This window comes from Arthrobacter melezitosi, assembly GCF_054511055.1.
Window position 1 is genome coordinate 1 of record NZ_JBTNDJ010000012.1, and the last position, 55,847, is coordinate 55,847.

A 55,847-nucleotide genomic window follows, 5' to 3' on the forward strand; every position below is an offset into this window, starting at 1 on the left:
ATAACAACCCCGGCAACGGTGGCGGCGGGGATAACAACCCCGGCAACGGTGGCGGCGGGGATAACAACCCCGGCAACGGTGGCGGCGGGGATAACAACCCCGGCAACGGTGGCGGCGGGGATAACAACCCCGGCAACGGTGACGGCTGCGGCGACAACAACGGTGGGGACAACAACACCGGCGAGGACAACAACGGTGGGGACAACAACACCGGTGAGGGCAAAGACGACTGCGGTGAGAACCCCATCGAGGAGAACCCCATCGAGGAGAACCCCGTCGAGGAGAACCCCGTCGAGGAGAACCCCCAAACCCCGGAAACTCCGGAGCAGCCCTCTGCACCAGAATCCCCTGAAGTGCCGCAGGCCCCCTACACTCCAACCAAGCCTGGGGGAACCGTTGTGATCACGAAGGCCCCAGTGAAGACTGCGGGGGCCGTCACGGTGCGAACTGTGGTGGTGCCTGCTTCAACTGGGACGGTCCGCACCAATCAGGGCCTCAACATTCAGTCGGCTGCGGTAGCGGCATCGGATGACCCGGGCCAGGTATGGCTGGGAGGCCTTGTCGTGGCTAGCCTCACCGGTGCAGGCCTTCTGGCAGGCCGAGCCGTTGAGCGGAAGCGGAACGCCGGCTTCTAGCAGGGATCAACTAGTCAGTACAAGGGGGCGGGCACCCGATTGGGTGCCCGTCCTCCTTTCTGCAGCGGCAGCGGCAGCGTGGGCGAACACGGCGGCTCCCACGCGCCGATGTCTCACAAACTGAGACTGATTGTCCGCAGAACGGCCTACTTCGTAATCTGGGTCGATGGACGCCTCTACTGCTCGTATGGACCTCGCGATCATTCCCGGAGACGGCATCGGCCCTGAAGTCACTGCGGAAGCGGTGAAGGTGCTCTCGGCGGTACTGGCCAATGAGGTGGACCTTGCGCTCACGGAGTACTCCCTCGGTGCCGAGCACTGGCTCACCACCGGAGAGACCCTTCCGGACGAAACCCTCGCCCGGCTGCGCAAACACGATGCGATCCTGTTCGGAGCGGTGGGCGCGGCGCCAGGCGATAAGCGGATCCCCTCGGGGCTCATCGAGCGCGAGCTGTTGCTCAAGCTGCGATTCGAACTCGACCACTACGTCAACCTGCGCCCCTCCAGGTTGTACCCGGGGGTGGGGTCACCACTGGCAGAGCCCGGCGTCGTTGACTTCATCGTGGTGCGGGAGGGGACCGAAGGGCCCTATGCGGGCAACGGAGGTACCCTCCGGGGCGGCACGAAGCATGAAATTGCCACCGAGGTCTCACTCAACACGGCCCATGGGGTGGAGCGTGTAGTGCGGGACGCCTTCCGCCGCGCCAGCGAGCGACCCCGGCGGAAACTGACACTGGTCCACAAACACAATGTTCTGGTCTTCGCCGGGCACCTATGGAAACGGACCGTCGAATCCGTTGCGCGCGAATTTCCCGAGGTCACCCACGATTACCTGCACGTGGACGCGGCCACAATCTTCCTGGTCACCAATCCCGAACGATTCGACGTCATCGTCACAGACAACCTCTTCGGAGATATTCTCACCGACCTCGCTGCGGCAATCAGTGGAGGGATCGGCCTCGCGGCGTCGGGGAACCTCAATATGGACCGCACCGCGCCCTCAATGTTCGAGCCGGTCCACGGGTCGGCCCCGGACATCGCCGGGCAACAGAAGGCCGACCCTACCGCCGCCATCCTGTCGGCCGCCCTCCTGCTGCGGCATCTGGGCCAGCACGCAGCAGCCGAGCGGGTGGAACGCGCGGTCGAGGCAGACATCGCCGGGCGGACCGGTGGCCCACGAACGACGTCGGCAATCGGCGATGCGATTGCCGCCGCAGTGTCCTAAGGTGGTTAGGAACCATTAACCCAGCGTCGGCGAAGCAGCCGGCACTGACCACTGACCAGTTACCCTCCGGGAGCACAGCTCCGCCACGGAGCAGGTCACGCGCGGAGGAATCATGACAGCCACCGATCTGGAGTTTGCCCAGCATCTCTCCACCACACCCAAGACCGTGGAGCAGCGCGAGGCCATCCTCGCCAATCCCGGGTTCGGCAACCACTTCACCGACCACACCGCGATCGTGGACTTTTCGGTGGACGCCGATGGAAACGGCGGCTGGAGCAACGCGCGGGTGGAGCCCTACGGGCCCATCGCCCTGGACCCCGCTGCCGCAGTGTTGCATTACGGGCAGGAGATTTTCGAAGGCATGAAGGCCTACCGGCATGCCGACGGCTCCATCTGGACATTCCGTGCGGACGCCAACGCAGCGCGCCTCAACCGGTCCGCGGCGCGCCTTGCCCTGCCCCAGCTGCCGGAGGCGATCTTCCTCGAATCCCTGCGCCAACTGGTCTCGGCGGACCGGGACTGGATCCCGACCGGTGACGGAGAAAGCCTCTACCTGCGCCCGTTCATGATCGCGACGGAGGCATTCCTGGGTGTCCGGCCCGCCCGTGAGGTGTCGTTCCGCGTCATCGCCTCGCCCGCCGGAAACTATTTTGGCGGGGAGCTCAAGCCCGTTTCGATCTGGGTGTCCCGGAATTTCGCCCGCGCCGGCCGCGGCGGTACCGGCGCGGCCAAGTGCGGAGGAAACTACGCGGCTTCCCTCGCCGCCCAGCTTGAGGCAGAAGCCAACGGCTGCAAGCAGGTGCTCTTCCTGGACCAGTTTAATGACAACGCGGTTGAAGAGCTTGGCGGTATGAACGTGTTCTTCGTCTTCAAGGACGGCTCACTGGTCACGCCGGCCCTCTCAGGGACCATCCTCGAAGGTGTCACCCGATCCTCGGTAATCCAGCTGGGCCGCGACCGCGGGATGAACGTGATCGAGCGCAAGATCACGCTCGATGAGTGGCGCGACGGTGTCGCGAATGGCGACATCACCGAAGTCTTCGCCTGCGGCACCGCCGCGGTGATCACGCCGATCGGGCAGCTGAAGGACGGCGAGGAGATCATCGGTGCCCCGGACGCCCTGCCCGGCGAGGTGACGATGTCCATCCGCAGTCAGCTTTTGGGGATCCAGACCGGCACGGAGGAAGATGCGCACGGCTGGCTGACCCGCCTGGTCTAACCGCCGAATCAGGGTGGCGCGGCCAAACTGCTGCGCCACCCACTCACCGGTTCCGGTGGTGGGCCCCTGGAAGGGTTCAGGCCGGCAGGCTGAGGAACCTGCGGTTGGCGAGCAGGGCCTTGATTTCGTCGATCGGCAGCGGCCTGCTGAAGTAGAAGCCCTGGCCGCTGGCACAACCCATCGCCCGGAGCTGGTCGGCCTGTTCCTTCGATTCAATGCCCTCGCAGACAGCCTCGAGACCGGCGGCGCGGATCAACTGGAGGACCGCTGACACGAACCCGAACTGCCCGGGTTTCGTGTCGAGGTCGACGAGGAGTGAACGGTCCACCTTCACCATGCTGACGGGCAACTCCCGCAGGTAACTGATGGAGGAATAGCCGGTCCCGAAGTCGTCGATCTCGATTCCTACGCCCAGCTGCTGCAGGCTGAGCAGCGAGTACATCTCCACTTCGCCCCGGGTCACGATTGCCGATTCGGTAATTTCAATGACGAGGCAGGTCGCGGGGACGTCAGTCTCCCGCAGGAGTCCGCGGACATAGTCGACCAGGTCCAGCTGCTTTAGCTCGACAGCGGAAAGGTTCACCTGGAGCTGGAAGTCGTCATCGAGCGGAAGGTCGCGACGCCATTCGGCGAGGTGACGCAGCGACGTCGACATCACCCACCGGTCGAGGTCGTGGATCACCCCGATCTCCTCGGCGAGGGGGATGAACACGTCCGGTGGAATGAGCCCGCGCACGGGATGCTGCCATCGGACAAGAACCTCAAGCCCGATGATCCGGTTTGTCGCAAGTTCAACCAGCGGTTGGAAGTGGAGGACCAGTTCATCGCGGCGGATGGCGGCGCGGAGTTCGGCCGCCATTTGGCTGCGCAGTTGCCGCGAATACTGCATCACGGGTTCGAATACCTTGATGATATTCCGGCCCTCGCGCTTGGCGGCGTACATGGCCGTGTCCGCATCGAGCAGCAGGTCGTCGGCGGTCTGGTGGGGATCGCCCAGCCGCACACCAATGCTCGCCCTCGAGTGGACCTGTAGGTCCTCAAGTTCGATGATCTCGCCAAGGACTTCCAGTGCACGGCGTGCCACGCGCATGCAGATTTCCATGCTGGCCGCGGGAAGGAGAATCGCGAACTCGTCGCCTCCCAAGCGCGCGACGACGTCGCTGTCGCGCACCACGCCGTTGAGCCGGGTACCGACCTCCTGCAGAACGCGGTCACCCGCGTCATGCCCGAAGCGGTCATTCACGTTCTTGAAGGAGTCGAGGTCCAGGAGGATCAGGGCCGGCGGAGGTGCTCCATTCTTGGCCTCAACCAGCGCAGCCTCCAGGCTCTCCATCAGCGCCACGCGGTTCGCGAGCCCCGTGAGGGCGTCGGACATGGCCATCTTCTTCATGTCCCGGTGCGCCTGTCGAAGCATTGCCGTTCGGCTCTCGACCCGCTTCTCGAATTGGTCGTAAACCTGTTCAAGTTCTTCGGCGAGGAGGTTGAATCCGGTAATTACCGCATCGACCTCATCCCGCGCTTCAGACGGCTCGATCCGGCTGCTCAGCTCGCCGCGCGAGAGACGCACGATGCTGTCAACCAATTGGCCCAGCCGCGGATCCTTGTTTTCGGCGTTCATCCTTTTCAGGGTACCGGCCGGAATGGCACCAACCATGCAACGGCTTCCCGTCGCGATGTGAAGAATGCGACGGGGCATCTCGGCTGTTGGCCTCCGACTACGAAGTTGCCCAGTACCCGGTCGACCGGACTGGTGCCGAGAAGTGCAACAGCCGCCGACATCTGGGCGGCACCGAGGATGGCGCGCGCGTTTCGGTCGATGGACTTTACACCCCTGATGTCGATCAGCAGCGGGCGGGGGACTCCCGCCGCAAGTTGCCTGGCTTCCTCTGCCTTGTGCTCGGCGAGTCGCCGGGAGATATGCTCACCCGCCGGGAGCGTTATCACTGTGATGCCATCCGTGGACTTCGTCTGCTCCTTGAGCCGGAGTGCTTCACCGCCCCCGCCAGCGTCGAGCATGCCCGCGGCGTCGTGGAGCATTGTCTTGTCGGTCAATCGGTCCCCCAACCTTTCCCGTTCTGATTTCAGCGGACAAAAGCCCGCCGGCGGCGGTCCCCGCCATGGAGTATGTCGCGGCTCAGCCGGATGGCGCCGTAATCGACGATTAACACCCAGGGGGACTTCCCACCGGGCGCAGGCGGGATCGGCTGGGTCTCTTGACAGGGCCGGCCTCGTTTTCCGCCGCACCTACGTCGGCGGGCGGACCCGTATTCGGGGTCGCGGAAAGCGCAATGGTGATCGATTCTGACATATGCTCCCCAGCATCCATACGGCAACCGCACCGCCCTTTCAGGGCTGCATGACCTGTTGCGCTACCTGCCCATGGAAGGACAGAGACCCTGCTATTTCTGGGGCCACCACCGTGGACCCCTGAACGACGCCGCCGTCCGTCCGCTGCCACCGGCGGAGACGGACGCCTTGTGATGCGCGTAACAATAGCACCGATGGGGCCCGCTCCGCGGCAGCTTTAACTATGCCGTTGCTTGGTGCGGGAGGTCACCGGCATGGGGTAGGAAATCCACGTCCAGATGTTCTTGCGGCTGCTGGCGCAGTGCCCGGATTAAAGAGCAAGGCCCCGGCCGGGGTGGGAGTAATGGGGGGAAACGCCCAGCCCGGCCAGGGCTTAAGGAAGACTCTACACAACTTGCTACCCTCAACCGCAAGTCTGCTTCGCTAAGAGGTGAATTCGGAGCGGCGGCCGGCGGTGCGCTCGGTCAACCGCCCTGGACCTGGTGAATGAGTTGCCGTGCAGCGGCGGCCCGGTCATTCGCCCCGGACTGCACGAAGAGCTGTTCGCTGGCTTCCAGGTTCAGCAGCGCTTCCAGCTCAATGTGGCGCGCATTGAAAGCCTGGCCTAGGAGGAAGCGGGCTTCGGCGGCGGTGTGGGTCGCAAGCAGGGACTCCTGGGCGGTCACGGCCCGCAGTCGTTCGATCGCGGCATCGAACTGGCCGGTGAGCACGAGCCAATGGGCACGGGTCAGTGCCAGTTCGAGCTGGTCCCGCTCGCTGCCGCCGACAATCGAGCTGGCCATTTCGGCGCGGTCAATGCATTCGAGCGTTTCCGGCTCGACGACCCCCGCGGCGAGGCGCAGTGCAGCAGACGCGCGGTTGAAGCGGGCCCAAAGATCGAGGTCGTTGGTCGGCGACAGATTTTCCGCAGCGAGGCGGTGGTACTTGGTCCCGTCCTCCACTCGACGCATCAGATAGGCGACGTTTCCAATCGCCCAGTAGCCGAGGCCGGCCGTCTGTGGGCTCACGTCGCTCTGGCCGAGCAGTTCCGAAAGGACGAGGCAGGCTTCCCACGCATCGTCGAGTTGGTCACTTTCGGCCAGGGCGGCGATGAGGGCATGCTCCGCCTCGATCTGGGAATTGCTGTGTGTGGGAGCTTCGGCGGCTTTCGCCGTTGCAACCCGTGCCTCGGCTACCGCCTGATCAAGCTTCCCGCAGCCCTGGAGGGCCAGGGCGAGCGAGGTTGAAACGCGGGCGCCGAGGGCAGGTGAATCCTGCGTGATGGGATGCTTCTTCAGGGTCATGGCAATTGCTGAGGACGCAGTCATCGCTCCCGCCTTACGAAGGCACTCGGCGCGGAAGAAAGTCATTTCCCACCAGATATCCCCGTCACCGATCTCGCCTGCCAGGTCCGCCGCTTCCTCCGCAAGGCGATGAGCGCGGTCATAGTCACGCTGGTTCCAGGCCTCCCGCGCTTTCAGGCTAGCCAGTACGAGCGTGCCGGGGTCCCGATCGATGCTCATGTCAACCTCCGCTCAAGGCCCGGTGTGAAGGCGGGCGATTGTCATTGAATATAGGCAGAAGACCCCCACTGCTCCCGTGAGCTTAAGGCTAACATCGGGGAAATGTGAGAAATCGCAATAAATGTTGTCTATGTGACTGGTGTGTCTCGCTTTCACTCGTATACTGAAAGTGCTATCACGCTCGCGCAGGAGCTCCCTTCGCGATCTTCACGTATAACCAAGGGGTAAATATGAAGAAAATCGTCGCATCTCTCCTGCTGTCCGCAGTGTTCGTCGTTGCCGGAGGATCCGCTGCCGTTGCAGCAGACTCGACTTCCACGACGACCAAGACCACGAGCACCACCCGCGTTGGTAACTGGCCTTACTGATCCTTCCGGATCTCCGGTTAACCGGGCCAACCGGTGTTTGGAGACAAGCTGATAAGGGCCGTGAACCCGCCTCCTGGGGGGCGAGTTCACGGCCTTTCCGCTGCCCGGGGACGTCCGCTGTGAACCTGTAGCCTAGAGCAATGCGTATAGCCCGCTTTGTTGTAGATAACGATCCAATGTTCGGCGTCGTCGAAGGGCCGGAGGGCAGCGAGGAGCTCGCGGTCATCAACGGTGATCCCTTCTACTCCGGAGTTCAGCTCACCGGAGCCCGGCACCCGCTGGCCGACGTCCGCCTCCTGGCGCCCGTGATTCCCCGCAGCAAGGTGGTCGGAATCGGCAGGAATTATGCGGATCACGCCGCGGAACTCGGCAATGAGGTGCCGCCGGCTCCGTTGATGTTCCTCAAGCCGAACACCTCCGTGATCGGCCCGGGCGACCCCATCCTCCTGCCGTCCTTCTCAGACGAAATTTCCTACGAGGCCGAGCTGGCTGTCGTCATCGGACGCATCTGCAAGGACGTGCCCCTGGAGCGGGTCGACGACGTCGTGTTCGGATACACGTGCGCCAACGACCTGACGGCGCGTGACGCCCAGCGGACGGATGACCAGTGGGCACGGGCCAAGGGCTTCGACACCTCGTGCCCCATCGGGCCCTGGATCGAGACGGACCTCGACCCGGAAAACCTCGCCATCAGGGGAAGCCTCGACGGTGAGCTCCGCCAGGACGGCTCCACCAGCCAGATGATCTGGGGAGCCAAAGAGCTCGTGGCGTATGTCTCCCAGGCCTTCACCCTGCTTCCCGGCGACATCATCCTCACCGGCACTCCGGCGGGTGTCGGACTGATCAGCGAGGGCCAGCGCTACGAGGTGGACGTCGAAGGGATCGGCCGGCTTTCGAATCCTGCCCGCCGGTAGCAACCGGCACCCACCGCCCGGTGGGCGGTGGGGATGGGGCCGGCTACTAGAATTGGCCCATCATGACTACTGCAGCCGAGATTCCCACTGTCAACGACTCAACCGCGGTCCGCGTACGGTTCTGCCCGTCACCCACGGGCACCCCTCACGTCGGGTTGATCCGTACCGCCCTCTTCAACTGGGCGTATGCCCGGCATACCGGCGGCAAGCTGATTTTCCGGATCGAGGACACCGATGCGGCCCGCGACAGCGAGGAAAGCTACAACCAGCTCCTCGATGCGATGCGGTGGCTCGGCATCGACTGGGATGAAGGCGTCGAGGTGGGCGGCCCCCACGCGCCGTACCGGCAGTCGCAGCGCGGCGACCTCTACCAGGATGTGATCGCCAAACTCGTCGAGGCCGGACACCTCTATGAGTCCTTCTCCACCCCCGAGGAGGTTGAGCACCGCCACCGGTCGGCCGGGCGCGACGTCAAACTCGGCTACGACAACTTCGACCGCACCCTCACCGAAGTGCAGCGCGAGGCGTTCCGCAGCGAGGGCCGGGCCGCGGTGCTTCGACTCCGGATGCCGGATGAGGACATCACCTTCACCGACCTGGTCCGCGGTGAAATCACGTTCCGCGCCGGAAGCGTCCCCGACTTCGCCGTCGTGCGCGCCAACGGGGCCCCGCTCTACACCCTGGTCAATCCGGTTGACGACGCGCTGATGGGCATCACGCACGTCCTGCGCGGCGAGGACCTGCTCTCCTCCACCCCGCGGCAGATCGCCCTCTACCGGGCCCTGATCGACATCGGCGTCGCGCGCTACATGCCACTGTTCGGGCACCTGCCCTACGTGATGGGCCAGGGCAACAAGAAGCTGTCGAAGCGCGACCCCGAGTCGAACCTGTTCCTCCACCGCGACCGCGGCTTCATCCGCGAAGGGCTGCTCAACTACCTCTCGCTTCTCGGCTGGAGCCTCTCCGCCGATGAGGACATCTTCAGCGTCGACCAGCTCATCGAGAAGTTCGACGTCCGCGACGTCCTGGCCAACCCTGCCCGCTTCGACCTCAAGAAGGCCGAGGCGATTAACGGGACCCACGTTCGCCTGCTCGAACCGGAGGACTTCCGCTCCCGCCTCGTCCCGTACCTCCAGGCTGCCGGGTTGGTGGGGGACCCGGTGACCGAGCGCGAGGAAGCCATCATCGCGGAGGCGGCACCGCTCGTCCAGGAACGGATCACCCTGCTGGGCGAGGCCCCCGAGATGCTCGGGTTCCTGTTCAAGGACGACGACTCCATTGACGTCGCCGACGACGCCCGGAAGGGCCTGCCGGAGAACCTGGGGGAGGTCCTCGCCAAGACCCTCGACGCACTGGAGTCGGTGGCCGACTGGGACGCCGAGGCCATCCAGGGCGCCCTGAGGGCCGCCCTGGTGGATGACCTTGGCCTCAAGCCCCGGCTCGCCTTCGGCCCGGTGCGCACGGCCGTGTCGGGGCGGCGCATCTCCCCGCCGCTGTTCGAGTCGATGGTCATCCTTGGCCGTGATTCCTCGCTGGCGCGGATCCGCTCCTTCGCCGGGGCGGTGGGCTGATGGGGACCGGCGGCGGTGCCGGTGGAGCCGCGCCGGCCATCGAAGGCGTGCTCTTCGACATCGACGACACCCTCGTCGACCTCGAGACCGCCATGGGCAGGACGCTCCACCATATCGCCGGGGATGGTTTCGGGCATCTGAGTGACGACGACTGGGCCGAGTACAAGCGGCTCTTCACAACGGACCCTCAGGGCCACTACGAAAGCTTCCTGGCCGGCCAGTTGACCTTTGTTGAGCAGCGCCTTCGACGCGCCCGCCACGCCCAGGCGGCCTTCATCGCCGACCCGCTCGAGGGGGAGGCCGCCCACCGCTGGAACAGCGCCTACGAGGCCACCCTGCCGCTGCATTTCCGGCCCTACGACGACGTGATGCCCCTGCTCGACGAACTCGATGCACGGGGCATCCCGTACGGTGCCGTGAGCAACAATGTGCACGACTACCAGCGGGCCAAGCTGGACCGTTCCGGGCTGGGCCGCATCCGGGTCCTGGTGGGAATCGACGCCGTCGGGGTGGCGAAGCCCGATCCGGGAATCTTCCATGAGGGGGCCCGGCTCCTCGGGACCGACCGGGCGCGCACCCTCTACGTCGGAGACAATCCCGATCTCGACGCCCGCGGCGCCGATGCCGCGGGCCTCGTTGGCGTCTGGCTCGACCGGCGTGCCGCCGGGGCGCCTGCCCGGGGAGCGGCTTCCGGCGCCCGCGCCGGAGCCGCCGACAACGGCGGAACGGCGGGGGAGGGGCTGCGCCGGATCACCGATTTGGGCGCCGTTTTGCAGTTCCTGCCATCTTTCCGGTAGAGTTATTTCTCGGCGCGGAGCGGTAACGCAGCCGGAAGCCTGCACCACTGGGCCTTCGGAAAGTGCCATTGGGGTATGGTGTAATTGGCAACACACTGGTTTCTGGTACCAACATTCTAGGTTCGAGTCCTGGTACCCCAGCGCAGTAAAATGCAGCAGTTCAGCAGTAAAAGCAGTACCGAAGTAAAGCAGGATCAAAGTACTGGCCCCATCGTATAGCGGCCTAGTACGCCGCCCTCTCACGGCGGTAACGCGGGTTCGAATCCCGCTGGGGTCACGAGCGTCCTTGTTCAAGGACATCGCTGAAGACGCCCCGGACATTCATCGGATGTCCGGGGCGTTTTTTTGTGCCCGCGAGCCCCTCGGCCAGCCCCAGCACGAAACTAAGCAAGCTGGCATGATGGAAAGATGAATGCATCCCTCACCGCCGCGGACGCCCACGGGCTTGCGGGGTTTCTCCGGGAGGTGCATGGTGCACTGCTGGGCGCCGGGTTCCCTCTCTCGCTGGCCGGCGCTCCGGCGGCACGGACCGCGGCGGCCGCGGCGGCCGCACAGCTCGACGATTACATCCTTCCGCGGCTCGAGCGCCTCGACGCCCCCCTGCTCGCCGTGATCGGCGGCTCGACCGGAGCAGGCAAATCCACCCTCGTCAACGCACTCATCGGCCGTCCGGTGACCCGCACGGGTGCTGTCCGCCCCACAACGCGGCAGCCCATCCTCCTGCACCACCCAGCCGAGGCGGAGTGGTTCACCTCCCAACGCGTGCTGCCCTCGCTGAGCCGCGTCCAGGCCGGGTACGGGGAGCTCGCCCCGCAGGACGCCGCCGGAGTGGCGGCCGGAACCCTCCTGCTGCAAGGTGAGTCCACGGTCCCGCGCGGACTAGCAATCCTCGATGCGCCCGACATCGACTCCATTGCGGACGAAAACCGGCGGCTCGCCGGGCAGTTGCTCGCGGCCGCGGACCTGTGGATCTTCGTCACGACGGCCAACCGCTACGCCGATGCCGTCCCGTGGAAGCTGCTCACCGAAGCAGCACGGCGCGACATCCTCCTGGCCGTGGTCCTCGACCGCGTACCGGCCGGGGTGGAAGAGGAGGTCCGCGGCGACCTCATGACCCTCCTCGCCGCCGAGTCCCTCGGCCATGCCCCGATCTTCGTCGTACAGGAGTCCGACCTCGATTCCGACGGCATGCTGCCCGCCGGATCCGTCGACCCGATCCGCCGCTGGCTGCAGGCCCTGGCCGCCGACGCCGAGGGAAGGGCCGACGTCGCGCGACGCACCCTCGCCGGCGCGGTGCGCGCCCTGGCCGGGCGCGTCGAGGAGGTGGCGGAGGCCGCCGAGGCCCAGCAGTCGTCCGCGGTCCGGCTTGCAGGGTCGGCGGAGGCCGCCTACGAGGAAGCCCTCGCCGCGATCCTTCGGTCGACCGAGGACGGCACGATGCTGCGCGGGGAAGTCCTCGCGCGGTGGCAGGACTTCGTGGGCACGGGAGAGTTCATGCGCGGTATCGAAACCCGGGTGGGATGGCTGCGTGACCGGATCACTGCCTTCTTTACCGGCCAGCCGGCTCCGGCAACCACCGTCGCCGCGGCGATCGAAACGGGGCTCCACTCGGTGATCGTCGAGGAGTCCGCCAAGGCCTACGAGCAGACCGAGCAGTGGTGGCGCAGCGACGACGCCGGCCGCGCCCTGCTCGCCGGGAGGGGGCCCTATGTCAGCGACGAGTTTTCAGCGGAGGCGGCACGCCAGGTTCGGGAGTGGCAGCAGGACCTGCTCGACCTCGTGAGCACGGAGGGCTCCGACAAGCGGTTCGCGGCACGGATGCTCTCCTTCGGGGTCAACGGGGTGGCGGTCGCCCTGATGGTCGTTGTCTTTGCCTCGACCGGCGGGCTGTCCGGTGCCGAGATCGGCATCGCCGGCGGCTCAGCGGTCGTCGGCCAGAAGCTCCTGGAGGCCGTCTTCGGCGAGGACGCCGTCCGCCGGCTCGCCAAGACCGCCCGTGAAAACCTCGAGCGGCGGTGCCGGGCCCTGCTCAGTGCGGAGAGGGAGAAGTTCACGGTCCTCCTCGCGCCGGTGGCCGAGCAGACGCAGCCCGACGCCTTGTTCGCCTACGCGCGGCGGCTCGCCGGGACCGACCTCACCGGCGCCGCAGCTGCCGCAACCGGTGGCAGCCGGTGAGCCGGCACCGCGGCGCGGGGTCAAAAAGCGGTCTGCATGAGCAACTTGAGGCACTCGACACGGTGCGCGAGCTTGCCGAGGGCCGGCTTGCCGAGGAGCAGGTGCAGGACCTGTTCAGCGTCCTCGACCGGGCGAGCAGCAGGCGCTCCCTGTCCGCCGACCATACGGTCATCGGGATTTTCGGGCCCACCGGGAGCGGCAAGTCGTCGCTGATCAATGCGCTCAGCGGCACGGACGTAGCGCGGGTGGCGGCCCGCCGCCCAACCACCTCCAAACCGCTGGCGGTGGTGTGGGGTGCCGAAGGGAGCGGCCCGCTCCTTGACTGGCTCGAAGTGGACGAACGCCATGAGATGCCGGCAAAGTCGGCCCTGCTCGGCGGAGACACCGGCGGGCTGATCCTGCTCGACCTTCCGGACTTCGACTCGACAGCCACCGCCCACCGCGCAGTCGTGGAACGCATGTCGGGTCAGGTGGACGTCCTGCTGTGGGTTGTCGACCCCCAGAAATACGCCGACGCCGCCCTCCACCACGATTTCCTCGCACCGCTCGCCTCCCACGGCGCGGTGACCCTTGTCGCCCTCAACCAGGCGGACCGGCTCTCGGGCCGCCAACAGGAGCAGGTGGCCGCCTCGCTGAGCGGAATCCTGGCGGGGGAGGGCCTCGGCAAGGTGAAGGTCTTCCCGGTCTCCGCCCGGACGGGCGACGGCCTCAACGAACTCGCCGGCGCCATCCGGGACATCGCGGGAAGGAGACAGGCGGCGAACGCACGGCTCGCCGCCGATGTCGCCGGGGCTTCCGCCCGCCTCGCACCCTTCACCGGCCCCGAGGACCTTCCGGTGCCCGGCAAGGCCGTGCAGGCCGACCTCTCCGCCCGCCTCGCCGCGGCTGCCGGCGTCGACGCCGTCGTGGACGCCGTTGTGCGGTCCTACCGCCGGGATGCCCACGCGGCGACGGGATGGCCCGTCACGCGCTGGCTGGGCTCCTTCCGCTCCGACCCGCTCCGACGGCTCAACCTGCGCCGAAGCGACATCGACGCGGCGCTGCGGCGGACCTCGATGCCCCACGGTGAGCCGGCCCAGAGGGCCCGGGTGGACCAGGCGCTGCGGACCTTCGCGGACACGGCGGCGGGATCGGCGGTCGAGCCGTGGCGCTCGGCGATCCGTTCGGCAGCGCGCGGCACCGTCCCGACACTCCTCGACGGACTTGACCAGGCGGTGGCGGGAACCAACCTCGACACCGGCCGAAGGTCCTGGTGGTGGCCGCTCGTGGGACTGCTCCAGTGGCTGGCCCTCGCCGCGCTGGTGGTGGGCATCGGCTGGCTTGGCGTCCTCGCGGCGCTCGGGTTCCTCCAGCTCAACGTTCCGGACGCTCCCTCGGTCGAGGGATTCCCGATTCCGACGCTGCTGATCGCCGGAGGTATCGCCGCAGGCATCCTCCTGGCGGTGCTCGCCTCGATCATCGCCCGGTTTGCCGCCAAGGCGAGGGGACGCAAGGCGCGGCGCCGGCTCCGCGCCGCGTGTGCAGGGGTGGCCGAAAACGTGGTCGCCCAGCCCGTCGCTACCGAAATCCGCCGGTACAACGCATTCCGTGCGGCGCTTGCGGCGGCGGGCCGAACCCGCTGACGCGCTGCGTCAATCCCGCAGGGCGGCGTGAACCTTGGCCAGCGTCCGGAGGTTGCGGGTGGTGGTCGCCGTCCGAAAGCGGGTCTTGGCCGTGATCCTGCCCAGTCCCGAGTCCAGGGTTCCTCCGCGCGGTGCCTGCCAGGCCACGGCGTCGGGTCCGAGGATCACGAGTTCCTCGTCAGCGGCCCGGGCTTCGGCGGCGAGCTCGTCCACCGCGGCGGCATCGGAGCTCAGGGTGATGTAGGCGTGGACCGCCGGGTCGTCGGCGGCGAAGGGACAGGCCTCAAGGAGTTCGGCGACCCGCTCCGCCGTGAGGACCACGACCCACGCGTCGTACCCGAACGCCGAACGCAGGCGCTGCTCCACGGCGTCCTTGAGCTCGTGGGGCGGGAGCACGGAGGAACAGACGACGTTCCCCGACGCCAGCAGCGTGCGCGGATGCGACAGCGGAAGTCCCTCAAGTGCCCTTTTCAGGTCCGCCATCCGGAGCGTGGTGCCCTGGACGTTGACTCCCCGGAGGAATACGGCGAACCGGGCGGCCGGGGCCGCTGCGGCGCCCGTCACTCGTTCGCGGCTTTGCTCACGGCCAGCGTAAGCTGCTGGGCTGCCTCGGTGACCACCTCGGCGTGGATCCGTCCGGGCTGGCGCGTCAGGCGTTCCATCGGCCCCGAGATCGAGACGGCCGCCACCACGCGCCCCGAGGGGCCACGCACCGGCGCGGACACGGAGGCGACCCCCGGCTCGCGTTCGCCGAGGCTCTGCGCCCACCCGCGCCGCCGGACCCCGGCCAACACCGTCGGGGTGAAGCGCGCATTCTGCAGCCCCTTGAGGAGGCGGTCGTGGTCCTCCCACGCGAGCAGGCACTGGGCCGCCGACCCGGCACGCATCGACAGCTGGGTTCCAACGGGGATGGTGTCGCGGAGCCCCGCCGGACGCTCGGCGGAGGCCACGCAGACGCGCCACTCGCCCTGCCGCCGAAACAGCTGGGCGCTCTCGCCCGTGGCGTCGCGCAGCTGCATCAGGACTGGGCCCGCGGCGGCGATCAGGCGGTCCTCGCCGGCCGCGCTGGCGAGCTCAACGAGCCGGCTGCCCAGCACGAACCGCCCCTGGATGTCGCGGCTGACCAGTCGATGGTGCACCAGGGCGAGGGCGAGCCGGTGCACGGTGGGGCGGGCAAGGCCCGTCGAAGCCACCAGCTGGGCCAGCGTCGTCGGACCGGCCTCGAGGGCGTCCAGGACGGTTGCCGCTTTATCAATGACTCCCACACCGCTAGAATTGTCCATAGATTGATATTGCCGTCTCAGTATCTGAGACGCAAGTCCTCGGGCTGGCGTGTCGGAGGGTGCACTGGTTCAGTGGAGGAACGAAGGCTCCGCAGAGTGGGCGAACAGCGGGTTCGCACCGATTCGGACGAGCGGTGGAGGGAACACCATGGGTAAGACGCTGGCAGAAAAGGTCTGGGACTCGCACGTCGTCCGCAAGGGCGAGGTCGTCGGTGCCGAGGCGCAGCCCGACCTCCTCTACATCGACCTCCACCTCATCCATGAAGTGACCTCACCCCAGGCCTTCGAGGGCCTGCGGCTCGCAGGCCGCGGGCTCCGCCGGCCCGATCTCACGATTGCCACCGAGGACCACAACACCCCGACCCTGGACATCGACAAGCCGATCGCGGACCCCACGAGCCGCACGCAGATCGAAACCCTGAGGGCGAACTGCCGGGAGTTCGGAGTCCGCCTCCACTCGCTCGGGGACGCCGAGCAGGGCATCGTGCACGTCGTCGGGCCGCAGCTGGGCCTCACCCAGCCGGGGCTGACCGTGGTCTGCGGAGACTCACACACCTCCACCCACGGCGCCTTCGGTGCGCTCGCCATGGGGATCGGCACCTCCGAGGTGGAGCACGTCATGGCGACGCAGACGCTCTCACTCAAGCCGTTCAAGACAATGGCCATCACGGTCGAGGGCACCCTCAAGCCCGGGGTGACGGCGAAGGACATCATCCTGGCCGTCATCGCGAAGATCGGAACCGGCGGCGGCCAGGGCTACGTCCTCGAGTACCGCGGCTCGGCGATCCGGGCGCTGTCGATGGAAGCCCGCATGACCATCTGCAATATGTCGATCGAGGCCGGAGCCCGTGCCGGCATGGTGGCTCCCGACGAGACGACCTTCGAGTACCTCAAGGGCCGCCCGCACGCTCCCGAGGGTGCGGACTGGGATGCCGCGGTCGAAAACTGGCGCGGTCTGGTCACCGACGACGACGCGGTGTTCGACGCCGAGGTGTTCCTCGACGCCGACGACCTGGAGCCGTTCGTCACCTGGGGCACCAACCCCGGCCAGGGGGTGTCCCTCTCCCAGGCCGTGCCATCCCCGGCGGACTTCGCCGATGAGAACGACCGCGCCGCCTGCGAGCGCGCCCTCGAGTACATGGCCCTCGACGCCGGCACCCCCATGAAGGAGATCCGCGTCGATACGGTGTTCCTGGGCTCGTGCACCAACAGCCGGATCGAGGACCTTCGGATCGCCGCGGACATCATCCGCGGCCGCGAAAAGGACCCGGCCATCCGCATGATGGTCGTTCCCGGTTCCGCCCGGGTGCGCCTCGAAGCCGAGGCGGAGGGCCTGGATCAGGTCTTCAAGGAATTCGGTGCCGAATGGCGGTTCGCCGGCTGCTCGATGTGCCTGGGCATGAATCCGGACCAGCTGGCGCCGGGGGAGCGGTGCGCCTCCACGTCGAACCGGAACTTCGAGGGACGCCAGGGCAAGGGGGGACGCACTCACCTTGTCTCTCCCGTCGTCGCCGCCGCCACCGCGGTGCGCGGAACCCTCAGCTCGCCATCCGACCTGGACCCGGTTCCGCCGTTGGGCACCGTGGGCGCGGCCCGCGCCACCGCCCCCTCAGCCACCCCAGCCGCCTAGGAGCCCCGCCATGGAAAAGATCACGACACACACCGGCATCGGTGTTCCGCTGCGCCAAAGCAACGTCGACACCGACCAGATCATCCCCGCGGTCTACCTCAAGCGGATCACCCGGACCGGGTTCGAGGACGCACTGTTCGCGGCCTGGCGCAAGGACGAAAACTTCATCCTGAACCGGGAGCCCTATACCCGCGGCTCGGTGCTGGTGGCGGGCCCGGATTTCGGTACGGGTTCCTCCCGGGAGCACGCCGTCTGGGCCCTAAAGGACTTCGGCTTCCGCGCGGTGCTGTCCTCCCGGTTCGCCGACATCTTCCGCGGCAACTCCGGCAAGCAGGGGCTGGTCGCCGCCCAGGTCGCCCAGGATGACATCGAACTGATCTGGAAGGTGCTCGAGAACGAGCCCGGAGCCACGGTCACCGTAGACCTGCAGGCCCGCACCGCCGTGTGCGGTCCGGTGAGCGCGCCCTTCCAGATCGACGACTACACGCGCTGGCGCCTGCTCGAGGGGCTCGACGACATCGGCTTGACCCTCCGCCACGAACCCGACATCACGGCGTTCGAGGCCACCCGGCCGGCCTTCCGGCCCACAACCCTTCCGGTACGTACCTGACCGCAGCGGAGGAACGGCAGGTCCAACCGCCGGGCGGTGGCACCGCCCATCCCGTCCTCCGCCGTGGGCGCGTCGGCCGCTCCGCTTCAGCGGCCCTGCACCGCCTGGCAGCGGCCTGCCGAACCGGTGGAATCCTCGTTTCCGGCAGGAATCTTCCCCGCCCGTCCGCGGTTCTAACCATCAGGCAAGGCGGGGATGAAATAGCCTTGCATTTCAGTTCAGTTCGTCAAGCTCCTATGCTGTACACGGGCAATCATGTTTTGCGGGGGCGTATTCGTATGAGGAAATTAGGTATACATGGGTAACGTTCTGACCATCCGCGGCGGTGTTCCTTTGAACGGGAAGGTCTCCGTCCGGGGAGCCAAGAACCTTGTGCCGAAGGCCATGGTCGCTTCGCTGCTCGGCAACACCCCGTCGGTGCTCCGGAACGTTCCGGAGATCAAGGACGTCGAGGTCGTCACGAGCCTCCTCCGCCTTCACGGCGTCGAGGTCACGAAGGACCCGGTCACCGGTGATCTCACGATGGATCCCAGCCGGGCGAAAATGGCGCAGTCCAAGGACATCGACGCCCACGCCGGTGATTCGCGTATCCCCATCCTGCTCTGCGGGCCCCTGATGCACAGCATCGGTGAGGCCTTCATTCCCGATCTGGGTGGCTGTAAGATCGGCGACCGCCCCATCGACTACCACCTGCAGGTGCTGCGCAACTTCGGCGCCGTCGTGGACAAGCGCCCGGGTGGCATCTCCATCTCCGCGCCCAAGGGCCTCCACGGTGCGAAGCTTTCCCTGCCGTACCCCAGCGTTGGAGCCACCGAGCAGGTCCTCCTGACCGCCATCCGGGCCGACGGCATCACCGAGCTCTCCGGAGCGGCTGTCGAGCCGGAGATCATGGATCTCATCGCCGTGCTGCAGAAGATGGGCGCGATCATCACGGTGCAGACCGACCGCGTCATCCGCATCGAGGGCGTCCGCGAACTGACCGGCTACAACCACAAGGCCATCTCCGACCGGAACGAAACGGCGTCGTGGGCGTCGGCCGCGCTGGTCACCAAGGGCGACATCTACGTCGAAGGCGCCCGCCAGCTCGACCTGACGGCGTTCCTCAACACCTACCGCAAGGTCGGCGGCGCGTTCGACGTCGACGACGACGGCATCCGCTTCTACCACCCGGGCCGCCCCCTGAAGCCGCTGGTCCTCGAGACCGACGTGCACCCGGGGTTCATGACCGACTGGCAGCAGCCCCTCGTCGTGGCCCTGACGCAGGCCTCCGGCGTGTCGATCGTCCACGAGACGGTCTACGAGAACCGCTTCGGCTTCACCGATGCCCTGATCCGCATGGGCGCGAACATCCAGGTCCACCGCGAGTGCCTCGGGAGCGTGCCGTGCCGCTTCGGCCAGCGGAACTTCCTCCACTCGGCGGTGATCTCCGGTCCGACGCAGCTGCGCGGAACCGACATCGACATCCCGGACCTCCGCGGCGGCTTCAGCCATCTGATCGCAGCCCTCGCTGCCGAAGGAACCTCGCGCGTAACCGGCATCGAACTCATCAACCGCGGGTACGAGCGTTTCCAGGACAAGCTCGAGGGCCTCGGCGCCGACTTCGACATCACGGAGGAAGTCCCGGTCCTGGCCGCGGGACTCCGCTAGGTCCGGGCACGCCAGCCATGGGTGAGACAGGCACGTCACGGGTCACTTTTGCGGTGCTCGCCGGGATTCTTCGTCCGGTGATGAACCTGCTGATGAACAAGGAATGGATCGACACACAGAAGCTCCCGCGGGATACCGGCTTCATCCTGTGCCCGAACCATGTCACCGAGATCGATCCGATCGTCGTCGGCCACTTCCTCTACAACAACAAGGTGATGCCGCACTTCCTGGCGAAGGCCTCGCTGTTTTCGGTGCCCGTGCTGGGCCAGGCGCTCCGCGCCACCCGGCAGATCCCCGTCGAGCGCACCACCGCGGGGGCCAACCGCTCGCTGGAGGCGGCGCAGCAGGCCATCGCCGACGGCGGCGGGATCATCGTCTACCCCGAAGGCACCCTCACCCGGGACCCGGGGATGTGGCCGATGAAGGGCCGGACCGGGGCCGCCCGCCTCGCGCTGCAGACCGGGGCGCCCGTCGTGCCCATGGCGCACTGGGGCGCACAGGAGGTGTTTCCCCGGTACGCCCGCCGGTTCTACCTCTTCCCCCGGAAGACCTCGCGCGTGATCGTCGGCGACCCGGTGGACCTCAGCGACCTCCACGACCTTCCGATCACCCGCGACACCCTGAACCAGGCGACCGACCGCATCCTCGATGCCGTGACCGCCCTGCTGGCCGAGCTGCGCGGCGAGCAGCCGCCGGCGGAGCGCTGGGACCCCGCGGCGAAACGCCAGAAACCGACAGGCCGCGACTTCGACGCGGCGCAGGAGGACAACGCGTGAGCGCTGGAACGTCCCGGGCGGGACGGCCGGCACCTACGCGCATTGCCGTCCTGGGAGCGGGAAGCTGGGGAACCACCTTCGCCAAGGTCCTCGCCGACTCCTCGGATGATGCCGTGGTCCGGCTCTGGGCCCGCCGCGAAGAGGTCGCCGTCGAGATCAACGGCTCCCACCGCAACAGCAGGTACCTCGGTGACGTCGTGCTGCCCGGAAACATCACAGCATCAAGCGACGTGGGGGCCGTGCTGGCGGACGCCGAACTCGTCGTCCTGGCCGTTCCGGCGCAGACTCTCCGCCCCCAGCTGGCCGGTTGGAAGGCACTGATTCCCGACGGCGCCGTCGTCGTGTCGCTCATGAAGGGCCTCGAGGTCGGGACCGACGCCCGCATGAGCGAGGTCATCGCCGCCGAACTCGGCCTTCCCGCCCGGCGGGTCGCAGTGGTGTCGGGGCCGAACCTGGCGATGGAGATCGCCCGGCAGGAACCCACCGCCTCGGTCGTCGCGTGCTCGGACCACGACGTCGCCGCCTGGATCGCGGTCGCCTGCACCGCCTCCTACTTCCGCCCGTACACCACCACCGACGTCGTCGGGGTGGAGATTGGCGGGATCGTCAAGAACGTCATCGCCCTGGCGGTCGGCATCTGCGAGGGCCGGCGGATGGGCGACAACACCAAGGCCTCGGTCATCACCCGCGGGCTTGCCGAAACCACCCGCCTCGCCGTGGCCCTTGGGGCACGCGCGGAGACCCTCGCCGGGCTCGCCGGCATGGGTGACCTGATCGCCACCTGCTCCTCCGCGCTGTCCCGCAACCACACCGCCGGGCACCTCCTCGGGCAGGGCCTCACCCTCGAGCAGGTCACGGTGCGCATGAACCAGACCGCAGAAGGCATCAAGTCAGCGCAGGCGGTGCTCGACCTCGCCACCCAGCTCGGCGTGGACATGCCCATCACCGAGAATGTGGTGGCCGTGCTGCAGGGAAGTATTTCAGTTCTCGACCTGGGACCACGCCTGCTGGCCCGTGACCTCAAGCCGGAAGGCGAAACCATCCAGTGACAAGCGAACCCACCCCAGGGCGCAAGCCCCGCGTCCTCGTGCTGTTCGGCGGCCGCTCAAGCGAGCACTCGGTCAGCTGCGTGACCGCTGCCGGTGTGCTGAACGCGATTGACCGGTCGAAGTACGACGTCGTTCCGGTCGGTATCGCCAGGAACGGGCAGTGGGCGCTTGTATCGGCGGATCCCTCCCAGTGGTCGCTGAGTACCGGCACCCTTCCGGAGGTCCCGGCGTCGCCGGAATCCGTGGTGATCTCCACGGGGTCCTTCCCAGGCGCCGGTGCTGCCCGGGGCCAGGAACTGATGGTGACGGCCCCGGATTCGATGCCGCGCAGCCTTGGCGGAGTCGACGTCGTCCTGCCCCTGCTCCACGGCCCGTTCGGGGAGGACGGGACGCTCCAGGGGATGCTTGAGATGGCTGACATCCGCTACGTCGGCGCCGGCGTTCTCGCCTCGGCCGTGGGCATGGACAAGCATTACATGAAGGTCGTTTTCGCGTCGGCCGGGCTGGCGGTGGGGCCCTTCGAGGTGTTCACCAACCGCCAGTGGGAGAAGGATCCCGAGGAGTGCCTGCGGCGTGCCGCCGCCCTCGACTTCCCGGTGTTCGTGAAGCCTGCACGGGCCGGATCGTCGCTGGGGATCAGCCGGGTCGAGACCCCGGCGGCCCTGCGGCAGGCCGTCGAGGCGGCCCGCGCCTTCGACCCCAAGGTGATCGTGGAGGCCGGCATTGCCGGCCGGGAAATCGAGGTCGCCGTCCTGCAGGGACGGGGAACCCAGGACCCGCGCACGTCGCTGCCCGGCGAGGTGGCCGTGCAGCCGGGCGACCACGACTGGTATGACTTCGAGGCGAAGTACGTCGATGGCAGCGCAGCGCAGTTGAGCTGCCCGGCCGATCTTCCGCCGCACATCACCGAAAGTGTGCGCGACCTGGCGGCACAGGCCTTCGACGCGGTGGGCGCCGAGGGGCTTTCCCGGGTCGACTTCTTCTACACCCCGGCAGGTGAGCTGATCATCAACGAGATCAACACGATGCCCGGGTTCACCCCCATCAGCATGTACCCGCAGATGTGGGCCAAATCCGGTCTCACCTACACCGACCTCATCGACGAACTGATCGAACTCGCACTCGAACGCCGGACGGGCCTGCGCTGACCCGAGCCGGCATCGCCGCCCCGGAAGATTGTCCCCGGACGCAAAGAGCGCCCCTCCCCGGACCGGGGAGGGGCGCTCTCGTTTCGGCGGCTGCGGCTAGATCAGGCCCGCCGAGAGTTCATTCTTGGTGCCGAACCGGTGTGCGGTGATGCTGACGGCCTGCTCATGCAGGAAGGGCAGCATTTCGATCCGGCCGGCTTCCGTCACGGGCTGGTAGTAGACAGCCAGATCGGGACGGCCGCCGGTCGCCTTGGCGAGGGCCGCGGGGTCCCCGCCGATGAGGCGGATGCGCCCGGCCTCATGCTGCGCGACCGAGAGCAGCCACTCCTCGTCGGTCTCCACGGTGACCGACGCCGCGAAGGTGCGGACGGCCGTCGAGAGCGCGCTGGTCAGCTCCACAGCCGAGGACACCCGCACGGTCGAACCGGCGGCCGCCGCGGCGATCAGGACCCGGAGCAGCTTGGCGACGGGCTCGCCTTCGGCGAGGCGGATGGTCACCGGGACCGGAAGATAACGGAACACGTTCCGCTCGGCGGTGAGCGCCGAAACGTCCTTCGCTGCGCCGAATTCGTCCGCCCAGGCCACGGCGTCCGAGGCCGCCGCACGCTGGAGCATGGCATAGTCAGCGGCGCTCAGCTTGGAGTCGGCACCTGGTGCCACGGCGGCGAGGATCGGCTGGGCTGCCGGCACCGGCTCGGCGGAGGCGGTGGCCTCCCGGGTGCTCCAGGAGCCCAGTCCCACCAGGTAGTTCGGCCCGCCGGCCTTCGTGCCCGCGCCGACGGCCGACTTCTTCCAGCCGCCGAAGGGCTGGCGCTGGACGATGGCTCCGGTGATGCTCCGGTTTACGTACAGGTTGCCGGCCTGGATGGAGTTCATCCAGGTGCCGATCTCCTCGGGGTTGAGCGAGTGCAGACCGGCGGTCAGCCCGTAGTCCACCTGGTTCGAGATCTCGATGGCCTCCTCGATGGTCACGGCGGTCATGACGCCGAGGATCGGGCCGAAGTACTCGGTGAGGTGGTACTCCGAGCCACGCTTGACGCCGGAGCGCACGCCCGGGCTCCACAGCCGGCCCGTGCCGTCGAGTTCACGGGGCTCGATCAGCCAGCTCTCGTCCTCGCCGAGCTTCGTCAGGCCGTCGAGCAGCTTGCCGGAGGCGGGCTCGATGATCGGGCCCATCTGCGTTGCGGGATCCGAGGGGTACCCGACCTTCAGCGAGGTCACGGCATCCACGAGCTGGTTGCGGAAGCGGTGTGAGTGCCGCACGCTGCCGACGAGGATGACCAGGGAGGCTGCCGAGCACTTCTGGCCGGCGTGGCCGAAGGCCGAGTAGGCGACATCCTTGGCTGCGAGGTCGAAGTCCGCGCTGGGGGTCACGATGATCGAGTTCTTGCCCGAGGTCTCCGCCAGCAGGGGCAGGTCCTGGCGGAAGGAACGGAACAGCTCGGCCGTCTCGTACCCACCGGTCAGGATCACCCGGTCAACGCGGGCGTCGGAGATCAGCTTGGTGCCCAGGGAGCGCTCGTCCAAATGGACGAGGTGCAGGACGCCGCGCGGTACGCCGGCCTCCCACAGGGCCTCCACCATCACCGAACCGCTGCGCGGCGCCTGGCCGGCCGGCTTGATGATGACCGAGGAGCCGGCCGCGAGGGCGGCCAGGGTCGACCCCGCCGGGATGGCCACCGGGAAGTTCCACGGGGGAGTGACGACGGTGAGCTTCGAGGGCGTGTACACGGCGCCGTCGACGTCGTCCAGCCCGCGGGCCAGCTCGGCGTAGTAGTGCGCGAAGTCGATCGCCTCGGAGATTTCCGGGTCGGACTGGTCAAGCGTCTTGCCCGTCTCGGCCGCCATGACCTCCATGAGGTCGGCGCGGCGTGCCGCAAGGGCGTCACCGGCGCGGTGCAGGATCTCCGCACGCTCGGCACCGCTCAGCGCGCCCCATGCGTCGGCCTCGGCGATGGCCTCGGAGATGACGCGCTCGAGGGCCTCGGGCTTGGTGAGGGTGGTAGCGGCGACCGTGTCAACGCCCAGGCCGGTGGCCTCGACCCGCTCCAGCACCGCCCGGCCCCAGCGCCGGTTGGCCGGCAGTGAGGGGTCCGTGTCCGGGGTGTTGGTGAACCCGGTCGTCGGAGCGGGAGGCTCCGGCTGGTTGCGGTCCTGCGTGCGGTTCGGGCCGGGCACGGTGTCGTCGAGGGCCTCCAGCGAGCGGAGGAACCGGTCCTCTTCGCGCGCGAACAGGGCCTCGTTCGCTGACAGCTCGAACACCGCGGACATGAAGTTTTCCTGGCTCGCTCCCTCTTCGAGGCGGCGGATCAGGTAGGCGATGGCGACGTCGAACTCCCGGGGGTGCACCACCGGGGTGTAGAGCAGCAGTGAGCCGACGTCCTTCTTGACGGCCTCCGCCTGGCCCTGGGCCATGCCGAGGAGCATCTCGAACTCGATGCCGTCGTGGACGCCGCGCTCACCGGCGAGGAGCCAGGCGAAGGCGAGGTCGAACAGGTTGTGACCTGCGACGCCGATGCGCACGTTGCCGATGCGGTCCGGGTGCAGCGCGTAGTTGAGCACCCGCTTGTAATGGGTGTCCGACTCCTCCTTCGAGCCCCAGGTGGCCAGCGGCCAGTCGTGCAGCGAGGCCTCGACCTGCTCCATGGGCAGGTTGGCGCCCTTGACGACGCGGACCTTGATCCCGGCGCCGCCTTCCGCGCGGCGCTTGGCGGCCCACTCCTGCAGGCGGATCATCGCGGCGAGGGAGTCCGGCAGGTACGCCTGCAGGACGATCCCGGCCTCGAGGTTCTTGAACTCCGGGCGGTCCAGGATGGCGGTGAAGACGGCGATCGTGAGGTCGAGGTCCTTGTACTCCTCCATGTCCAGGTTGATGAACTTGGCCGGGGAGGAGGAGGCCGCCAGCTTGTAAAGGGGCGTCAGCTTCTCGGTGACGTGCTGCACGGCCTCCTCGAATGCCCAGGGGGAGTGGGGGGAGACAGTGGAGGAGACCTTGATCGACACGTAGTCGACGTCCGGGCGCGCCAGCAGCTTCATGGTGCCTTCGAGGCGCCGCTCGGCTTCGTGCTCGCCCAGGACGGCCTCGCCGAGGAGGTTGACGTTGAGCCGGGTGTCGTCCTTGCGGATCTTGCTGATCGACTTACCGAGCTTCTTGTCGGAGGCGTCGATGATCAGGTGCCCGACCATCTCCCGCAGCACCCGCCGGGCCACCGGGATGACGACCTGCGGCAGGACCGGGGCCACGGTGGCTCCGAGCCGCACTGCGGAGCGCATGTACCAGGGGAGGAACGCCGGCACCTTGGGTGCGATGGCGGCGAGGTTGCGCGCCGCGACCGAGAGATCCTCGGGGCGGATCACGCCGTCGACGAATCCCACTGTGAATTCGAGGCCGTGCGGGTCCTTCAGGACGCCCGCCAGTTGTTCGGCGGAGGCGTCGACCGGAACCTTGGCCGCTTCGGTGAGCCAGCGGCGCACCAGCGCCGTGGCTTCGGCCGCGAGGTGCTCAGGGATTGGGCCGGAGCCTGCGGCGTCCGGGCCGGTGGCGCCGGCGGCGCCCGTTCCGCCGTCGGAGATGATGTCTCCGCGGTCGGACAGTGAGCTTGTCATGATTTCGTATCCATTCAACTGTTACTTGCGCCGCCCTGGTGGGCGGCGCGGGAGCCGGTTACGCCGGGTCAGGCGTTCCGGACACTTGTGGTGTGGCGCGGGCTGTCCGGGTTCATCAGCGAGTGCTTGCGGCCGTAGAACCAGTAGATGGCCAGGCCGATGATCAGCCAGATGCCGAACCGCATCCAGGTTTCGAATTCGAGCTGGAGCATCAGGAAACCCGAGGCCAGCACGCCGAAGGCCGGAACAACCGGCATCCAGGGGAGGCGGAAGGTACGGGGAGCATCCGGTGCCTTGCGTCGCAGGACGATGACTGCGACGCAGACGACGACGAAGGCCGCCAGGATGCCGATGTTGGTGAGGTCGGCGACCGCGCGGATCGGGAACACCCCGGCGAGCAGGGCGGCCGCGATGCCGGCGATCCAGGTGACGCGCTGGGGCGTGCCGTGGCGGTCGGTACCGGAGAACCAGGCGGGGAGCAGGCCGTCGCGGCTCATGGAGAACCAGACGCGGGTGACTCCGAGGAGGAACGTCAGCATGACGGTCAGGATCGAGATGACGGCGAAGGCCGAGATGATCGTCGCGATCACGGGCAGGCCGACCGACTGGAAAGCGGAGGCGAACCCGGCGGTGGGGCTGATGTCGGTGTAGTTCTGCATCCCGGTCAGGACCAGGGTGGCCAGGACGTAGAGGAACATGGCGATGGCGAGGGAGAGCAGGATTGCCTTGGGCATGTGCTTCTTGCCGTCGGTGGCCTCCTCGGCCGCGGTGCTCATGGCGTCGTAGCCGAACACCGCGAAGAATACGGTGGCGGCGCCGGCGAAGACCGCGCCGAAGCCCGAGGGCAGGAACGGCGTGTAGTTGTCGACGTTGACGTAGAAGAAGCCGAGGCCGACGATGCCCACGATCAGCAGGATCTTCAGGCCGACGGCGATCAGTTCGAAGCGGCCGAAGGTCTTGGTGCCGCGGCTGAGGATGAAGGTGATGAGCAGACACACCACGATGGCAGGCACATTCACCAGCCCGCCCTCGATGGTGTCGGGTGTTCCCTGCATCCAGACCGGGACCTGGATGCCGATGCCGGACATGAACTCCGTGAAGTAACCGGAAATGCCGATGGCGACGACGGCGACGATCGCAATGTATTCAAGGAGCAGGTCCCAGCCGATGAACCAGCCGATGACTTCGCCCAGGGCGACGTAACCGTAGGTGTAGGCGGATCCGGCCCGCGGGATCATCCCGGCGAATTCCGCGTAGGAAAGTGCGGCCGCGGCGCTTGCCAGTCCTGCGACGAGGAAGGAGATCAGGACGGCTGGCCCAACGGGCTGGCCGTCCTCACCGCCGTTGGCCACCAGGCCCGCGAGGGTGAAGATGCCGACACCGATGATGCCGCCGACGCCGATTGCCGTCAGCTGCCACAGCCCCAGGCTCTTGAAGAGCTTTGTTCCGCCCTTCTCGTCCTCCATGTCGTCGATCGGCTTCCGCCGAAGAATGGAGGTTGAAGAGCCGCCTTCCGGAGACAGGCTTCGATCCGATGCGTTTGTCATAACGATCCATTCGGGAGAAGGGCAGGGTCGGCCACGCTGGTCCTGCGAAGACACAGTGGTGTCCGCCACTTTGGGAACTGATCCATTATGGTGCCGATCTTCGATTAGCAAAAGCTAGGTTATTCGAAGGATAATGTTCAGATTCCCTAACGTATTGGTGGAGCAATGCTCGATGTCCGGAGGCTGCGGCTCCTTCGAGAACTAAAGATCCGGGGGACCCTCAGCGAGGTGGCTGCCGCCCTTCGCTACAGCCCCTCCTCGGTGTCCCAGCAGTTGGCCCTCCTCGAGAAGGAGGTGGGGGTCGAACTGCTTCGGAAATCCGGGCGCGGGGTGACGCTGACGCCGCAGGCGGAGCTCCTCGTGGCGCATACTGCCGCACTGCTCGAGATCCTCGAGCGGGCGGAGGCCGACCTCGCGGCCTCACTCACCTCCGTGGCCGGTACGGTCCGGATTGCCGTCTTCCAGTCGGCTGCGCTCGCGCTCATGCCCGATGCGCTGACCATCATGACGGCGGAGTATCCCGAGGTGCGGGTCGAGATGGTGCAGCGTGAACCGGAGACCGCGCTCTACGAAACCTTCGCCCGTGACTTCGACCTCGTCATCGCCGAGCAGTACCCCGGGCATGCCGCGCCGCGCCATCCGGAGCTCGACCACGTTCCCCTCACCACGGATGCGATTCGGCTCGCCGTGCCGCCCGGTCCGCTGAACTCCCTGGGGATCAGCACGGTGGCCGGCGCCGCCGATGCGGCGTGGGTGATGGAGCCGCGGGGTGCGGCCTCCCGGCACTGGGCCGAGCAGGCATGCCGCCGGGCGGGCTTCGAACCGGATGTGCGGTACGAGACGGCGGACCTGCAGGCGCAGATCCGGCTCATCGAGTCGGGCAACGCCGTCGCACTCATGCCGGACCTTGTGTGGACCGGAAGGCAAACCACTGTGAATCTGCATGACCTCCCCGACAACCCGAAACGGTCGGTGTTCACCTCGGCGCGCCGGGCCAGCACGAACCGTCCGGCGCTGCTGGCCTGCCGGGAAGTCCTGGCGCGCTCGGCCGCGATGGTGGCCGCCGGGCCGGAGGGCTCCGGCGCCACAGAGACGAACCCAACACCGGCTGAGTCCGCCGAACGGCAATAAACCACACAGCGCTGGCGTTCCCCTTAGATGGAGCCGGCAGAACAGGCCGTTGACTCCCCCCAAGAACCCCTCCCGCCCAAATAAGGTTGATCCATGGCTCTTTCGTTCGATCCGGCTCTCGTTTCCTCAACGGTCGAGCGGGTTACCGAGACGGTGCTGCCCACACGTCACGGTCTCTTCCGCATGGTGGGGTACCGCGATGCCGACAACACCGAACACGTGGCCCTCGTCCGGGGAATCGACGACGTCACCACGGCGACCGGGGAGCAGCTGCCCGCCGGCGCCGCACCCCTCGTGCGGGTTCATTCCGAATGCCTGACGGGGGACGCTTTCGGGTCCTTCCGCTGCGACTGCGGGGAGCAGCTGGACGCGGCGCTCGCCGCGATCAGTGACGAAGGCAGGGGCGTGCTCGTCTATGTGCGGGGCCACGAAGGCCGGGGGATTGGCCTGCTCGCCAAGCTCAAGGCGTATGCCCTGCAGGACGAGGGCGTCGACACCGTCGACGCGAACACTTCCCTGGGACTGCCCGTGGATTCACGCAGCTACCACCAGGCGGCCGAAATCCTCCAGGACCTCGGCGTGGGCCGGGTCCGGCTGCTCTCCGGAAATCCGACGAAGCAGGAAGCACTTGAGGACCTTGGAATCGCCGTCGACGAGCGGCTGGGCCTGGCTGTGCCGGACCGCGCGGAGAATGCCGCCTACCTCGCCACGAAACGGCTGCGGATGCGCCACGATCCCGCTCCGGCCACCGACGCCTGGGGTGAGTTGACCGCAGGCAGGGTGCCTGCGGCCCCGCTTGCCGGCGAGCCGGAGGACCTCGTCCACCGCTATGGATACCTCGCCGCAGCGGAGGGACCGGTGGTGCTCGGCCAGCTCCGGCAGAGTCTCGACGGTTTCATCGCCTCCCGCAGCGGCGACGGTGGGGTGGCCGACGCGGGGGAGGACAGGATCCACCTGCACCGCCTAAGGGCACTTGTCGACGCCGTCGTCATCGGTGCCGGGGCCGTTGCCGCCGACGACCCGCTGTTGACGGTACGGGACGTCCCGGGAACGAACCCGGTGCGGGTGGTGCTCGACCCCGCGGCCCGCGTCCGGCCGGAATCCCGCGTTTTCGCCGACGGCGCAGCGCCCACCCTCTGGCTCGTGGGCCTGGACGCCTCGGTGCCGGACGAGGTAGCTGCCCACGTGACGATCCTGCGCCTGCCTTCCGAACAGTTCGAACCGAAGGAGCTCCTGAAGCTGCTGCAGGACCACGGACTGAACCGGGTACTGGTCGAGGGTGGAGGGCGGACAGTGTCGGCCTTCCTCGCGGCCGGCGCATTGGACCGGCTTTACCTCACGACGGCGCCCCTGCTCGTCGGCGACGGTGTCCCCGGCGTGCGCTTCGACGGAGCGGATGCGCTCACGGAGGCCCGTACCGCCCCGGTGCGGAGGTTCGTCTTCGGTCAGGACATCTGCACCGAACTCAATTTCGCCGCGGCGCGGGAACAGAACGGGGCAGCGGCCCGCCGGTAGGCCGCCTACGCGCGCATGCGGAGCTCAGCCCCGGCTTGTCGATTACGAGTCGGAGAGGCGCTTGCTCTTCTGCTGCAGGCGGTCGATGTGCTCGGACGCCTCCGCCTTGGTGATGTCCGCCGGAATTTCCTCCCCGGCCTCCCGTGCGAGGGTATCGAGGTAGCTCCGCTGAGCATCGGTCATCGGTTCGTCACCGGTGACCCAGTCGGACGGATCGCGCTCGAAGTTGCCGGCCGGTTCGGGGGTGGGGCTTCCAAGGGTGTCTGACATGACAGTTCCTTTCGTGGTGGTCCCTCGTCGCTGTTCGAATATTGCTCAGTTTACTTAGCTTTCGTTCGTTGTCGCCGCCCGATACGGGCTGGTTCGTGGTGGCGGGCCAGCCATGCCTGGGAGTGGGCGGCAAGTTTCATGCGTCCACCGGCATAGGGCACGCCGCCCCGCAGCCTGCTCAACACGGCCAGCCAGATGCAGATGCTCCGCTCAAGGGTCCACAGCGGTGCCCACAGCGCTGCACTCGGATGGAAGACCGACGCTCCGTTCCGGCGCCGCCGTCCCGACTCCGCCGTCAAGATCAGCCCGGCGACGACCACCAGGAGGCGGCGCGGACGCCTTGCGGCGAACGCCGCTATCGGCAGGAGCAGGAGTTCGGCCGTGAGCCGGCCGGGCTGGGCGAAGCTGTCGTACGCCTGGCGGACCCGTTGGCCGAGGAAGTGGCGCGCCGTTGGGGGAATCCGGGCCACGAAGACGTCGTCGGCCCGCACCTCCCGTCCGCCGGCGGCATGGACGGTGCGGATCAGTTCAAGGTTCTCGAACAGCGCCTCCCTGCTGTAGCCGTGGGTTGCCTCGAGGATGCTCCGGCGGACTGCGAGTGTTCCTGGGTAGTCCGAGCCGAAAGCCCTGTTGATCAGGGAGCGCGCGGTATCCCAGCGGGCATGCCAGGGCAGGTCGCGGAAGTAGTTCTGCGGCCGCACGAGGTCGGCGTCATCGAGCCGGTCCACCACTTCCCGTAGCTGGGCCGGGCAGTAGCGGACGTCGTCGTCGGCAAGTACCAGCCGTTCGTGGCGGGCCGCGCCCACCCCGGTGAGCACACCGGCTACCTTGCCGTTGCCAGGGCCTGATCCTTCGGGGCGGAGGATGCGCACCCGTGGCGGGAGGACGAGCGAGTGACGCTCGAAGCAGTTCTCGGGGGACCCGTCCACCACCGTGATGTCGACCCACCCCGGAAGGGCAGCGAGGTAGTCGGCCAGTTCGGCGATCGGTCCTTCGCCGGTCCACCTCAGGGGGAGGATGTACTCCGCTGTGGACGCCATGGGGCTGCCGACCTCCTGCCGATTTGGGGCCACTCGATTAATGCTAAGCATGCTTCCAAATATCAGCTAAGGATGCCTAGTGTTGTTCTGCAAGCGATTTGTGGCATCACACCGATTCCCGAGGAGTACCCATGAGCCAGCCCGCCCAGCAGCAGACCCCTCCCGGCACAACTGCCGATATGGACCCCAAACCGGATCATGGCGAGGAGAGTTACCGGGGGACGGGCCGGCTTGAAGGCAAGGCTGCCGTCATCACCGGCGGGGACAGCGGCATAGGCAAGGCGGTTGCCATCGCCTATGCCCGCGAAGGGGCGGACGTGCTCATCAGCTACCTCGAAGAGGAGGAAGAAGACGCCCGGGACACCGCCCGGTGGGTCGAGGCAGCGGGCCGCAAAGCCGTACTGTTTCCGGGCGATCTGGCCGACCCCGCGTACTGCAGGGCCATCATTGCGACGGCGGTGAAGGAGTTTGGCCGGGTTGACGTCCTCGTCAACAACGCCGCGTTCCAGATGAGCCACGAGTCCATCGAGGAGATTCCCGATGAGGAATGGGACCGGACCATTGCCATCAACCTCAGCGCGTTCTTCCACCTCACGAAGGCAGCGCTGCCGCATATGTCGCCCGGGTCCTCCATCATCGGCTCAAGTTCGGTGAACTCCGACAACCCCGTCCCAACCCTCGTTCCGTACTCCGTCACCAAGGCCGGCATCGCGAACATGACGGCTTCGCTGGCGCAGTTACTCGCCGAGCGCGGGATACGGGTGAACAGCGTGGCGCCCGGGCCGATCTGGACGCCATTGATTCCCGCCACGATGCCGGAGGAGGAGGTGGCGAGCTTCGGTCAGCAGGTGCCAATGAAGCGGGTTGGGCAGCCGGCGGAGCTGGCTCCGGTCTACGTGATGCTGGCGTCGGACGAGGCCTCCTATGTTTCTGGAGCGCGCATCGCGGTGACCGGCGGGCAACCAATCCTCTGACGTCGTTGAAGTCGCGGCAGGGGAGGGGCAGCTCCTCCGGGATTGACGTGCCGAATCCCTAGCCGGACTACCTAATCTTGACGCATATCACCGTGGACGCTGCCTCGAGGCTGCGGAGCCCACTACCCTGAAGATGCGTTGCCGCGGCGGCCGGAAGGGGCCGCGCCGGTCAATCGACCAGGGCTGGAGGTTGTGGTGTTCTCGCTGCGGTCGGGTCAGGGAGGGCCGGCGCCCTTGCTTGCCGTTGTCGCAGCGGGGTCCTTCCTCCTGAGCGGTTGCCAGGGAGCCGGAGCCGGTAGCGGGGCTCCCGGCGGCAGCCACGCTGCGGCTCCTTCGACGTCGCCGGCATCGCAGCCTGCCCCCTCGTCCGGACCCGCGGCCGATCTTCAACCTCCGCCGAAGCCTGCAGGGGTCGATGCGGAAACCAGGGAAGGACTTGAGGCCTTCACCCGATACTGGTTTGCGCTGTTCAGCTATGGATATGAATCGAACAATTGGTCCGGGTTGCAGGCCGTCACGGACCGGGGATGCGACACCTGCACCAATGTCATTGGTGAGGTCGGAAAGCACTACGAAACCGGCGGGTGGATCCAGGGCGGGAAAGTGATTGTGCACGCGGTGTCCACGACACTTCAGCCGGGTGCGAGGGGACCTGTTTCGTCAACAGTCACACTCGAACAAGCGGAGCTTGTGTATTTCGACCAGTCAGGCCGCGAGGCAGCGGTGTCCGACGCCCTTCCGCTCACACGCAGTGTCACGATTGCCGTGCACAAGAACAACCGCTGGGTGATGCTCGACTTCGGTACACCCAGTTCAAGTTAGCAACCAATCTGTGGATAACGAGGCCAGCGTCGACGACACGGATTAGGCTGATCATGCGTCATCCGCCATCGCCCGATCACAACCGGGGGCTCGAATGCATCAGATGCCGAGCGCGTACCGCTTCAGGCTTCGCGTGCTGGGAGTGCTTTCTCTCGGTGGTGCCATCGTCTTGAGCGGGTGCCAGGGAGAACCGGCCGGGGAACAGCCCACCCGGCCAGCCACGTCTGCCTCTTCGTCGGCTCCCTTATCCACTCCGTCCGCCGTGACGTCCGATTCCCCTGAACCCTCGGCGGGCGGGACAAATCCTGCTCCGGAACCGACTCCTGCTTCCTCAAATGGTCCGGCTGCGAATATCCCCGTGCCGACCAAGCCTGCGCTCGCCGACCAGAACAGCAAGGAGGGTCTTGAGGCCTTCACACGGTACTGGTTCGAGCTATTCAACTATGGGTATGCCACCAATGACTGGACTGAGTTCGACAGTGTGACGGACCCTGCCTGTGCAAGTTGCCAGAGAATAAGGTCTGTCGTTGGGGGCATCTACCAGGATGGTAGGTGGCTGCGGGGTGGTGAGTTCGAAATCTTGGAGTTCAGCACTGAGTTCCAACTGAATGCCAGTGGCTCAGTGCAAAGCTTTGTTTATAACCAGCAGAGACCCATCACCTACTTCGAGGCTGACGGAACGGAATTACGAACGGATCCCCCTCCTCCGCCAGCAATGGATGTGACCTTCGCGCTTCATGTTGATAACCAATGGTTCATGCTTGACTATGGCCATCCGGAGGGAACCTGATGGAAAGGAAGATCCGCCGATTCGGAGTTGCTTCTATATTGAGCTTGATTTTGCCATTCCCGGCGGCCTCCGCAGACGAAGTAAATAGGGAACCTCCACCAAACGCGTATGCGAGCGGCAATAAGGTGGCCGCTACAGCGACAAGCCGAACCGACTCGAGGGGCCGCACCGCCGACATACCAGCACCAGGCGCCCCTGCTTACGCGCCCGCGCTCCCCGTCGATGATGGCCTTGACTACTTCTACGAGCGGGTGTGCACAAACCGCACCGGTGAGGCGCTCGATCCCGCCCGATGCGTCCTGCTGAATGCCCAGTGTGATGCCAAGCCAGATGGTGTCTTCGTCGAATGGATCCAGGTCGACCGCCGTGCGAACTCACCCTCGGAAACAAGGACCGGCCGCAACTCGTGCATCTATCCCGGCGAGCCTCCGCAACCGCCCACGGAGGGCGAGCCCGCTGAAGAACCCATCATCATTACGATTGCTGAGTTCCGGAGTCAGCCGATCGCCCAGTCGGTGGTGTTCTCCCAGCCGGAAAACTTCGGACTGAAGAATGCCCACTCGAACCTGTACGCCGAGGCCCAGGAGCAGGAATTCGTCTTCGATTTCCGGAATGCTCAAATCCGCCTGCGCGCCTGGCCTGTCTCCTACCGATGGGATTACGGCGACGGCACCGGCACCACCACAACTGTTCCCGGTGGCCCAGTCGAAGGGGACGCCTTCAACACGGAGACTCCTACAAGCCACCAGTACCTCGAAACAGGTGACTACAACGTCACGCTGACAACGTCCTTCGCCGGTGACTACTCCGTTGACGGCGGTCCTTTTCAGCCCATAGCCGGCCAGGCGGAAGTTGCGTCCGAGCCCCACCTGATGAGCATCTGGCGCACCGAGGCCCACTCGGTCGCGGATGACTGCCTTGAGAATCCTTCGGGCATCGGCTGTACGACACCGCTGGAGCGCTAGCAGCACTGAGTCCGGCCACAAAGAGTGCGTACCAACAGTTGAGTCGAACCAACGAAACGGTCCACGCCGCCGGTCGAGCTGGCCTGCTGAAAGTAAACGAGCCCCGTCGAATTCGGACTAGCCGGGGACGGGCTCCGGCAGCGTCCGGTACTTTCGTCCGGCAGGTGAGGTCGCCATAATTACTCCCGGCTCCGGCTGTTCGTAGTGCCACAACCCCTCGCTCTTGAGCATGTGGTGCTTACGGCACAGATTCGAGAGGTTGTTGTGGGCTGTGGTGCCGCCGCGGGACCACGGGACCGTGTGATCGAGTTCGGTGGAGGCGGCCGAGCGGTTGCAGCCCGGATGCCTGCAGGTCCTGTCCCTGATCCTTAGCCACTTCTTGAGGTCAGCGGGAACCGAGTAGGAATTCCTGCCGACGCTCAGCACCGCTCCTGTCTCGGGGTGGGTCAGGAGCCGGGTAAATGACGGAGCGTGTGCGGCCAGCCTGCGGGCAAGCTCGGGCGAGATTGGCCCATATCCCTCAAGGTCAGCCGGGGCGTCATCGACATCCAAAAGAGTTAGAACCGGCACCGTGATATTCACCTGTGCATGGATTCCGTCTACACCGTCGCCTGGCACCGGCCGGCCGGCGAGAGTCGAGAATCCGCCCGTCTGCCCCTCACAGCTGTGGGTCAGCAGATCCGTCAGCACATCGGTTCGAAGTTGGGCCAGTGTCCGGGTCTCCTCGGGACACTGTAGGGCCCTGCCGAGCTGGGTCAGGCGCTCGTTGATCCCCACGGCCTTCTCGGCCGGAAGATAAACGTTGAGCCACGCCATGCCATCGTCGTCGGGGTGGAATTCGACCCTGCGGTTTTTCTGCGCCGAATAGGTCCGCTTCGTAATGCTGTCGGGATGCATTTCTGCGTGCAGCCGCCGTGCCCGGTACGCCAGCCTGGCGACCGTCGTCTCCTGCGCAACGGGAACCAGCTTCTGCTCGAAGTAGGACAATGCGTAGTCCGGGATTCCTGTGCATTCCTCCACAAGCGTGACCGCGTGACGCCAGGAGATACTCCCGGAGTCCAGCGCCTTCAAGGTTCCGGGGAACCGCCCGGTGAGCAGCCACGCATGCTCGACGAGGGAACCGGCGGTACGCTCCGGGATCCGGAGGGCGCACGCCACCTCGGATGCGGTGAGGGTCTCGGTCAGGGACCCGGGGCGCATCCCGCGGGCCTCAAGACGCTCTGCGGTCAGGGTCCGCACCCGCTCGGTGAACGCCACCGTCTGCGCATCGGCCCAGTTCTTCAGCCGCTGCAATGCCTGCAGGCCCTCGATGGCCTGTTCAAGGTCGGACGACTGCGGTGCCGGCCCGGTGAGGAACTCCGCACCTAGGGCATCGGCAACTGCATGACGCCACCCGGCGTCCTGCCGCGCTTCGGGATGTGCCTCGGAGTGGAGGCTGTCCGCCCTTTCCATGACCCAAGAATGTCACCTCCTACTGACATTCCTAGCCGGAGAATCGAGGCAGCCGCGCGCCGCGCACGCCCGGCTTCACCACGAAGAGCGCACCGGCGGCAGGCTCCGCCCCCGCCTCCAGGCCTTGGCGCGACGTCGTGATGTATAGGGTGCCGAGATCCGCCCCACCGAACGCGCACGCCGTAACCTGGGACGCGGCCACCTCAACCGTTCCGCGCAGGACTCCGCCGGAATCGAAGTGGGCGACAGCTGAGCCCCCGTAGAGGGCCACCCATAGCCCGCCGTCTTCGTCGATCGCCATGCCGTCCGGAGCGCCCAGGCCGGGGTCAACCTCGACGAAGGTACGCCTCCCAGTGATCCGTCCCGTCTCGAGGTCATAGTCCAGTGCATCGATCCGCTGGGTTGGCGTGTCGGTGTAGAAGGCGGTGTCACCTGTCGGATTCCAGTGGAGCCCGTTGGAGGTGGTGACCCCCCTGAGCACCGTCGACACGGAGAGGTCCGTGTCGAGGCTGAACAGCGTGCCCGCCCCGAAGTCCGAATTCCAGGCCATTGAGCCGCAAAGGAAACGTCCTCGAGGATCGCACCCACCTTCGTTCATCCGGACGGCGGAGTCCTCAAAGGCCGCCGGGCCGGGGGTGACCTGCGCGAAGTCCGCGTCCGCGAAGGCAAAACCCTTCTCCACGCCGAGAACATACCCGCCCGATTCACGTCCGCGGATCGCGGCGGCAACCTTCGCATCGACGGAATGCCGCGCCAGCGCACCATCGGCGCTCCGCACCAGTACGTCGCCCTCGAGCATGTCGACGAACAACAGCGACCCGCTCCGGTCGTCCCAGTAGGGTCCCTCACCGTGGTAGGTGCACGGCTCGGTCAGCTGTTCGGCGTTCATAAGGCTCCGTAGGGTCAGCCGGCGTCCGGCAGGTCGAGTTGGTCGGAGATGCTGATGCACTTGCGAGTCTGGTCGATCTTCGAGACGGGGTCACCAAGCTGTACCAGGACAGTGCTTGAAGCAACCTGCTCGGGGTCGAAAAGCACCTCGACGGCCGGCTCGCGTCCGTAGGTGGTGGCCGTCCAGGCGCTCTCGCCCTCACTGAGTACCCAGTCGATGTCATTCACGGAGACGCATGCATCGGTCGTCGGCCCGGGCACCTCGACGCCGCAGCGCAGCACGACCTTCGACGGATCCCCCCAGGCCGAGGTCGCCTGGCTGTTGGTTTCGCGCTGGGAGTGCTCGGCCACGTCGGGTGGAAGGGCGACCATCACCTCGGCGCATGCGGGATTCTGGGCGTCCGCGGCGGGATCGACGTCGACGACGGGCGCGCAGGCGGCCGTTCCCACGAGCACTGCCGCCAGCGGCACGGCACTGCGCAGGAACCGGATAAGAGAAGGCATGCTTCAACCCTAGTAGCTCCTTCACCGACACGCGGCACGGCGGCCCGGGCCTGCAGCTCCGGAGCAGTAGGCTTCGTTCAGGGGCGGACGGCGCCACCGGTACCGGTGTGGCAGCGGCCGGCCCGTCCAAGCGATCAGGAAAGACAGATGGTCTCAAAATCAGTTATGCGGCATTCAGCGGCGGTAGCCCTCACGCTCGGACTGCTGGCGACGGGAGCGGGGATGCAGGCCTCGGCCACTTCACAGCAGCAGCCGCCGCCCGACGGGCAGTTCCACGAGCCGGCCCCGCCGGTGCCCTCACCGAACCCGTCACCGGCCATCGACCCCGCGACCGGTTTCGCCATCGACGGCTACACGGGCTATCTGATCCACCCGCCGACCGGATACCTGATTGAACCGGACACAGGGTATCTGCTTCTTCCGGAATCGTTGATCTACACGACCATGGTGTACGACTGGGCCACCGGCAAGGTCATCGAAGTCAACCAGAACCCTGCGGCTCCGGAGCCGACCGCGACGCCGACGCCGACCGCGACGCCCACACCCGCACCGGCGACGTCGCCCGCCCCGCCGGTCGAGGCGCCGTCGGCGACCCCGACGCCGTCACCGACCAGCGCACCAACGTCGTCCGCCTCGGCCGAGGCCGTCGAAGCGGACCTCGCCTCTTCGCGCACACCCCTGGTGTGGGGGGTGGGAGCGCTCGTGCTCCTCGCAGCGGCTGCGACGATCGTTCTTGGAGTGCGACGACGCCGGGCGGGGTCCTAGCACCGGGCGGACCGCCCCGCCGTCGGACCACGCCGGGATCCCGCCACCGCGGCTTCAGGAGGAATGGACGGTAATCTTTCCAAGGTGAAGAACATAATGGTCACCGGCGGCGCCGGCTTTATCGGATCCAATTTCGTCCACTATTTGATGCAGCACACCGATGCCAGCGTCACAGTCCTCGACAAGCTCACGTATGCGGGCAACAGGGCCTCACTGAACGACCTGCCTTCCGGCCGTTTCCAGTTTGTCGAGGGCGATATCACCGATGCCGCCCTCGTGGACTCGCTCACCGCCGCCGCCGACGCGATCGTCCACTTCGCCGCCGAGTCGCACAACGACAATTCGCTGCACGATCCCCGTCCGTTCCTCGACACGAACATCATCGGCACCTACACCCTCCTTGAGGCGGTCCGACGGCACGGGAAGCGCTTCCACCACATCAGCACCGACGAGGTCTATGGCGACCTTGAACTGGACGACCCCGCCCGGTTCACGGAGAGCACCCCCTACAACCCTTCGAGCCCCTACTCCTCCACCAAGGCGGGCTCCGACCTCCTGGTGCGCGCGTGGGTCCGGTCATTCGGCGTCCAGGCGACCATCAGCAACTGCTCGAACAACTACGGCCCGTATCAGCACGTCGAGAAGTTCATTCCCCGCCAGATCACCAACGTGATCGACGGCGTCCGGCCCAAGCTCTATGGAGCCGGCCAGAACGTGCGTGATTGGATCCATGCCAACGATCACTCATCAGCGGTGTGGACGATCCTCAACAAGGGCGAGATCGGCCAGACCTACCTGATCGGCGCCGACGGAGAACGCAACAACAAGGAAGTCGTGGAGTTGATCCTCACCTCGATGGGTGAGCCCGCCGATGCGTATGACCAGGTGGTCGATCGGCCCGGCCACGACCTGCGGTACGCCATCGACTCGACCAAGCTGCGCACCGAACTGGGTTGGACGCCGGAGTTCCACCACTTTGAGCAGGGCCTTGCCGAGACCATCGAATGGTACCGGGACAACGAGCAGTGGTGGCGTCCGCAGAAGGCCGCTGCCGAGGCGAAATACCTCGAGCAGGGCCAGGCCGCACTGTGAGCGTCGAGTTCTCGAAGGCGCTGGCGGCCATTGAAACCCCGATCCCCGGCGTCGTCATGTTCGACCTGCCCGTGCATGGGGACAACCGGGGCTGGTTCAAGGAGAACTGGCAGCGGGAAAAGATGGTTGCGGCCGGGCTGCCCGACTTCGCGCCAATCCAGAACAACATCTCGTTCAATGAGAGTGCGGGAACCACCCGCGGGATCCATGCCGAGCCGTGGGACAAGTTCATTTCCGTGGCGACCGGACGGGTGTTTGGTGCCTGGGTGGATCTGCGCGAAGGCCCAACCTTCGGTGCGGTCTTCACCGCTGAACTCGACCCCTCACGGGCGATCTTCGTGCCCCGGGGGGTGGGAAACGCCTTCCAGACCCTCGAAGACAACACCGCCTACACCTATCTCGTCAATGACCACTGGTCGGCGGAGGCCCAGGACCAGTATGTCTTCCTGAACCTCGCCGATGAGACTGCCGCTGTTCCGTGGCCCATCCCGCTTGAGCAGGCCGAGCTCTCCCAGAAGGACAGGGACCACCCGCGGCTCGGCGCCGTCACACCCCTCCGGCCCAAGAAGGTCCTCGTAATCGGTGCGGGCGGCCAGTTGGGCAAAGCCCTGCAGGCAGCAGTGGGGGACGACCCCGGATTCGAATTCGCCACCCGTGCGGAGCTTGACCTCGCCGACCCCGCGGCGATGGATAAGCGCCCATGGAACTCTTACTCAGCGATCATCAACGCCGCGGCCTATACCGCCGTGGATACCGCCGAGACTCCCGAGGGGCGCGTCGCGGCCTGGGCCGCCAATGTGACCGGTGTGGGCGCGATTGCCCGCATCGCCGCCCAGCACCACCTCACCCTTGTCCACATTTCCAGCGACTACGTCTTCGACGGCACGAAGGACAACCACACCGAGGACGAAGCCTTCAGCCCGCTCGGCGTGTACGGCCAGACCAAGGCCGCCGGAGATGCCCTCGTTGCGGCAGTTCCCCGGCACTACATCGTGCGCACCAGCTGGGTCATCGGCGAGGGAAACAACTTCGTCCGCACCATGGCTTCCCTGGCGGGCCGGGGCGTGCGCCCGTCGGTTGTGAACGACCAAACCGGACGCCTCACCTTCACGGAGGACCTGGCCGCCGGCATCCTGCACCTTCTGGGCTCGAGCGCTCCCTACGGGACCTACAACCTCACGAATGAGGGTGACGCGCGGAGCTGGGCCGACATCGCGGCGGACGTCTATGAGCTCACGGGCCACGAGAGGGAAGCGGTGACCGGCATCAGTACGGCCGAATACTTCAAGGACAAGGAAGCAGCACCCCGTCCGGGCCTGAGCACCCTCGACCTGTCGAAGCTCCGGTCGACCGGGTTCGTTCCCGCGACCGCTGGGGACCGGCTCAAGGAATACCTCTCCCGCGGCGCACAGTGAGGACTGCGGTCACCGCACATCCGCCGGTATCCACCCGGTAAGGTTCTCGCCAGTCAGTCACGGCAGGCGCATCCATCACTCCCGCAACGGTTAGCATGGGGGCTGATCCTGAAGATGAGGGGTGTTGCATGTCCGAGTACAACGATGGGTACGAGCACGGTGTCCTGCAGGAGCGGCCCAAGAAGAAGCACCCGCTCCGGGTCACCATGCTGGTCGTGGTTGGCCTGGTGGTGGTCGCTGCGATTGTGGCCGGCGGATACCTCTTCAACCTCGCACATACCTTCAATTCCAAGAGCGACACCATTGAGGCCGCTTTTCCCAGCGGGGAGCGGCCATCACTCGAGCCATCAGCGGAGGGCTCCCTCAATATCCTGCTCCTCGGCAGCGATTCGCGTGCCGAGGCTGAGGTTCCGAACGAAACAGCCTCGGATGGCCGCTCCGACACGATGATGCTGATGCACATTCCCGCGGACCGGAACGACATCTTCGTGATGTCGATTCTCCGCGACACCTGGACCGAAATCCCTGGCCACGGCGAAAACAAGATCAACTCGGCGATTGCACTTGGGGGAGTGCCGCTGGTGGTCCAGACGGTCGAGACCCTCGTTGATGCTCCAATCGACCATGTAGCGATGATCGACTTTGAAGGATTCAAGGGCCTCACCGACGCGCTGGGCGGCGTTGAGGTGGACAATGCTGCGGCATTCCAGACAAGCGGCGAAGACAGTGAGTTTTTTGCTCAGGGACCGGTCACGCTGCAGGGGGAATCCGCCCTCAAGTTCGTCCGCGAGCGGTATGCCTTTTCGGACGGCGATTACCAGCGCGTCAGGAACCAGCAGGCGTTCGTGAAGGCCGTGCTTGGTAAGGTCCTCAGTGCCGACACCCTGACCAATCCCGGAAAGGTGGCAGACGTCGTCTCAAGGATCTCCCCGTACCTCAGTGTCGACGAAAACCTCGATGCGGCGGCCGTCGGCGGCCTCGCCGTGTCGCTGCGGAACGTCCGCTCAGGAGATGTGCAGTTCTCAACGCTTCCAACCCTGGGAACGGGCACCTCTGCGGATGGGCAGTCGATCGTGGTCAAGGATGAAGCCGGCATCGCCCAGGTGGCCGATGCGTTAAGCGAGGATTCGCTGGGGTCCCTCCCACTCTTTTCAGGGGCGCCCCAGTAGCCACGGGAGCTCCGGTGACGGCGTGCCGCCGCACCCACCGCCCCCGCCGGACTGACTCGGGCTGGGCCACCGGCCTGAATTCAACCGCCGCACCGTCAGGCAGGGACTGCGGGAACGTCACTCCCACCCGTTACGGTGGAATCGTGCCACTTACCGTCGGAGACCTAAGCGAATCAACGCTGCTCGAGCGCATCTTCCCGCGCCTTGCCCGCTCGGAGTCGGCCCTGGTCGGCCCGGGGGATGATGCGGCGGTCCTGAATGCCCCCGATGGACGTGCGGTGATCTCCATCGACACCCTGGTCCAGGACAAGGACTTCCGCCTGCAGCGGGACAACGGGTTCGAGACGACCGGGTACGACGTCGGCTGGAAGTGCGCCGCCCAGAACCTCAGCGACATCAACGCGATGGGTGCCCGGGCCACCTCCCTGGTCGTCAGCCTCACCCTGCCCAGGAGCACGGCGGTCGGCTGGGTCGAGGCCCTCGCCGACGGACTGACCGACGCGATCGAGCACCTGGGGGCCACCGGCTGCGGCGTCGTCGGGGGCGACCTGGGCGGCGGAGCCGAAATCGTGGTGACGGCCGCCGTCACCGGAACCCTCGAGGGACGCGCCCCGGTGCTGCGGTCCGGCGCACGCCCCGGCGACGTCGTCGCGCTCGCGGGGACCACAGGCCGCGCTGCGGCCGGCCTCGCCCTCCTGGAAGCCGGGATTGCCCTCGAGGAACTGGGGGAGGAGGAACTCGGGCTCATCGCCATCCAGTGCCGGCCGGAGCCGCCGTTGGAGGCGGGCCCCGAAGCCGCCCGGGCAGGTGCCCGGGCCATGCTCGACCTCTCCGACGGCCTTATCCGCGACGCCGGCCGGATCGCCCGGGCCAGCGCCGTCGCCATCGACCTCGACCCGGAAGCCCTGCGGGAGCTCGCCGGGCCCCTCCGGAGCGCCGGTGTGCTGCTGGGGATCGACCCACTCGATTGGGTGCTGGGCGGCGGGGAAGATCACGGCCTGCTCGCGGCCTTCGCGCCGGAAATCACGCTCCCTTATGGTTTTACTGCGGTAGGCTCGATATCGGCAGGGACGCCCCATGTGACGGTTGGGTCGCAGGCTCCGGCTTCGATCGGATGGGATCACTTTGCACACTAAGATCACCGCGAACGCGACAGCGATGAAGCGATGGTTAAGCAACGCCGAAGAATCCCTCGGCAACCACAGCGACCGTCTCAACGCCATCAACATCTTCCCGGTCGCCGACGGAGACACGGGCACCAACCTGTACCTCACCGTCCGTGCCGCGGCCCGTGCCGCCCACGACGCGGAGACCACCGACCTCGGTGAGCTGCTGGCCATCGCCAGCCGCGCCGCCATGGAGGATGCCCGCGGCAACTCGGGTACCCTCATCGCCGTCTTCCTCAGCGCCATCGCCGAGCCTCTGAAGGGAACGACCCGGCTCACCTCCCGCCTGCTCGCCGCCGCGCTGCACCGGGCGCAGATCCGCAGCTGGTCAGCCCTCAGCGACCCGGTGCCGGGAACAATGCTCTCCGTGCTTGAGGCCGCCGCCCGCGGTGCGGCCGAAACCGCGGGCTCCCACGAGACCGACGAGAGCAACAACGCGCTGGCCCTCACGCTGCAGTCCGCCGTCGAGTGCGCGCTCGAAGCCGTCGTCGACACCGAAAGCCAGCTCGGGGCGCTCACCGAGGCGCGGGTCGTCGATGCCGGAGGGGTCGGTTTCCTGCTGATCCTCGACGCACTGCGCGCCGCGTCCCTCGGCGAAGAGCTGCAGGACGAGCTGCTCGACGGACTGCACGGCTACGACATCCAGGCACCGCACATCCATACCGGATCCGATGCCGACGGGGTGGAGATCATGTTCACCATCAACCTCAGCCCGCTCGACGCCGCCACGCTCCGCCTTCACCTTGACGAACTTGGCGACTCGGTCATCATGAGCGCCGTCACCGAGGTCGAGGAGGGCTACCGCTGGCGCGTCCACGTCCACGTCGTCGACCCCGAACCCGCGCTCAAGCTGATCCACGAGGCCGGAACCCCCGACAACGTGTCGCTCACCCAGCTCTCCTCCCCGGTCGATGCAACGGCCGCGGGGGCGACTCCGGTCCTTGAGGGCCATGGACAGTAGGGTGCAGGCGGAACTCGATGTTCCGCTGGATCGTCGGCTCGGTTCGCCGGCCAAGCTGCTGGCAAAACATCTCAACCTCTTCACCGTGGGACAGCTGCTCAACCACTTTCCCCGCAACTACCTGAAGCGCGGTGAACTGACCCCCATCGCCGAGGTGCCGGTCGACGAGGAGGTCACCCTCATCGCCCGGGTGCAGTCGGCGAACTCCCGCAGGATGCACACGCGCAAGGGGATGCTGCTCGAGGTCGTGATCACCGACGACGCCGACGGCCGCCTGGGCGGGATGAACCTCACCTACTTCAACGGGTACAAGGCGGAGAAGGAACTGCGTCCGGGCGTCCGGGCGATGTTCTCCGGCAAGGTGACGGTGTACCGCAGCAAGCTCACCCTCACGAACCCGCGGTACGTCCTGCTTGAGGACGACGATGACCCGGACTACATCAACCAGCCGATCCCCGTCTACCCCGCCGCCGACAAGGTCAGCAGCGAACGGATCGCACTGGCAGTGGGGACGATCCTCGACACCTTCGACAGCGAACAGCTCAACGACCCGGTGCCCGAGGCCATCGCCCGCCGGGAGAAGCTCATGACACTGCCCCAGGCCTATGAGCTGATCCACCGGCCCACGGTCCTGGAGGACGCCTACCGCGCCCAGCACCGCTTCCGCTACCAGGAGGCGTTCGTCCTCCAATCCGCTCTCGTGCGCCGTCGGGCCCTGACCGCCCGGGAGGAAGCGACCTCACGCCCGCCGCAGGCCGGCGGCCTGCTCGATCAGTTCGATGCACGGCTTCCCTTCACCCTCACCCGGGGGCAGCAGGACGTCGGGGCCACCCTTGCGGCGGAGCTCGCCCGCGACCACCCGATGAACCGGCTCCTGCAGGGCGAGGTGGGCTCCGGCAAGACCCTGGTGGCGCTGCGGGCCATGCTCCAGGTCATCGATGCCGGCGGGCAGGCCGCGTTGCTCGCCCCCACCGAGGTCCTCGCCGCCCAGCACTTCCAGTCGATCACCCGGACGCTCGGCCCCCTCGCCGAGGGCGGGATGCTCGGCGGCGCCGCGGACGGCACCCGCGTCGTCCTGCTCACCGGATCCCTTCCCACGGCGCAGCGGCGGCGGGCAATGCTGGAGGCCGCCTCGGGCGAGGCAGGCATCATCATCGGCACCCATGCCCTCCTGTCCGAGAACGTCCAGTTCTTTGACCTGGGCCTGATCGTCGTGGACGAACAGCACCGCTTCGGGGTGGAGCAACGCGACTCACTGCGCTCGAAGGCCTCCGCCTCGCCGCACGTCCTCGTCATGACAGCCACGCCGATTCCGCGCACCGTCGCCATGACGGTCTTCGGCGACCTCGAGGTCTCGACGCTCTCGGAGCTGCCGGCGGGCCGGTCCCCAATCACCACCCACGAGGTTGGCCTGGCGGAGCACCCAGCATGGATCGACCGGATCTGGTCACGCGCCCGCGAGGAGATCGAGGCCGGGCGGCAGGTCTACGTCGTCTGCTCCAAGATCGGAGACACGGGAGGCCAGGAGGACGATCCGACGGCCCTTGAGCTCTACCAGCCGGCGGGTACGTCCGCTCCGGCCTCGGACCTCACCAGCGTCACGGAGCTCTTCGAATCCCTCCAGGAGGCGCCACAGCTGCGCGGGGTCTCCATCGGCATGCTGCACGGGCGCATGGACCCGGTCGACAAGGCCGACGTCATGGGGCGGTTCAACGACGGGACCCTTCAACTGCTCGTGGCCACGACCGTCATCGAAGTGGGCGTCGACGTACCCAACGCGACGCTGATGGTCATCATGGATGCCGACCGTTTCGGCATCTCCCAGCTCCACCAGCTGCGCGGCCGCGTCGGGCGCGGGGGCCACGCCGGCACCTGCCTGCTCGTCACCCGGCTTGAACCGGACCACCCGAGTCGGGAGCGCCTTGCCGCCGTCGCCTCGACCACCGACGGCTTCGAGCTCTCCCAGAAGGACCTCGAGCTTCGGCGCGAAGGCAATATCCTCGGCGCCTCGCAGTCCGGCGGTCATTCCGCCCTGCGGTTCCTCAAGGTGATCCAGCACGCTGCCCTAATCGAGAAGGCCCGGGCGGACGCCCAGGAGGTCGTGCTGGCCGACCCGGACCTGACCGAGTACCCCGGCCTGGCTTCCGCCATCGAGCTGTACCTCAACCCCGAGAAGGAAGCCTTCCTGGAACGCGGTTAGAGTGAAAGCATGACGCGCATTATTGCCGGAGCCGCCGGCGGCACCACCCTCTCGGACGTTCCCGGAAACGGTACCCGGCCCACGACGGACCGGGTGAAGGAGGCGCTCTTTTCGCGGCTCGATGCGTACAACGCCATCCACGGTGCCCACGTGCTCGACCTCTTCGCCGGTTCCGGTGCCCTTGGCGTCGAGAGCGCCAGCAGGGGAGCGGCCACCGTGGACCTCGTCGAATCCGCCGAGAAGCCGGCCACGGTGGCCCAGCGGAACGCCGATCACGTCAATAGGGTGCTCGGGTGGACCGCCGTCCGCGTGCACCGCACGAAGGTTGAAACCTTTCTCGACCGGGCAGCGGACGACCTCACCTGGGATCTTGTTTTCCTCGACCCGCCGTACCGGCTTGAGGAATCCTCGCTCGAGGCCATCCTGAAGAACCTCGTGCCCCACCTGGCGCCGGGGGCCGTCGTCGTGCTCGAGCGTTCGGCGCGCTCCCCGGAACCGCAGTGGCCTGACGGGTTGGAGCAGTTCGCGGAAAAGAAGTACGGCGGCACCCGCCTGTGGTACCTGGAACCGGCCTGACAGTGCATCCGGCAGCACCTTCTGGTGCTCCCGGATGCACTGCGGGTGCCCGGCTACGGGGACCTAGGCCCTTCGGCGGGTGCGCAGGAGGGCCGTGACGCCGGCAGCCAGACCGAGGAGTCCTGCGGTGAGTCCGGCCCACCCGGCAGCCGATCCCGCCGAGGAGCCCGACGGCTCGGAGGCAGCGGCCGGTTCGAGGTCGGCGTCCGCGGAGCCCTCGCCGCTGCCCTTGCCGGCGGAGTGGGCCGTCCCGTGGCCGGAGCCTTCCTCCGCGGGCGTTGTCGTGAAGGCCGGGGCAGGGCTTTCCGGCTCTGCTTCCCCCACCGCAGCAGGCTCGTCCCACGCCCGGACCGTGCCGTCGGTGTAGGTCTGGGTTGCCGCAAGGTTCACGAGCGTCCCCGCCTCGGGAAGCTTGCCCACCGAGATGGAGAACGTCTGGTACTCATCCTGGGAGATTTCCGCGCCCTCCTCGGCCGTCCAGATGATCGAGAGCGGAGCCTCGGTGAGGGTGACGCCGTCGTCGGCCGTGACCGGCTCCGGCAGTGCGCCGCGCACCACCTCGGCCGTCCAGCCCTCGAGCGGCTTGACCCGGACCGAGGTGAAGGGGGTTTCCGCGGGCAGCGTCACCTCGAGCTTATTGGTGCCGGCCGTTTCGGACTCGTTCGGGACGCTGAAGGTGAGCTGGGAGTATCCGCCTTCGGTGGTGGTGGTGGGGGAAACGCTCACGTGGGCCAGGGCGGCCCCGGCGCCGAGGACCATCAGTCCGGCGGTTGCCGTGCCGGTGCAGAGGGCGCGCTGGAAAAAGGATGAAGTTGTCATGGTGTGCCTTTCGGGAGCCGGAGGGTTCTCCGGCGGAAATTGGAGGACGCAGGCGTGGGCGCGGCTCCATCCGTCCTTCAGGCAGGCAGTGGAGTCGGCGCGACCCGGGACGGCGGCCCGCGCAGGGGCGGCACGGCCGCGTCCCGCCGCCGGAGGCGGGGCTGGAACTGCGCGGCGACCGTCCCAGGGTCGCGCGGGGGCACGACGGCGGTCGGTTCGGGCGCTCCTGCCAGCGGGCGCAGCCATGCCGCGAGGAGTTCGAGCGCCGCTTCGCCTTTCACGATGAGGAGCGCGAGGAGGGCGGCCGCGCAGGCGTGCGCGAGGACCATGGCGGTGCTGCCGGGATCGGCTGACTCCGCCAGTTGTCCGCCCAGCGGCTGGCAGCCAACCGCTGCCGGTGTATGGTGCTGCGCCGGAATCGCGCCGCCGCAGGCCGGAGTGCCCGTCAGGGCCGTGAGTGCGGAGTGAAGGGCCAGTTCCCCCGTGAGCAGGACTCCGGCCAGGGCCGGGAAGGACAAGGCGCGTCCCGAGACGGAAGTGACGGCCGCAAGGACAAGGGCTGCGAGAAGGAGCAGGATCGCGGGTGCGGGGAGCGAGCCTCCACCGAGCAGGTGGGAGCCGACGCTCACCAGCACGATGAGGGCGGCGACGAGGGAGGATCGGACGAAGCGGGAGGCGGCGGGTGCGCGCACTTTCGTCTCCTCGTCTCCTCGTGGCGTCCCGGGGCGGAGCTGTTCCGGGTGAAGCTTTTTTCTGTGCAAGCCTGTCCGCGAAGCTGTGGCGCCGGTGGCGGAGACGATCGGACGTCCGGCCGTTTCTCCACATCAATCTTAAGGGTGTCCACCCGGGTCTCGCGGCGGGTGGACGACCTGTATTCGCCGTGGCGGGGTCCGCGGATGGGACACAGGGAGGAATTCGCCGGACTTCCGCGGCGAAGGGGCTGGAAAGATGCTGGAGGGGCGCTTCGGGTTGGTGGTCACCGTCGCATGCCCGCTGCTGGTGTCCGGCGTTGTGCCGGGGATTTCCTGCCGATGGGGTCCGGGGTGACATCGGAGCCGCTGCTTGACCCTGATGTCGGTCTCCCGGAGTGGATCCGGAGGTGCTGCTACTGGCGGGCGGCCTGGTCCCCTGTGAGCGGGGCAGTCCCGGCAACCGTCTTGTCGTCCCTGCGGTCCAGTTCCTCGGTCAGTTCGGCAAGGCGGGCCTGCGACTCGGGATCGGGGAGGCCGTACCGGATGTAGTCGGAGTCGATGGCCCTGTGGACCTTGCTGTTGAGGACCGCTACTTCGTTGCTGTCGAGGAGGGTGAGGTCTTCCGGAAAGCTTTCCTCGGGTGCCAAGCGGCTTGACTCATTGGCGGTTGCTTCATTCATATAGGTAATTTCCTTCACCCGGACTTCCGGCTGTAAACCGTGAAGACACCGATTGACGATCCATCACGACCACTTTCCCGTTCTTCGGGGGCCAGGGCACGATGGCAGCGGGTGGACCGCTTGACCCATCAAACCATCTCCGGACACTTCTGGCCATTAACGCAGGGCAACGGACGCGCGCGCGGTGGGCCGGTCACCGGGTAGGACTTCTCAGCCGCCGGTCCCCAAGGCGAACCCATCGAAGTCGGGGCCGGCCAGGACGGCGGCGGGATGCGGTCCCGCCGAAATCAGCCGGTCGGTCCAGTCCGCGGGCCAGGGTTCGTTGAGCGCCGCAAGGACGATGTTGCCGGGGTGCCGGCCGGTGAACATCGCCGTCTCACCGAGGGCGGCGACCCCTCGCGCCTCCTCCGCGAGGATGCGCGCCTGGCCCCGTGCGAAGGCAAGCGGTGGGTCGTCGCCCACGTTGACCAGGACGACGCCGCCTGGCGCGGTGAGCCCAAGGAGCCGCCGGTAGAACGGCGCCACGGTGAGGTGTTCCGGTGCGTCCGCTCCGGCGAAGACGTCGAGCACGATCACGTCGAATCCGCCGTCGGGCAGCCCGTCGAGGGCCGCCGCGGCGTCATCAAGGATGAAACGGCATTGTGTCCCGTCCGGGAGGGGGAGGTGGTCGAGGACGAAGTCGAGGAGTTCGCGCTCCAGCTCCACCGCTGTCTGCACCGACCCCGGCCGGGTCGCCTGGACGTAGCGCACGAGGGTCAGCGCGCCGGCCCCAAGATGGAGCACCCGGACGGGGTCGCCGGGGGGACGCACTGCATCGATGACGTTGGCGATCCGGCGCAGGTATTCATAGAACACCTGCCCGGGGTGGGCGAGGTTGACATGGGACTGCTGTGCTCCGCCGATGCTCAGGATGTAGGCGCCGTCGAGGAAGGCATCCTCGTCGATCTCCGCGTGCGCCCCCACCCCGCGCAGCCACCGGGTGGGCACCGAGGCGCTCACAGCCTGCCCGGGAGGGAGGCAAGGCGCTCGATGGCGTCTTCGAGGAGCTCCACCTTCTTGCAGAACGCAAAGCGGAGCAGCGACCGGGTGCGGTGGGCTCCCTCGGGGTGGCAGAACACGGGCACGGGTATCGCCGCGACCCCCACCAACTCCGGCAGGCGCCGGGCCAGTCCGGTCGCGTCCTCCACTCCGAGCGGGGCACAGTCGGCGAGCACGAAGTAGGTGCCCTGGGATGCGTGCACGGCGAACCCTGCCGCCGCCAGCCCGGAGGAGAGCAGGTCCCTCTTCCGCCGCAGGGTGTCGGCGATCCCCGAGAAGTAGGAATCCGGCAGGCCGAGGCCCCGGGCGACCGCGCCCTGGAAAGGCATCCCGGAACTGTAGGTCAGGAAGGATTTCACCGTCCGCACCCGGGCGACCAGCTCCGGGGGGCCGGTCAGCCAGCCGACCTTCCACCCGGTGACGGAGAAGGTCTTGCCCGCCGAGGAGATGGTGAGCGTCCGCCCGGCGGCCCCGGGCAGGGTCGCGACCGGAATGTGCGGGCCGCCGAAGACCAGGTGCTCATACACCTCATCGGTCACCAGCAGCACGTCGTGCCGGACGGCGAGTTCGACGATCCGGGTGAGCGCCTCCCTGCCGAAGACCGCACCCGTGGGATTGTGGGGGTTGTTCAGCAGCAGGATCTTCGTCCGGCTGCTCATCGCTGCCTCGAGGGCGTCCAGGTCGGGTTGGAAGCCCGGCGCCCGGAGCGGTGCGGTGGTGTGGCGGGCTCCGGAGAGGCCGATCACCGCTCCGTAGGAGTCGTAGAACGGTTCGAAGGTCAGGACCTCGTCACCCGGCCCGGCGAAGGCCAGGACGGCGGCGGCTATTGCCTCGGTGGCGCCGGTCGTGACCAGGACGCCGGCCTCCGGATCGGGCGTGAGCCCGTAGAACCGCTCCTGGTGGGAGGCGATGGCGGCGCGCAGTTCGGGGACACCGCGTCCTGGCGCGTACTGGTTGGCCCCGGCGGCGATCGCCGCGCGGGCCGCTTCGAGGACCTCCGGCGGGCCGTCCTCGTCGGGATACCCCTGCCCGAGGTTGACCGCCGCGTGCGCGGCGGCCAGGGCGGTTATCTCCTCGAAGATGGTGATGCCCAGGGCGCCGCCGGGACCCAGGAGGTTGGCGCCGAGCGCCGTGCGCTGCCAGGGTTCTGCGGGCGGCTGCGGGCTCGGGCCGGGGGAGGGAAAGGAGGACCTCATACGGACAAGTATTACCGCTTCAGCGTGGCGGGTTCCCGTCCCGGGTGTTTGGGGTGGGTAGTTTAGGAGGATGCGCCGAGCCGTCTGCCCCGGATCCTTCGACCCCATCCACAACGGTCACGTTGAGGTGATCACGCGTGCGACCGGTCTTTTTGACGAGGTGGTGGTGGCGGTCTCGACCAACTACGCCAAGAAGTACCGCTTCACGCTCGAGGAGCGGTTGGAGATCACCAGCGAGGCGCTCGCCCACCTTCCCGGCGCCACCGTCGAATTCATGGGATCTGGACTGCTGGCCGAGTTCTGCCGCAGCCGCGGCGCCGCTGCGATCATCAAGGGCCTGCGCTCGAGCCACGACCTCGACTACGAACTGCCGATGGCGACGATGAACCGGCAGCTCACCGGTGTCGAGACCGTCTACCTGCCCGGCGAGAGCTCCTACCTGCACCTCTCATCGACGTTGTTGAAGGAAGTTTCCGCCCTGGGAGGGGATATCTCCGGGTACGTGCCCAAGGCCGTCCTCGACCGCCTCGGCACCCGGGAGCGCTGACGAATCGGCCCCCTGCCGGTTGCTAAGGGCCCTGAGTGTTGCTGATTCCTTTTCTGCGTATGATCGGCCTTTCATGCACCACGCACGAAGTCCGCGTAAGGAGAACCAGGCCAGTGGCAGATCGGACCAGAATTTCGCCCGATGAGGAGTTCCCCGAGGACCTCGAAGAATTGAAGGACGAAGATGTCGAGGTCCTCAACAGCAAGGTGACCCGCCAGCTCGATCTTGAGTATGTCGAGGAGGGCGGAGCGCACCCGGAGACGGATGCCCGTCACCGCGAGCTGGACGGCGAACTCGACCGCCGCGGTGCCGGCGAAACCGGCAGCGAAACCGGCGGCGAGACCGGTGCCGGCGAGACCGGCGGCGAAACCGGCGGCAACGGAGACGGGACCAACTAGAGCGGGTAGAGGGTCACCGCCGCCGCCTTGACGGCGAAGCACACCTCCGAGCCCGGAACCAGGTCCAGCTCGGCTGCTGCAGTGGTGCTGATCTCCGCGCTGAGGTGCCCCGCCCGCACCGTGACGAATTCCCCGTGCGGCTCGAGGTCGGTCACCCGTACCTTCAGGAGGTTCCGGGGGCTCCCGGCCGGCGCGGCGGGGAACACCGAGACCGCCCGGGGGCTGAAGACCGCGGCGGCGGGAACCCCCGCGGGCAGCGGGACCGCGGAGACCGCCTCGATCCGGCCTCCGGCGGCGTCCACGAGCCCGGCGGGCACCGAGGTGCCCGGAACGAAGTTGAGGCCCGCAAGACCGGCCGCGAAGGAACTGCGCGGCCGCTCGAGCACCGCCTGGGTGGGCCCGGTCTCCGCCACCCTGCCCTCCTCGAGGACCGTCACGGTGTCCGCGAGGATCAGCGCATCGAGGAGGTCGTGCGTCACGATCACCGCGTTCCGCCCGGACAGCACCCGCCGCAGCATCCGCCGGAGGCCCGGCGCCGCGGACGCATCGATCGCGGCCAGCGGTTCGTCGAGGAGCAGCAGCGACGGCCGGGCGGCGAGCGCCCGGGCCACGGCCACGCGTTGCGCCTGGCCTCCCGAGAGCTGCCCGGGCCGCTGATCGGCGAGGTCGGCGGCCTCCACTTCGGCCAGCCACCCCCGTGCCGCATCCCGGGAGGCGGCCTTGGACTCCCCGGCGCTGCGCGGCGCGAAGGCGACGTTGTCGAGGACGCTCAGGTGCGGGAAGAGCAGCGGTTCCTGCGGCAGCAGGCAGACCCCCCGGCGGTGGGGCGGGGTGAAGGAGCCGGGGCCGAACAGGGTCCGTCCGTCGAGTTCGGCGCTTCCGCTGTCGGCCCGCAGGAGCCCTGCCGCGAGGGCGAGAAGCGTCGACTTGCCCGCCCCGTTGGGCCCGAGGACCGCAGCGGTTTCGCCCTCGTGCAGGGACAGCGCGGCGTCGAACCGGCGGGCGTGGACAGCCGCCCGGAGCGTGAACCCCCTCAACGCGCGGCCGAGGCGGAGGACCGGTGGGCCAGGGCGACGACGAGGACGGCGACGGCGACCAACACGAGGGACAGGGCGACGGCGGCATCCGGGTCGGTCTCCCGCTGGAGGTAGATCTCAAGCGGCAGGGTGCGGGTGACGCCCTGCAGGGAACCGGCGAAGGTGAGGGTCGCCCCGAATTCGCCAAGCGCCCGCGCGAAGGACAGCACGGCTCCGGAGAGCAGCCCGGGCAGCACGAGGGGGAGGGTGACCCTGCGCAGGACGGTGGTGGGGGAGGCGCCGAGCGTGGCCGCCACCGCCTCGTACCTGCCGCCGGCGCTGCGCAGTGCGCCCTCGAGGCTGAGCACCAGGAAGGGCAGCGCGACGAACGTCTGGGCCAGGACGACGGCGGTGGTCGAGAAGGCGATGTCCACCCCGAGCGCACTGAGCGTGCCCCCCAGCAGGCCCTGCCGTCCGAAGGTGTACAGCAGGGCGATGCCGCCGACCACGGGAGGCAGCACCAGGGGCAGGAGGACCAGCGCCCGGAGGACCTGCTGGCCCGGGAACGAGCTGCGGGCGAGGACCAGCGCCATGGGCGTGCCAGCCAGGATGCACAGGGCTGTGGCGGCGGCCGAGGTGGCCAGGCTCAGCTTCAGCGCCGCGAGCGAGGATTCGGAGGTGACGAGCTCCGGGAACCGCGGCCAGTCGACCCGCGCGACCACGGCGGCCAGGGGCAGCAGGATGAACAGTGCGCCGAGCGCGGCCACCAGGAACAACCAGGGGGGCAGCCCAAGGGACCCGGCCCGGGCCTTCGCGTCCCGCGCCGGAGCCGGGACGGATTTCACGGCGGTCACCGCGTGTCCGAAGGCGGCTGGAATCCCGCTTCCTCCAGGAGCGCCTGCCCCTGGGGGCCGGTGACCGAGTCGATAAACCTCCGGGCGGCCTCCGGTGCATCGGGCGCGACGGCGCCGATCAGGTAGCTGTTGGGCACCTCCGGTGCCTCGGGAATGGGCACCTCCTCAACCTTCCCGGCCGCGGCGAGCACGTCGGTCGCGTAGACGAGCCCGGCGTCCGCCTCCCCGGACACCACCTTCCCGAGCACCTCCGTGACCGAGGTTTCCTCACTCACGGGGGCCAGGCGCACACCGGTGGCTTCCTGGATCCGCGCCGACGCCGCTCCGCAGGGCACCTGGGGGGCGCAGGCCACGAGCCGAACGCCGGCGAGGCCAGCGAAACCCTCCACCCCGGCAGGGTTCCCCCGCGGGACGGCGATGGTGAGGTGGTTCCGGGCGAACTCAACCGGCCGGCCATCGATCAGCCCGCCGTCGTCGAGCCGTTCCATGGGAGGGGCGTCCGCGGCGGCGAAGACATGGGCCGGGGCACCGGCTTCGATCTGGGTGGCAAGGTCGGACGAACCGGCGAAATTCAGCACGACCTCCGACCCGGGGTTGTCCCTCTCGAAATCCTCCGCGAGGGATTCGAACACTCCCCGCAGGGACGCCGCGGCGAACACCGTGACCGCGTCCCCGCCCCCCGCCGCCGGTTCCCCGCCGCCGCAGCCGGTCAGCGCAAGGGCACAGGCGAGCAGGACCGGACCACCCCGACCGCGCCGCGCCCGCACCGGGCCAGGAATGGATCCTGCGGCAGGGGAGCGCGGGGCGGGGGTCACCGCTGCCGCCCCTGCGGGTTTTCGATGATCACCGTCGTGGCCTTCACCACGGCGACGGCGACCGCTCCCGGTTCGAGGCCGAGCTCCCGTGCGGCTTCGGCACTCATCAGGGAAACCACCCGGTGGGGCCCGCACTGGAGTTCGACCTGGGCCATCACCGTATCGGTGGTGACCTTGGTGACCAGGCCGACGAACCGGTTCCGGGCCGAGCTCGAGTTCCCCGACGGATCATCCGGCGTGACGGCCCGGGCCTGGGCCAGCCGGGCGAGGTCGACGCCGTCGACCTCGAGGATGCCGGCTGCGGAGCGGCGGCTCGACAGGGTTCCTTCATCGATCCATCGACGCACTGTGTCATCGCTGACCGCAAGGTACTGGGCAGCCTCCCGGATCCGTATATGCGGCATGAGAACGACAATAATTCCTCATTTGCGAAAAGGGAACGGCATGTCCCGCCAAGGTGGCAGAA

52 protein-coding genes and 2 tRNA genes are annotated in these 55,847 nt (G+C 67.5%); 32 read left to right on the forward strand and 22 right to left on the reverse strand.

All coding sequences use genetic code 11. From position 1 onward, the window contains the following. Positions 1-308, reverse strand: a 308-nt coding sequence (locus tag ACX80W_RS12435; RefSeq protein WP_459283730.1) for a hypothetical protein, incomplete at its 3' end; no start/stop codon positions are given. Positions 309-801: 493 nt separating this feature from the next. On the opposite strand from ACX80W_RS12435, the gene ACX80W_RS12440 reads away from it, so the two are divergent. Together ACX80W_RS12440 and ACX80W_RS12445 are read left to right on the forward strand one after the other, a co-directional pair. After that, positions 802-1,860, forward strand: coding sequence for a 3-isopropylmalate dehydrogenase (locus tag ACX80W_RS12440; RefSeq protein ID WP_459283731.1), 1,059 nt, complete (start codon positions 802-804; stop codon positions 1,858-1,860). A gap of 112 nt (positions 1,861-1,972) precedes the next feature. Next, positions 1,973-3,079, forward strand: coding sequence for a branched-chain amino acid aminotransferase (locus ACX80W_RS12445; RefSeq protein WP_459283733.1), 1,107 nt, complete (start codon positions 1,973-1,975; stop codon positions 3,077-3,079). Positions 3,080-3,155: 76 nt separating this feature from the next. Here the strand turns inward: ACX80W_RS12445 and ACX80W_RS12450 are convergent, their stop codons facing one another. The 3 genes from ACX80W_RS12450 to ACX80W_RS12460 form a co-directional block, all read right to left on the reverse strand. After that, positions 3,156-4,697: a putative bifunctional diguanylate cyclase/phosphodiesterase gene (locus ACX80W_RS12450; RefSeq protein WP_459283735.1), complete on the reverse strand. Its 1,542-nt coding sequence runs from the start codon at positions 4,695-4,697 to the stop codon at positions 3,156-3,158. Between the two features lie 5 nt (positions 4,698-4,702). Next, entirely contained in the window at positions 4,703-5,131 is a 429-nt protein-coding gene (locus tag ACX80W_RS12455) for a DUF7793 family protein (protein ID WP_459283737.1), read from the reverse strand. Positions 5,132-5,850: 719 nt separating this feature from the next. After that, positions 5,851-6,888, reverse strand: a complete 1,038-nt coding sequence (locus tag ACX80W_RS12460) for a hypothetical protein (protein WP_459283739.1) — start codon at positions 6,886-6,888, stop codon at positions 5,851-5,853. Between the two features lie 230 nt (positions 6,889-7,118). On the opposite strand from ACX80W_RS12460, the gene ACX80W_RS12465 reads away from it, so the two are divergent. The 8 genes from ACX80W_RS12465 to ACX80W_RS12500 all read left to right on the forward strand — a co-directional run bounded on the left by ACX80W_RS12465 (position 7,119) and on the right by ACX80W_RS12500 (position 14,335). Next, a complete protein-coding gene (locus tag ACX80W_RS12465) occupies positions 7,119-7,256 on the forward strand; it encodes a hypothetical protein (RefSeq protein WP_459283741.1) in 138 nt (45 codons plus the stop codon). A gap of 140 nt (positions 7,257-7,396) precedes the next feature. After that, complete coding sequence (locus ACX80W_RS12470; RefSeq protein ID WP_459283743.1) at positions 7,397-8,170, forward strand: fumarylacetoacetate hydrolase family protein; 774 nt, start codon at positions 7,397-7,399, stop codon at positions 8,168-8,170. Between the two features lie 62 nt (positions 8,171-8,232). Next, positions 8,233-9,741 carry a glutamate--tRNA ligase gene (gltX, locus tag ACX80W_RS12475; protein WP_459283744.1) on the forward strand — a complete coding sequence of 503 codons (1,509 nt, stop codon included), beginning with the start codon at positions 8,233-8,235 and terminating at the stop codon, positions 9,739-9,741. Further along, on the forward strand, positions 9,741-10,538 hold the full coding sequence (locus ACX80W_RS12480; protein WP_459283745.1) for an HAD family hydrolase: 798 nt from the start codon (positions 9,741-9,743) through the stop codon (positions 10,536-10,538). Before gltX ends, ACX80W_RS12480 begins: the two co-directional genes overlap by 1 nt. A gap of 69 nt (positions 10,539-10,607) precedes the next feature. After that, positions 10,608-10,679 (forward strand) — tRNA-Gln (locus ACX80W_RS12485). 63 nt (positions 10,680-10,742) lie between these two features. Next, a tRNA-Glu gene (locus ACX80W_RS12490) sits at positions 10,743-10,815 on the forward strand. 131 nt (positions 10,816-10,946) lie between these two features. Beyond that, the gene (locus ACX80W_RS12495; RefSeq protein WP_459283747.1) at positions 10,947-12,713 is read left to right on the forward strand and encodes a dynamin family protein; all 1,767 of its coding nucleotides are present in this window, start codon (positions 10,947-10,949) and stop codon (positions 12,711-12,713) included. Between the two features lie 62 nt (positions 12,714-12,775). After that, positions 12,776-14,335 (forward strand): GTPase, encoded by a 1,560-nt coding sequence (locus ACX80W_RS12500; protein WP_459283749.1) that lies wholly within the window; start codon positions 12,776-12,778, stop codon positions 14,333-14,335. A 9-nt stretch (positions 14,336-14,344) separates the two neighbouring features. Here the strand turns inward: ACX80W_RS12500 and ACX80W_RS12505 are convergent, their stop codons facing one another. Both ACX80W_RS12505 and ACX80W_RS12510 read right to left on the reverse strand, forming a co-directional pair. Further along, positions 14,345-14,899, reverse strand: a complete 555-nt coding sequence (locus tag ACX80W_RS12505; protein WP_459283750.1) for a DUF1697 domain-containing protein — start codon at positions 14,897-14,899, stop codon at positions 14,345-14,347. Then, positions 14,896-15,618 carry an IclR family transcriptional regulator gene (locus ACX80W_RS12510; protein ID WP_459283751.1) on the reverse strand — a complete coding sequence of 241 codons (723 nt, stop codon included), beginning with the start codon at positions 15,616-15,618 and terminating at the stop codon, positions 14,896-14,898. Before ACX80W_RS12510 ends, ACX80W_RS12505 begins: the two co-directional genes overlap by 4 nt. A 148-nt stretch (positions 15,619-15,766) precedes the next feature. Here ACX80W_RS12510 and leuC point away from each other — a divergent pair, with 148 nt between their 5' ends. From leuC to ACX80W_RS12540, 6 genes are all read left to right on the forward strand, one after another. After that, the gene (gene leuC, locus ACX80W_RS12515) at positions 15,767-17,248 is read left to right on the forward strand and encodes a 3-isopropylmalate dehydratase large subunit (RefSeq protein ID WP_459283752.1); all 1,482 of its coding nucleotides are present in this window, start codon (positions 15,767-15,769) and stop codon (positions 17,246-17,248) included. 10 nt (positions 17,249-17,258) lie between these two features. Further along, on the forward strand, positions 17,259-17,858 hold the full coding sequence (leuD, locus tag ACX80W_RS12520; protein WP_459283754.1) for a 3-isopropylmalate dehydratase small subunit: 600 nt from the start codon (positions 17,259-17,261) through the stop codon (positions 17,856-17,858). A 297-nt stretch (positions 17,859-18,155) separates the two neighbouring features. Beyond that, positions 18,156-19,505 (forward strand): UDP-N-acetylglucosamine 1-carboxyvinyltransferase, encoded by a 1,350-nt coding sequence (gene murA, locus ACX80W_RS12525; RefSeq protein WP_459283756.1) that lies wholly within the window; start codon positions 18,156-18,158, stop codon positions 19,503-19,505. Between the two features lie 17 nt (positions 19,506-19,522). Beyond that, a complete protein-coding gene (locus ACX80W_RS12530) occupies positions 19,523-20,281 on the forward strand; it encodes a lysophospholipid acyltransferase family protein (RefSeq protein WP_459283757.1) in 759 nt (252 codons plus the stop codon). Then, a complete protein-coding gene (locus ACX80W_RS12535; RefSeq protein WP_459283759.1) occupies positions 20,278-21,330 on the forward strand; it encodes an NAD(P)H-dependent glycerol-3-phosphate dehydrogenase in 1,053 nt (350 codons plus the stop codon). The genes ACX80W_RS12530 and ACX80W_RS12535 overlap by 4 nt, the downstream gene beginning before the upstream one ends. Continuing rightward, on the forward strand, positions 21,327-22,478 hold the full coding sequence (locus tag ACX80W_RS12540; protein ID WP_459283761.1) for a D-alanine--D-alanine ligase family protein: 1,152 nt from the start codon (positions 21,327-21,329) through the stop codon (positions 22,476-22,478). The genes ACX80W_RS12535 and ACX80W_RS12540 overlap by 4 nt, the downstream gene beginning before the upstream one ends. A gap of 96 nt (positions 22,479-22,574) precedes the next feature. On the opposite strand, the gene ACX80W_RS12545 is transcribed toward ACX80W_RS12540, so the two are convergent. Next, a complete protein-coding gene (locus ACX80W_RS12545) occupies positions 22,575-26,084 on the reverse strand; it encodes a bifunctional proline dehydrogenase/L-glutamate gamma-semialdehyde dehydrogenase (RefSeq protein WP_459283763.1) in 3,510 nt (1,169 codons plus the stop codon). A gap of 68 nt (positions 26,085-26,152) precedes the next feature. Further along, positions 26,153-27,631 carry an amino acid permease gene (locus ACX80W_RS12550; protein WP_459283765.1) on the reverse strand — a complete coding sequence of 493 codons (1,479 nt, stop codon included), beginning with the start codon at positions 27,629-27,631 and terminating at the stop codon, positions 26,153-26,155. A 165-nt stretch (positions 27,632-27,796) separates the two neighbouring features. On the opposite strand from ACX80W_RS12550, the gene ACX80W_RS12555 reads away from it, so the two are divergent. Both ACX80W_RS12555 and ribA read left to right on the forward strand, forming a co-directional pair. Further along, on the forward strand, positions 27,797-28,762 hold the full coding sequence (locus tag ACX80W_RS12555) for a LysR substrate-binding domain-containing protein (RefSeq protein WP_459283767.1): 966 nt from the start codon (positions 27,797-27,799) through the stop codon (positions 28,760-28,762). Positions 28,763-28,855: 93 nt separating this feature from the next. Beyond that, positions 28,856-30,277, forward strand: a complete 1,422-nt coding sequence (gene ribA / locus ACX80W_RS12560; RefSeq protein WP_459283769.1) for a GTP cyclohydrolase II — start codon at positions 28,856-28,858, stop codon at positions 30,275-30,277. A gap of 42 nt (positions 30,278-30,319) precedes the next feature. On the opposite strand, the gene ACX80W_RS12565 is transcribed toward ribA, so the two are convergent. Together ACX80W_RS12565 and ACX80W_RS12570 are read right to left on the reverse strand one after the other, a co-directional pair. Further along, positions 30,320-30,547, reverse strand: coding sequence for a DUF3072 domain-containing protein (locus ACX80W_RS12565; protein WP_459283771.1), 228 nt, complete (start codon positions 30,545-30,547; stop codon positions 30,320-30,322). 50 nt (positions 30,548-30,597) lie between these two features. Beyond that, a complete protein-coding gene (locus ACX80W_RS12570) occupies positions 30,598-31,620 on the reverse strand; it encodes a glycosyltransferase family 2 protein (protein ID WP_459283773.1) in 1,023 nt (340 codons plus the stop codon). Positions 31,621-31,718: 98 nt separating this feature from the next. Between ACX80W_RS12570 and ACX80W_RS12575 the strand changes: the two genes are divergently transcribed. The 4 genes from ACX80W_RS12575 to ACX80W_RS12590 all read left to right on the forward strand — a co-directional run bounded on the left by ACX80W_RS12575 (position 31,719) and on the right by ACX80W_RS12590 (position 35,138). Continuing rightward, positions 31,719-32,561, forward strand: coding sequence for an SDR family oxidoreductase (locus ACX80W_RS12575; protein ID WP_459283774.1), 843 nt, complete (start codon positions 31,719-31,721; stop codon positions 32,559-32,561). 195 nt (positions 32,562-32,756) lie between these two features. Beyond that, complete coding sequence (locus ACX80W_RS12580; RefSeq protein ID WP_459283875.1) at positions 32,757-33,383, forward strand: DUF6318 family protein; 627 nt, start codon at positions 32,757-32,759, stop codon at positions 33,381-33,383. A 103-nt stretch (positions 33,384-33,486) separates the two neighbouring features. Beyond that, a complete protein-coding gene (locus tag ACX80W_RS12585; RefSeq protein WP_459283776.1) occupies positions 33,487-34,173 on the forward strand; it encodes a DUF6318 family protein in 687 nt (228 codons plus the stop codon). Next, on the forward strand, positions 34,173-35,138 hold the full coding sequence (locus tag ACX80W_RS12590) for a PKD domain-containing protein (RefSeq protein WP_459283778.1): 966 nt from the start codon (positions 34,173-34,175) through the stop codon (positions 35,136-35,138). The genes ACX80W_RS12585 and ACX80W_RS12590 overlap by 1 nt, the downstream gene beginning before the upstream one ends. Before the next feature lie 117 nt (positions 35,139-35,255). Here the strand turns inward: ACX80W_RS12590 and ACX80W_RS12595 are convergent, their stop codons facing one another. The 3 genes from ACX80W_RS12595 to ACX80W_RS12605 are packed head-to-tail and all read right to left on the reverse strand — an operon-like array spanning position 35,256 to position 37,982. Then, complete coding sequence (locus ACX80W_RS12595; RefSeq protein ID WP_459283780.1) at positions 35,256-36,590, reverse strand: HNH endonuclease signature motif containing protein; 1,335 nt, start codon at positions 36,588-36,590, stop codon at positions 35,256-35,258. Positions 36,591-36,621: 31 nt separating this feature from the next. Then, positions 36,622-37,479, reverse strand: coding sequence for an SMP-30/gluconolactonase/LRE family protein (locus ACX80W_RS12600; RefSeq protein WP_459283782.1), 858 nt, complete (start codon positions 37,477-37,479; stop codon positions 36,622-36,624). A gap of 14 nt (positions 37,480-37,493) precedes the next feature. Beyond that, positions 37,494-37,982, reverse strand: coding sequence for a DUF3515 domain-containing protein (locus ACX80W_RS12605; RefSeq protein WP_459283784.1), 489 nt, complete (start codon positions 37,980-37,982; stop codon positions 37,494-37,496). Between the two features lie 165 nt (positions 37,983-38,147). Here ACX80W_RS12605 and ACX80W_RS12610 point away from each other — a divergent pair, with 165 nt between their 5' ends. The 8 genes from ACX80W_RS12610 to rsmD all read left to right on the forward strand — a co-directional run bounded on the left by ACX80W_RS12610 (position 38,148) and on the right by rsmD (position 47,326). Beyond that, positions 38,148-38,747, forward strand: coding sequence for a hypothetical protein (locus ACX80W_RS12610; protein WP_459283786.1), 600 nt, complete (start codon positions 38,148-38,150; stop codon positions 38,745-38,747). Between the two features lie 63 nt (positions 38,748-38,810). After that, the gene (rfbB, locus tag ACX80W_RS12615) at positions 38,811-39,839 is read left to right on the forward strand and encodes a dTDP-glucose 4,6-dehydratase (RefSeq protein WP_459283787.1); all 1,029 of its coding nucleotides are present in this window, start codon (positions 38,811-38,813) and stop codon (positions 39,837-39,839) included. After that, entirely contained in the window at positions 39,836-41,254 is a 1,419-nt protein-coding gene (locus tag ACX80W_RS12620; RefSeq protein WP_459283789.1) for a sugar nucleotide-binding protein, read from the forward strand. Before rfbB ends, ACX80W_RS12620 begins: the two co-directional genes overlap by 4 nt. A 128-nt stretch (positions 41,255-41,382) precedes the next feature. After that, positions 41,383-42,423 carry an LCP family protein gene (locus ACX80W_RS12625; protein WP_459283791.1) on the forward strand — a complete coding sequence of 347 codons (1,041 nt, stop codon included), beginning with the start codon at positions 41,383-41,385 and terminating at the stop codon, positions 42,421-42,423. A 143-nt stretch (positions 42,424-42,566) separates the two neighbouring features. Then, positions 42,567-43,559 carry a thiamine-phosphate kinase gene (locus ACX80W_RS12630; protein ID WP_459283793.1) on the forward strand — a complete coding sequence of 331 codons (993 nt, stop codon included), beginning with the start codon at positions 42,567-42,569 and terminating at the stop codon, positions 43,557-43,559. A 22-nt stretch (positions 43,560-43,581) separates the two neighbouring features. Then, a complete protein-coding gene (locus ACX80W_RS12635; protein WP_459283794.1) occupies positions 43,582-44,550 on the forward strand; it encodes a DAK2 domain-containing protein in 969 nt (322 codons plus the stop codon). Next, positions 44,540-46,750 carry an ATP-dependent DNA helicase RecG gene (locus ACX80W_RS12640; RefSeq protein WP_459283796.1) on the forward strand — a complete coding sequence of 737 codons (2,211 nt, stop codon included), beginning with the start codon at positions 44,540-44,542 and terminating at the stop codon, positions 46,748-46,750. The genes ACX80W_RS12635 and ACX80W_RS12640 overlap by 11 nt, the downstream gene beginning before the upstream one ends. Before the next feature lie 9 nt (positions 46,751-46,759). Next, positions 46,760-47,326, forward strand: a complete 567-nt coding sequence (gene rsmD, locus ACX80W_RS12645; protein ID WP_459283798.1) for a 16S rRNA (guanine(966)-N(2))-methyltransferase RsmD — start codon at positions 46,760-46,762, stop codon at positions 47,324-47,326. 63 nt (positions 47,327-47,389) lie between these two features. On the opposite strand, the gene ACX80W_RS12650 is transcribed toward rsmD, so the two are convergent. The 5 genes from ACX80W_RS12650 to ACX80W_RS12670 form a co-directional block, all read right to left on the reverse strand. Next, a complete protein-coding gene (locus tag ACX80W_RS12650) occupies positions 47,390-48,145 on the reverse strand; it encodes a YcnI family copper-binding membrane protein (RefSeq protein WP_459283800.1) in 756 nt (251 codons plus the stop codon). Positions 48,146-48,222: 77 nt separating this feature from the next. Then, positions 48,223-48,837, reverse strand: a complete 615-nt coding sequence (locus tag ACX80W_RS12655; RefSeq protein WP_459283802.1) for a hypothetical protein — start codon at positions 48,835-48,837, stop codon at positions 48,223-48,225. 413 nt (positions 48,838-49,250) lie between these two features. Then, entirely contained in the window at positions 49,251-49,517 is a 267-nt protein-coding gene (locus ACX80W_RS12660; RefSeq protein ID WP_459283804.1) for a hypothetical protein, read from the reverse strand. 210 nt (positions 49,518-49,727) lie between these two features. Next, positions 49,728-50,516, reverse strand: coding sequence for a spermidine synthase (locus tag ACX80W_RS12665; RefSeq protein ID WP_459283806.1), 789 nt, complete (start codon positions 50,514-50,516; stop codon positions 49,728-49,730). Then, the gene (locus ACX80W_RS12670) at positions 50,513-51,751 is read right to left on the reverse strand and encodes an aminotransferase class I/II-fold pyridoxal phosphate-dependent enzyme (protein ID WP_459283808.1); all 1,239 of its coding nucleotides are present in this window, start codon (positions 51,749-51,751) and stop codon (positions 50,513-50,515) included. Before ACX80W_RS12670 ends, ACX80W_RS12665 begins: the two co-directional genes overlap by 4 nt. 70 nt (positions 51,752-51,821) lie before the next feature. On the opposite strand from ACX80W_RS12670, the gene coaD reads away from it, so the two are divergent. Continuing rightward, positions 51,822-52,298 (forward strand): pantetheine-phosphate adenylyltransferase, encoded by a 477-nt coding sequence (gene coaD / locus ACX80W_RS12675; RefSeq protein WP_459283810.1) that lies wholly within the window; start codon positions 51,822-51,824, stop codon positions 52,296-52,298. A 113-nt stretch (positions 52,299-52,411) separates the two neighbouring features. After that, positions 52,412-52,696, forward strand: a complete 285-nt coding sequence (locus tag ACX80W_RS12680) for a hypothetical protein (RefSeq protein WP_459283812.1) — start codon at positions 52,412-52,414, stop codon at positions 52,694-52,696. Here the strand turns inward: ACX80W_RS12680 and ACX80W_RS12685 are convergent. The 4 genes from ACX80W_RS12685 to ACX80W_RS12700 are packed head-to-tail and all read right to left on the reverse strand — an operon-like array spanning position 52,693 to position 55,785. Continuing rightward, positions 52,693-53,733 (reverse strand): sulfate/molybdate ABC transporter ATP-binding protein, encoded by a 1,041-nt coding sequence (locus tag ACX80W_RS12685; protein WP_459283814.1) that lies wholly within the window; start codon positions 53,731-53,733, stop codon positions 52,693-52,695. The two genes, ACX80W_RS12680 and ACX80W_RS12685, sit on opposite strands and share 4 nt — an antisense overlap. Next, complete coding sequence (locus tag ACX80W_RS12690) at positions 53,730-54,557, reverse strand: ABC transporter permease (protein ID WP_459283877.1); 828 nt, start codon at positions 54,555-54,557, stop codon at positions 53,730-53,732. The genes ACX80W_RS12685 and ACX80W_RS12690 overlap by 4 nt, the downstream gene beginning before the upstream one ends. 5 nt (positions 54,558-54,562) lie before the next feature. Next, entirely contained in the window at positions 54,563-55,381 is an 819-nt protein-coding gene (gene modA, locus ACX80W_RS12695) for a molybdate ABC transporter substrate-binding protein (protein WP_459283816.1), read from the reverse strand. After that, positions 55,378-55,785, reverse strand: a complete 408-nt coding sequence (locus ACX80W_RS12700) for a TOBE domain-containing protein (RefSeq protein ID WP_459283818.1) — start codon at positions 55,783-55,785, stop codon at positions 55,378-55,380. Before ACX80W_RS12700 ends, modA begins: the two co-directional genes overlap by 4 nt. Positions 55,786-55,847 lie beyond the last annotated feature (62 nt).

What these genes read in the sequence shown, in the direction of transcription:
- ACX80W_RS12605 (WP_459283784.1), bottom strand. Translation starts at nt 37,982, where the DNA reads ATGCCTTCTCTTATCCGGTTCCTGCGCAGTGCCGTGCCGCTGGCGGCA.
- murA (WP_459283756.1), top strand. Translation starts at nt 18,156, where the DNA reads ATGGGTAACGTTCTGACCATCCGCGGCGGTGTTCCTTTGAACGGGAAG.
- ACX80W_RS12600 (WP_459283782.1), bottom strand. Translation starts at nt 37,479, where the DNA reads ATGAACGCCGAACAGCTGACCGAGCCGTGCACCTACCACGGTGAGGGA.
- ACX80W_RS12470 (WP_459283743.1), top strand. Translation starts at nt 7,397, where the DNA reads ATGCGTATAGCCCGCTTTGTTGTAGATAACGATCCAATGTTCGGCGTC.
- ACX80W_RS12465 (WP_459283741.1), top strand. Translation starts at nt 7,119, where the DNA reads ATGAAGAAAATCGTCGCATCTCTCCTGCTGTCCGCAGTGTTCGTCGTT.
- ribA (WP_459283769.1), top strand. Translation starts at nt 28,856, where the DNA reads ATGGCTCTTTCGTTCGATCCGGCTCTCGTTTCCTCAACGGTCGAGCGG.
- ACX80W_RS12510 (WP_459283751.1), bottom strand. Translation starts at nt 15,618, where the DNA reads ATGGACAATTCTAGCGGTGTGGGAGTCATTGATAAAGCGGCAACCGTC.
- ACX80W_RS12650 (WP_459283800.1), bottom strand. Translation starts at nt 48,145, where the DNA reads ATGACAACTTCATCCTTTTTCCAGCGCGCCCTCTGCACCGGCACGGCA.
- ACX80W_RS12660 (WP_459283804.1), bottom strand. Translation starts at nt 49,517, where the DNA reads ATGAATGAAGCAACCGCCAATGAGTCAAGCCGCTTGGCACCCGAGGAA.
- ACX80W_RS12585 (WP_459283776.1), top strand. Translation starts at nt 33,487, where the DNA reads ATGCCGAGCGCGTACCGCTTCAGGCTTCGCGTGCTGGGAGTGCTTTCT.
- ACX80W_RS12555 (WP_459283767.1), top strand. Translation starts at nt 27,797, where the DNA reads ATGCTCGATGTCCGGAGGCTGCGGCTCCTTCGAGAACTAAAGATCCGG.
- ACX80W_RS12700 (WP_459283818.1), bottom strand. Translation starts at nt 55,785, where the DNA reads ATGCCGCATATACGGATCCGGGAGGCTGCCCAGTACCTTGCGGTCAGC.
- leuD (WP_459283754.1), top strand. Translation starts at nt 17,259, where the DNA reads ATGGAAAAGATCACGACACACACCGGCATCGGTGTTCCGCTGCGCCAA.
- ACX80W_RS12625 (WP_459283791.1), top strand. Translation starts at nt 41,383, where the DNA reads ATGTCCGAGTACAACGATGGGTACGAGCACGGTGTCCTGCAGGAGCGG.
- ACX80W_RS12595 (WP_459283780.1), bottom strand. Translation starts at nt 36,590, where the DNA reads ATGGAAAGGGCGGACAGCCTCCACTCCGAGGCACATCCCGAAGCGCGG.
- ACX80W_RS12445 (WP_459283733.1), top strand. Translation starts at nt 1,973, where the DNA reads ATGACAGCCACCGATCTGGAGTTTGCCCAGCATCTCTCCACCACACCC.
- ACX80W_RS12460 (WP_459283739.1), bottom strand. Translation starts at nt 6,888, where the DNA reads ATGAGCATCGATCGGGACCCCGGCACGCTCGTACTGGCTAGCCTGAAA.
- ACX80W_RS12545 (WP_459283763.1), bottom strand. Translation starts at nt 26,084, where the DNA reads ATGACAAGCTCACTGTCCGACCGCGGAGACATCATCTCCGACGGCGGA.
- ACX80W_RS12480 (WP_459283745.1), top strand. Translation starts at nt 9,741, where the DNA reads ATGGGGACCGGCGGCGGTGCCGGTGGAGCCGCGCCGGCCATCGAAGGC.
- ACX80W_RS12550 (WP_459283765.1), bottom strand. Translation starts at nt 27,631, where the DNA reads ATGACAAACGCATCGGATCGAAGCCTGTCTCCGGAAGGCGGCTCTTCA.
- rsmD (WP_459283798.1), top strand. Translation starts at nt 46,760, where the DNA reads ATGACGCGCATTATTGCCGGAGCCGCCGGCGGCACCACCCTCTCGGAC.
- ACX80W_RS12565 (WP_459283771.1), bottom strand. Translation starts at nt 30,547, where the DNA reads ATGTCAGACACCCTTGGAAGCCCCACCCCCGAACCGGCCGGCAACTTC.
- ACX80W_RS12530 (WP_459283757.1), top strand. Translation starts at nt 19,523, where the DNA reads ATGGGTGAGACAGGCACGTCACGGGTCACTTTTGCGGTGCTCGCCGGG.
- ACX80W_RS12610 (WP_459283786.1), top strand. Translation starts at nt 38,148, where the DNA reads ATGCGGCATTCAGCGGCGGTAGCCCTCACGCTCGGACTGCTGGCGACG.
- rfbB (WP_459283787.1), top strand. Translation starts at nt 38,811, where the DNA reads ATGGACGGTAATCTTTCCAAGGTGAAGAACATAATGGTCACCGGCGGC.
- ACX80W_RS12575 (WP_459283774.1), top strand. Translation starts at nt 31,719, where the DNA reads ATGAGCCAGCCCGCCCAGCAGCAGACCCCTCCCGGCACAACTGCCGAT.
- ACX80W_RS12590 (WP_459283778.1), top strand. Translation starts at nt 34,173, where the DNA reads ATGGAAAGGAAGATCCGCCGATTCGGAGTTGCTTCTATATTGAGCTTG.
- ACX80W_RS12495 (WP_459283747.1), top strand. Translation starts at nt 10,947, where the DNA reads ATGAATGCATCCCTCACCGCCGCGGACGCCCACGGGCTTGCGGGGTTT.
- gltX (WP_459283744.1), top strand. Translation starts at nt 8,233, where the DNA reads ATGACTACTGCAGCCGAGATTCCCACTGTCAACGACTCAACCGCGGTC.
- leuC (WP_459283752.1), top strand. Translation starts at nt 15,767, where the DNA reads ATGGGTAAGACGCTGGCAGAAAAGGTCTGGGACTCGCACGTCGTCCGC.
- coaD (WP_459283810.1), top strand. Translation starts at nt 51,822, where the DNA reads ATGCGCCGAGCCGTCTGCCCCGGATCCTTCGACCCCATCCACAACGGT.
- ACX80W_RS12635 (WP_459283794.1), top strand. Translation starts at nt 43,582, where the DNA reads ATGAAGCGATGGTTAAGCAACGCCGAAGAATCCCTCGGCAACCACAGC.
- ACX80W_RS12640 (WP_459283796.1), top strand. Translation starts at nt 44,540, where the DNA reads ATGGACAGTAGGGTGCAGGCGGAACTCGATGTTCCGCTGGATCGTCGG.
- ACX80W_RS12440 (WP_459283731.1), top strand. Translation starts at nt 802, where the DNA reads ATGGACGCCTCTACTGCTCGTATGGACCTCGCGATCATTCCCGGAGAC.
- ACX80W_RS12450 (WP_459283735.1), bottom strand. Translation starts at nt 4,697, where the DNA reads ATGAACGCCGAAAACAAGGATCCGCGGCTGGGCCAATTGGTTGACAGC.
- ACX80W_RS12670 (WP_459283808.1), bottom strand. Translation starts at nt 51,751, where the DNA reads ATGAGGTCCTCCTTTCCCTCCCCCGGCCCGAGCCCGCAGCCGCCCGCA.